Raw genomic sequence first — 56,736 nt, 5'->3', positions numbered from 1 at the left:
GTATCGCCTTGCGACCCGCCGCCCCAGGTGAAGGTCAGGCCAAGCCCGACCGTCGGGTCAGCGGCAACCGGAGTGGCCAGCGCCAGAATCAGGGGAAGGGGTGTCAGAACTCTGTAGATCATTTGCTCGCCTCTGAGTTTATTATTATGTCGGCCAGTGTACCGCGAAGCATGACTCCGGGCAAGCATCGCGCGCAGAGGCGAGGGCGTGGGCGTGTCTTTGGCGACAGCGGTGGTCATTTGAGCCATACCGCGCCATAAAACACCGGGCCATAAAACGGCCAGATTGGGCAGGCACTGCACCGTGAAAGATCGTGCAGGGTTGCAGGCAACGGAGGGTCTATGCGGTTCAGGAATGCCATGGTTGCCGCGGGTCTGGTGCTGATGCTGACCGCGTCTGGACTGACCGGGACTGCGCGGGCGCAGGATCAGGGCTTGCGGTCCTTGCAGACCGGCGACGATTCACGCGGGTTCGAGGCGGTGGGGCGGCTCGATCTGGGCGACCGGGGCTTTTGCACCGGGGCGCTGATTGACGAAGATCTGGTGCTGACCGCGGCGCATTGCCTGTTCGACAAGGAGACCGGGGTCAGCATTGACGCCTCGACAATCCGGTTTCTGGCGGGTTGGCGTAACGGGCGGGCGGCGGCCTATCGCGGGGTGCGCCGGGCATTGGCGCATCCGGAATATGTCTATGGCGGCGGCGACAACATGCAGCGGGTGCCATTTGATGTGGCACTGTTGCAGCTGGATCAGCCCATCCGCCTGCCGTCAGTCCGGCCCTATTCCACCGACGCGCGGCCCGCCACCGGCGACGAGGTCGGCGTGGTGTCTTACGCGCAGGACCGGGCCGAGGCTCCGTCGCTGCAACAGGTCTGCCATGTGCTGGGCCGGCAATCCATGCTGCGGGCCGGGGTGGTGCTGAAACCCGTCGGCGACGGGCTGGACACGCTGGTGCTGTCCTGCGATGTCGATTTCGGATCGTCCGGTGCGCCGGTGTTTTCGCTGCGCGACGGCACCTTGCGCATCGTCTCGGTGATTTCCGCCAAGGCCGAAGTGGATGGCCGCAAGGTCTCGCTTGGCACACCGTTGGCCGATCATGTGGCCTTTTTGCGCGATAAGCTGGCCGAGGGCGGGTCGCGCCTGCGACCGGCCAATGTGCGGGTGTTGTCGGGCGGGTCGGGCGGAAAATTCGTTCAGCCCTGAGCGCGCCGGGACGGGTGGTTGCGCGTGGCGGCAGTCCCCTTGAAACCGGGTTTTGGGCTTCCTAAATTTCCCTCATCCGGGTGCCACAACGGGCCCGGACCTTTGACTGGCCGCCCCTGACCGGGGGCCTTTCCACTGCATCGCTTTTGAAAAGGATGACCCATGCGTAACTTTGATCTTGCCCCGCTCTATCGTGCCACCGTCGGCTTCGACCGCATCGCCGATCTGGTCGACCGCGCCCTGACCACGGATGTGGCGCAACCGACCTACCCACCCTACAACATTGAAAAGACGGACGAAGATGCCTACCGCATCTCTGTCGCAGTCGCCGGTTTCACCCCTGACGAGCTGTCGGTCGAGGTGAAGGAAGGGGCGCTGTATGTCACCGCCCGCAAGGCCCCCGAGGCCGAGGGCAAAACCTACCTGCACCGTGGCATCGCCACCCGCGCGTTTGAGCGCCGCTTTGCACTGGCCGATCATGTGCGTGTGACCGGGGCCGAACATGCCCATGGCATGCTGCACATCGACCTGATCCGCGAAACGCCCGAGGCGCTGAAGCCCCGCCGGATCGAGATCGGCCGTGCGTCCGACGTGCAGGCCAAGGCGCTGGAAAGCACCGTGAACTGATCACGGCTGTGGTTTGACGTAAGGCCCGCCGGACATGGTCCGGCGGGCCTTTTTCTGGCGGTTTTGCCTATTGTGCCAGCGATTGCGCCAGCCGCATCAGCGTCACCGCCTCATTCCGGTAGCCAAAGCGGTCTTCGCCACGGCTCGCCTCTGCCAGCGTGATCGCCTCGTCCCATCCCCAATCACCCAGATAGACCGATCCGCGCAGCAACTGGCCGAACCCGGCGACGGCACTGGCAAAGCGGGCACCATCCCCCACCTCGCCACCCGCCACGATCGGTGCTTCAATCAGGGCGCTGACCGATTCCCCCGGGGCCTTGTAGCGCAGGCGCAGAAAGCCAAGCTCGGGTGCACCCTCTACAATATCCCCGGTTGCGGCCTCATCCGCCATCGCGTCTGCGACTGGCGCGCCATAGCGCAGCGGGTCGTGGCGCAGGGCCGGGCTGCCGGGGGCCGTCACCTCATAGATCGCCGTGACCTGATGGCCCGCCCCGATCTCGCCCGCGTCCACCGCGTCAATGTTGAAATCCTCGCGCCGCAGCGCGCGGGTTTCATAGCCGATCAGCCGGTATTCGGCGACCTGTTCCGGGTTCCATTCGACCTGGACCTTCACGTCATCGGCAATCGGGAACAATACCCCGGTCAGCTGGTCCACCAGCACCTTGCGCGCCTCCAGCAGAGTGTCGATATAAGCTGCCGTGCCGTTGCCGTTCTGCGCCAGCGACTGCATCACCGCATCATCCAGATTGCCCCGGCCAAAGCCCAGCACCGACAGGTAGACCCCGGTCTTGCGCTTGCGGGCGACAAAGGCCTCCAGCCCTTCGGGATCATCGACGCCAAGGTTGAAATCGCCATCGGTGGCCAGCAGAATGCGGCTGACCTCACCTGCCGCCGTCATGCCTTCGGCAAGGCGGTAGGCCAGCGTCAGCCCCGCCGCGCCCGCCGTCGCCCCGCCCGCATCCAGCCGGTCGAGTGCCGCCAGAATGGTGGCGCGTTCGCCCGCTGGCGTCGGGGCCAGCACTTCGCCCACCGATCCGGCATAGGCGACGATGGCAACCTGATCTTCGGGGCGCAGTTCGGCCAGCATCAGCCCCAGCGATTGTTTGAGCAGCGGCAGTTTGCCCGGTTCATTCATCGACCCCGAGGTGTCGATCAGCAATACAAGGTTCAGCGGCGGCCGCGCCGCCACTTCGGGCATGCGGCCTTGCAACCCGATCTGCACCAGCCGCGTGTCTGGGTTCCAAGGGGTCGGCATCACGGTGATGCTGGGGCGGAACGGCGGCTCTCCGGCTTCGGGTGCGGGGTAGGTGTAGGGGAAATAGTTCAGCATTTCCTCTACCCGCACCGCATCGGGTGGCGGCAGGCTGCCCGCCATCAGGCTGCTGCGGATGATGGCATAAGACGCGGTGTCAACTTCCGCCGAAAAGGTAGAGACCGGGGTTTCCGCCGTCACCTGCACCGGGCTGGCACCTGCATTGGCAAAGACCTCGGTATCGACATCCGGGACCATCAGACCGGGTTCCGGCACCGACATGACGGACGGGGCCACCTCCAGCACCAGATCTGCAGCGCCACCCTGTGGCGCGGCAGGGGCCGGGGTGGTCTTGCGGGTCATCATCGGTTCCGGCGCGGGTTCTGCAACCTCAGCAGGGGCCATCGCCGCCATCTCTTCACTGCGCTGCGCCGGGTCCGGCGCGGCCATTCTGCTGGTCGGCACCTCTGCCTGTGGCAGGAAGACCACCAGCCCGACCGCAAGCGCTGCGGCAGAGGTTGTGGCGGCCAGAATGGGTTTCAGGGTCAAAGCTCTCAGCATCTTGCGCACTCCGCTTGCAAAGCCCGCCGTCGGCGGGCGGTCAGCAGTGGAACGCAGCGGAGTCGCCGATCCTTGGCGCGACAGGGCCGAGTCTTCATAGGCCGCCATCGCACGGTTCAGCGCTTCGGCCCTGGCCGCCGGGTCGCTGGCCGGGGCCGCCTGCAGCGCGGCGCGCAGCTTGTCGAATTCGGGGTCGCGGGTCATGCCTTTGCCTCCTCGGTGGCCATGGCGCGCAGCCGTTTCTTCACCTCTGACATCCGCCAGGCAATCGTGCCCTCGGACAGGCCCAGCACCATTCCGGCTTCGGCCTGGGTCATGTCTTCGCCCAGCACCAGCGCCACGGTGTCGCGCAATTCCACCGGCAGCCGGGTCATGGCCCCCGCCAGCCAGTCCTGTGCGGCGCGGTCTTCGGCCATAGCCTCTTGCCGGGCGATTTCCCAATCTCCCCAGCCGTCTGCCGCGCGGCTGCGCACGGCGGCGCGGCGGCGGGCGTCATGGGCGGCATTGACCACCACCCGGTACAGCCATGTGGTGAACCGCGCCTCGGCCCGCCAGCCGCGCAAGCGGTGGGGCAGGACGGCGCAGATTTCCTGCGCCAGATCCTCGGCCTCTGTGCGGCTGCCGGTCAACCGCCAGCCCAGCCCGAAAATCCGGTCATAGTGCCGGGTCACCAGCGCCGCAAAGGCGGCGTGGTCGCCGCTGGCTGCGGCTTGGGCAAGGGTTTCATCCGAGGTGTCCATCAACATCACATTAGGTCAGACGCAGGCCGGGGGGCAATCCTTGGCGACGGGTCCGGCAAATGAAGGGTAAATTTCCGGCGTATCATGCTCGCTGCCCTGTGATAAAAAAGGTGCCCCGGCCTGGGGAAGGCCGGGGCACCGGACACGCCTTGCATTGGGGGACAACAGCAAGGCGGTTTGCAAAGACCGATGGGAAAAGCAATGCATCAGATCGGTAAAGAAATCCTGCGCCCCGGACCGAGAGTGACCGGGGCGCAGGCCCCGCCTTGCCCCGGACCAGGGCAAGGCGGGTGCTAAAATGACTTTGCGCGAAATAGGCACCCCGACCCGGGGATAGGCCGGGGTGCCGGGTGCGCCTTGCCTGAGGGGACAGTGCGGCAAGACGCGGTAAAATCAGGGCGAGATCAGTAGATCAGGCTGTCGTAGATGCCGTAGCTGCCAGCGCGGGTCTGCAACTGACGCTCGCCGCCGCTGTCGCGGGCATAGGCGACCACCGCATTATAGGTGCCGGGGCCAAAGGCGGCATCAATCCCGCCGTTGTAGTAGCCAAAGGCGCGCAGACGGCTTTGGATCGCGCGGCGCTGTGCCACGGAATAGGTGTTGAAGGTCTGCGCCGCGACCGTGGCGTGCACCGAGTTGTTCGACCCGATCACCCGGCCGCTGGTGCTTTGGTGGTGGTCATGGCGCGGGCGGTACTGCTGGTTGTAGTCATTGTGCGGGCGATACTGCGGCTGGGGTTGCCGCTGCGGCTGCGGGCGATACACCTGCTGCGGCTGGGCCCGTGGTGCCCGGGCCTGTGCATCATTGATCAGCGCGCCGACGATCACGGTGGCGGCCACGCCTTTCAGAAAGTTGCGCTCGTTCTTGCCAAGCGCCTGTGCCGGGGCAGCGGCGGTGAGGGCGATGGACAATGCGGTGACAGCAGCAACGGCAGCAGTTTTCACGTTCCTAAACATCGGGTTTCCTTTCCCAGGGTTTGCGGGGCTGAGCAGAGCGCCGCTGTGATGGGAAACGATATGCGCCGATGGGCCGCGCTAGGCAAAAACGCCGCAGTGCTATGGGATAGCACCTTTCATATCAACGGGTTATCGGGGTGGACCCTTCAGGGCGCGCGCAGCTCGATCAGCCGGGGGCCGGTGTGGGGGGGGTGCAAGGCTGCGCGCAGGGCGTCAACGTCGGGCAACAGACTGGCAAAGGGCAGCCCGCAGGCTTGCGCAAAGGGCGCAAGACTCAGCGGTGACGGATCACAGCCGATCACCTGCGCGCCCGCGCCTGACATCGCCTCGGCAATCTCACGGTAGCCGTTGTTGTTCCAGACGATGAAGGTGATGGGCAGAGCTTCATCACGGGCGGTGCGCAATTCAGCGGCGCTGAATTGTAAGCCTCCGTCGCCGATCAGGCAGACGACAGGAGTTCCCGGCGCGCCAAGGGCTGCGCCGATGGCGGCACCGGGGCCAAAGCCAAGCGCGCCGAACCCGGTGGCGGCGTTGAACCAGCCCCCGGCGCGGTCGTGATCGTAGAACAGGTTCGCGGCATAGACCGGCTGGGTGCTGTCACCCACCAGAATCGCCCCGGGCAGCGCATCACGGATCGCCTCGACGATTTCCAGCTGCGCCTGCATCGCCGGATGCAGCCCCGCCAGTTCGGCCCGTGCCGCGACCCGGGCGGCCTCGGCCCGTACCGGACCATCGGCCTGTCGCATGTCCACCGCCTGTACCAAAGCCTGCAGCGTCAGCCCGGCATCAGCCTGAATGCGCAGCGCCGCCGGGTGCCGCGCCAGCTGTTCGGCGCAGACATCCACCCGGATCATCCCCGACAGATCGGGAAAGCCGCCGCGCATGTACATGTCGTAATCGGTCGGCCCCAGTTCGGTGCCCACCGCCAGCACCTGATCGGCCCCTGCAATCAGCGCCCGCACCGCCTCAAGGCTGGGCGAGGCGGGCACACCCAAGGCATGTCCGAACATCACGCCGCGCGCGTTCACCGTCTGCACCACCGGCGCATCCAGCGCCTGCGTCAGGGCCCGCAACGGTTCCGCCGCCGCTTTGGCACCGCCGCCGGCCAGTATGACCACCCGCTGCGCCCGGTTCAGCAGCCCCGCCGCATCGGCCACCGCCGCTGCATCCGGCGTGCGGATCGCCCGCGGCAGCGCAGGCGGCAAGGCCGCCGCCTCCAGCGCCATCACATCGGTCGGCACCTCGATATGCACTGGGCCGGGCCGCGCGCCCAGCATCAGCGCAAAGGCCCGGTCCAGCACCGGGCCGAGCATGTCGGGCGCAGTGACGCGCAGCGTCGGGCACAGCGCCCCCACCATCCCGGCCTGATCGGGCAATTCATGCAGCAGGCCAAAGCCTTGCCCCAGCGATGAGCGTCGGTTCACGCCTGATACCACCAGCATCGGCACCGAATCGGCGCGCGCCTGTGCCATCGCGGTCAGCGCATTGGTCAGCCCCGGCCCGGTGATCACAAAGGCCACCCCCGGCCGCCCCGTCACACGGGCATAGCCATCGGCCATAAAGGCGGCACCCTGTTCGTGCCGCGCCGTCACATGCCGCACCGCTGACCCGGCCAGCCCCCGGTATAATCCCACCGTGTGCACACCCGGAATGCCGAACACCAGATCCACGCCGCGCGCCGCCAGCCCTTCGACCAGCCGCATCCCCACCGTTGCCATGCCTTATGCCCCCTGCCGTGCAAAGCGCGCGATGCGCGCCGCAGCCTCGCCAATCACCGCATCCGGTTGCGTCAGGCTGATCCGCAGCCAGCCCGCCAGCCCGTCGCCAAAGCTTTCCCCCGGCATGCAGGCCACCCCTTCGGCCTCCAGCAGCGCAAGGGCAAACCCTTCGCCGGTCATCCCGCTGGCGCGCACGTCCAGCAGCGCGAACATCCCGGCATCCGGGCGATGCACCCGCAGCCCCGCCACCCCGTCCAGGCTTTCCCACAGCATCTGCGCCCGCGCTGCATAGCGCGCGGCCATTCCGCGAGCGACGGGCGAGGGGGCCGAAATCGCATCCGCCGTCGCGTCGGCCAGAAACGGCTGGTTGCCGAACAGCATGGTTTCGGCCAGCGGCAGGGCGCGGCTGATGAACTCTGCCGGGCCGACGCACCAGCCCGACCGGAACCCCGGTGCGGCGTGGGATTTGGAGATCGAAGAGGCCGCGATCACCCGGTCTGCCAGACCGGGATGCGACAGGGGCGACACGAATCTTGTGCCGTCAAACACCAGCTCTTCATAGACCTCATCCGTCAGGATCCACAGATCATGCGCGCGCGCCACCGCGCCCAAAGCGGCGATATCGGCGTCGCGCAGCACCGCCCCGGTCGGGTTGTGCGGCGTGTTCAGGAACAGCACCCGGCTGCGCTTTGTGATCCGCGCCTCGACATCCGCCGCCTGCATCCGGAAGCCGTGTTCGGCCCGCAGCGGCACCGGCACCATGCTGGCCCCGCTGGCCCGGATCACCCCTTCATAGGTGGCGTACATCGGGTCGCCCACCAGCACCTCAGCCCCGTTTTCGGCCAAAGCGCGCAGCACCATGTACAGCACGGTCTGCGTACCCGGCAGACACAGGAACTGATCGGTCTCAAATCCGCGCCCGTGCCGCAGGCTGTAGCGGTCGGCCAGGGCCTGCAGCAACCCCGCCTCACCGCGCCCGTTGGAATAGCCGGTACGACCCGAGGTCAGCGCCTTAGCCGCCACATCCAGCAGACGGGCGGGCGGCGGCGTGTCCGGCTCGCCGATGGTCAGCTCCAGCACCTGCCGTCCCGCAGCCTTCAGCGCCCGCGCGCGGATGTGCACGCCCCATTTGGCCCCGCCCAGACCGGCCAGATCGTCAAGAACAGCAGCGTATTTCATAGAACCTCGACAGGGTTGGGGGGTGGGGATGGCATTGGCACGTCAAGAATTGCCGCAATGGCAGACAGGCCGATCCGCTCCATCTCTCCGGCGGCAAAACTGTCGGTCAGCATGCCGCCCTCCAGCCACAGCCCGTCAATCACCGCGTTGCAGGCAATCGAAAGCGCGCGCGCGCGGGCCGGGTCGTCCTTGCCGGGCAGCGCCTGAATCAGCGCCTGCAAACGGTCGCGAAAGTTCAGATATGTCGCCTCATGCACCGCATGCATCGCCGGATCGCGGCGCACATGGTGCAGGAACCCGGCCCAAAGCCGCACCCGTTCGCCATCCATCACCGGCGGCCGCAGACTGGCCGCAACAAAGGCCGCCAGCCGCGCCGCCGGATCGTCGCTGGCGTTGTCGGTCGCGGCCAGACTTTCCGCCGTCATCCGCTCCATCAGCGTGGCATAGGCGGCGCGGGTCAGATCATCCTTGGACTGGAAGTAATGCCGGATCAGCCCCGCCGTGATGCCCGCCCGCGCGGCAATCGCCCGCACCGTCGCCGCCTGTGGCCCGCCTTCGGCCATCAGTTCAAGCGCCGCCGTGATCAGCGCGTCGCGGCGCTGTTCCTGCGATTCACGACGATAGGGGCGGCGGTCTTCGGCCATGGCGCATCCTTAATTATACGCCTGTATAATTACCCTGAACTGCTGGGTTTTCCAACCCCTGATGAAAGCCGTTTCGCTGCGTAAATTCCGACCGCTTGGGCGGGTCACCGCTGCGGCGGCGGGGCCAGCCCCGGCACCTCTGGCAGATCCCACACATCCTTGTGTACGATCACATCGGCCTGCGGATAGGCCTGCAGGATTGCCCGGCGCAGCCCCGCGCCGATGGCATGCGCCTCGCGCAGGGGCTGGGCACCATCCAGCTCGATGTGGATCTGCACAAAGACCCGGCTTCCGGCGGTGCGTGTCTTGATGTCATGATAGCCCAGCACCCCCGGCCAGTCGCGGGCGATGGCCTCGATCCCGGCGATCACCACCGGGTCGGCCCGCCGGTCCATCAGCGCGTGGAACGCCTCGCGCCCGATCCGTACCGCCCCCAGCGCCAGCATCCCCGCCGCCGCCAGAGCCACCACCGAATCAACAGATGTCAGCCCAAACGCGCGCGAGGCCCAAAGTGAGGCAATCGCACCGATATTCGGCAACAGGTCGCCCAGATAATGCAGCCGGTCCGCCGCCACCACCTTATTGCCGGTGCGCCGGGCGACGCGGCCCTGCCAGATCACCAGCCCCAGCGTCAGCAGGATCGAGACCGCCATCACCCCCATGCCCACGCCTTCGCGGGAAAGGGTTTCAGGCTCGGGTGCCAGCAAGCGCTGCACTGCCGCAACCCCGATCACTCCGGCCGAGACCAGAATGAACAGCGCCTGCCCGAGCGAGGCCAGATCTTCGGCCGAGGTGTGGCCAAAGGCATGATCCTCATCCGCAGGCTTGGCCGCATAGAGAATCGCTGCCATCGCCATCAGGCTGACCATCAGGTCCATTGCACTGTCGGCCAGCGACGCCGCCACCGACAAAGACCCGGTCTGCCCCAGCGCCCAGAGCTTGAGGATGACCAGCACCCCCGCAACAGAGACCGAGGCGATGCCCGCCGACAAATTCAACCGTGTCTGTTCGGATGCCATCTTCGCCCCCAAGGTCCTGTCAAAGCGGCATGCGCTACCCAGGAGGGGGCGTCAAGGGCAAGCGGTTGTACGATTGCAAGCGATACGGCACCCCCCTCCGGAGGCGTGGTCAGATGCCTGATACTTGCTCAGTCGATCACCTCATCCGCCGTCACGCCCCACAGGCTGCTGACCGGGGCCCAGCCCTTTTGCCCGTCGACCGTGACGCGGCACCAGCCATCTTTGCAGGCGATCAGCCGGGTCACCACGCCGCGCTCGGCCTGAAACGCGGCCAGTGAGGCGGTGTCGGGGCGGCTGAAGAACGTCGCCATCTCCTCATTCACCATCACCGATCGCACGCCTGACACCAGCGCATAATGCATCCAGCCGCCCATGCCTTCGGCGTCCTCGACCCGGCGCCAGTGGCCATGCTCGGCGGTGACCTTCAGCGGCATGCCGACCCGGGTGAACACCCAGTCGATCCGGTGCGACAGCCCCGGCCCGCGCCGGGCATAGCCCTCGTTCGTCTTGAGCGAGACATAACGCGGCAAGGGCAGGTTGGTGACCGCGCCCTTGTTCGGGTCGCGCGGCACCGCCACCACCGCTGCTGGCGCGGGCGGCCCAAGCGGGCGCATCACTGGCCGCACCTCTGTCGCCGCTGCCGGTGCGGCGGAAGCACTTACGGGGGTTGCTGTCAGCGGCTCGGCTTCCGCTCCAGCCGGTGCAAGCACCGGATTGGGCCTTGGCCGGACCACATCCGCCAGCACCGGGCCCGCACCCAGACTCAGGGCAATACCCGTTACCAATGCCTTCAGCATGTTGTTCACCATCCGCCTGTGGCCGGGTATGCCCCCGGTCTGTTGGTTCTGTCTGCGATACGGCCCGGCAAGGGGCCGCAAATCCTCAACACTGCGGGGCTGATCGCATAGGGTCTTGTGCCCCGTCCCGCTTGCCGTCACTTTGCCCTGAGGCGCGCGCCAAGATCAAGTCCACGGAGGCCTAAGATGCCCGCACAGCGGTTGAGTGTTGTAGTCACGCGACGGTTGCCCGAACCGGTCGAGACCCGGATGAAGGAATTGTTCGATGTCGAGCTGCGCGATCCCGACACAAAAATGACCCGCGAGGATCTGGCAGGCGCCATGCGCCGCGCCGATGTGCTGGTGCCCTGTGTGACCGATCAGATCGATGCGGGGCTGATCGGGCAGGCCGGGGACAGGCTGAAACTGATCGCCAATTATGGCGCGGGGGTGGACCATATCGACGTGGCCACCGCGCGCCAGCGTGGCATTCTGGTGTCCAACACCCCCGGCGTGGTGACCGAAGACACCGCCGACATGACGCTGGCGCTGATCCTGGCCGTCACCCGCCGCATTCCCGAAGGGCTTGCGGTGATGCAGGCCGGTGACTGGCAGGGCTGGGCCCCGACCGCCTATCTGGGCGGGCGGCTGGGTGGCAAAAGGCTGGGCATCCTTGGTATGGGCCGCATCGGGCAGGCGGTGGCGCGCCGCGCCCGCGCCTTTGGCATGCAGGTCCACTACAACAACCGCAAACGCCTGCGCCCCGAGATTGAGGCAGAGCTGGACGCCACATGGTGGGAAAGCCTTGACCAGATGGTCAGCCGGATGGACATTCTGTCGGTCAACTGCCCGCACACGCCCTCAACCTATCACCTGATGAACGCGCGGCGGCTGAAGCTGATGAAACCGACTGCGGTGATCGTGAACACCTCACGTGGCGAGGTGATTGACGAAAACGCCCTGACCCGTGGCCTGCGCGCGGGTGAACTGGGCGGCGCGGGGCTCGACGTGTTCGAACACGGGCACGAGGTGAACCCCCGCCTGCGCGAACTGCCCAACGTGGTGCTGCTGCCGCATATGGGCAGCGCCACACTGGAGGGGCGGATCGAAATGGGCGAAAAGGTCATCATCAACATCAAGACCTTCGCTGACGGCCACCGCCCCCCGGATCAGGTGGTGCCGGGCCAGCTGTAGCCTTTTAAGAAAATGGAGCGGCTGCGCCGCGTTGTCCTTATCTCGCCTCTGGCGTGCCGCCAACCGGCTCGGACGTTGCGCGTCCCGCGCGGGGAGTATTTGGGAAAGCTGCAAGCCAGAGGCGCGTTCTTCTGGTTTGCAGCTTTCCCAAATACTCTGGGGTCAGCCGCCCCACTTAGGGCGGCAAGGGGCAAAGCCCCTTGGTCCGAGGCGGTTGGCGGCACGCCAGAGCCGAGACAGAAACAGTGCGCGCGTCAGCGCGCTCCGCTTTTTATCTGCCGTTCCAGCCGCGATACCAGTCGACGAATCGTGCCACGCCGTCGTGCAGATGGGTGCGGGGCAGGGGGCCGACCAGCGCGTCGATCAGGCTGGCATCGGCCCAGGTGGCGGGTACGTCGCCGGGCTGCATCGGCAGCAGGGTCTGCCGGGCGGTGCGGCCGGTTGCGGCCTCAATCGCCTTGATGAACCCGGTCAGCTGTTCCGGCGCGCCATTGCCGATGTTGACCACACGGAACGGAGCGACGGGGGACAGGCTGTCCATCGGCCCGGCCGGGGTGGTGCCGGGCACGGCGGTGATCAGCCGGGTGATGCCTTCGATCAGATCATCGACATACGTGAAATCGCGCTGCATGTCGCCGTGGTTGTAGACGTCAATCGGGTCGCCATTCAGGATCGCCTTGGTGAATTTGAACAGCGCCATGTCCGGGCGCCCCCACGGGCCATAGACGGTAAAGAACCGGAACATCGTTACCGGCAGGCCGAACAGATGCGCGTAGCTGTGGGCCATCGCCTCAGTCGCGATCTTGGTGGCGGCGTAAAAGCTCATCGGATGGGTGGCCCGGTCGGTCTCGGCATAGGGCATTCTGGTATTGGCACCATAGGCCGAGGAGGTAGAGGCCATCAGCAGATGCTTTGGCGGATGGGCGCGCGCTGCCTCCAGCACCTCATGCGTGCCGATCAGGTTGGACTGTACATAAGACCGTGGCGCGTCGATGGAAGCGCGCACCCCGGCCTGTGCCGCCAGATGGACGATCACATCAGGGTGCCGCGCGGCAACCAGTGCGGTCAGACGGTCCGGGTCTTCCAGCATTCCCTGTTCAAATGCGAACTCCGGCTGCGCCTGCAGGATCTCCAGCCGGGCGCGTTTCAGCGCCGGGTCGTAATAGTCGGTCATCCCGTCGAAGCCGGTCACCTGCCAGCCGTCCGCCAGCATCCGCCGGGACAAGTGAAAGCCGATGAACCCGGCTGCCCCCGTGATCAGAACCTTGCCTGTCATCCCCGTCCCCGCCCTTATGCCGCCCAATCCTTAACGGCAGCGGGGTGCCGGGGTAAAGGGCTGCGTGTCAGCGCCCGACACCCAGCGCCGGGGCGCGGCGCATCCGTGCCCCTGACAGCGCGTTGAACGCCACCGCTGCCATCAGCACCGCGCCGCCGGTGAAGGTCCCGGCCGAGGCGGTTTCCCCCAGTGCCAGAAACACCCAGACCGGGGCCAGCAGCACCTCGACCATCGACAGCAGGGTCAGTTCTGCCGCCGGGATCACCCGGCTGCCTGCCGTATACAGCGCCATGCCGGTGGCCAGAACCGCCGCCCCCATGGCCAGCGAAATCGCAATGTCGCGCCCTGGCACCCAAAGGCTTTCGCCCTGCGCCGCCAGCACCATCGCCGCCGCCAGCATTGACAGCAGCCCGCCGATCACCACCGCGGGCAGCATGTCCGACAGCTTGCCCCAGCGCAGCGCGATGGTGAAGCTGGCAAAGCCAAGCGCCGACAGCAGGGCCGCCACATTGCCCGCCATCGCCCCCGCCGCCAGCCCTTCGCGCACCATCACGAACATGCCCAGCCCGGCCAGTGCAATCGCGGCCCATGTTGCGGGCCGCACGGTTTCGCGCAGGATCAGCCAGCCCATCAGCGCCGCCAGAAACGGCGAGGCGGAAAACAGAAACACCGCATTGGCCACCGTCGTTGCCTGAAAGGCAAAGATCGCGCCGCCGAAGGCGAGCACAAGCCCAAGCCCGCCCACCACGCCGGACCAGCCCACCCGGCGCAACGGGGCCACCACCTGACCCGAGCGTCCCCAGATCACCACCAGCAGCACCGGGATCATCCCGGCAGAGCGCCAGAACAGCACCGCCCAGGTGCCTGCCTGATCGATCTGCCGTATCAGCAGCCCGTTGAGCGACCACAACAGCGCCGCCAGCAGCACCAGTTTTACCCCGGTCGAATATGGCATGCCCGCCCCCTGTCACCTGCCGCAATCAAAGGCAGGGCGGGGTGGGGCGTCTGTTCTGTCCGCGACGCGAAAGGCGTCGCAGGCAGCGTGCCAGTTCAGTAGCCCAAAACGCGGTCCACCCGGTGCAGCAGTGGCTGCCCCGCCTCGGCCCGACGGATGTTTTCAGCGATGACGCCGGATGCACTGCTCGCGCGGGTGTCGGCGGCAATATGCGGCGTGACGGTCACGCAGCGATGTGCCCAGAACGCGTGATCCTGCGGCAGCGGTTCCACCCGGAACACATCGAGCGTGGCATGGCCGATCTGGCCAGTCTCCAGCGCGTCCAGCAGGGCTGCATCATCAATCAGCGGCCCGCGTCCAGGGTTCAGGATCACCGCTCCGCGCGCCGTCAGCGCCAGTGTGTCTGCGTTCAGGGTGTTTTCCGTGCCCGGCGTGCGCGGCAACAGCGTCACCACGATCTGCGCGCCGGTCAGCGCCTGGCGCAAACCATCTTCACCCGACAGGCACTTTACCCCCGACACTGATTTCTGAGTCCGGCTCCACCCGGTGACGGGAAAGTTCAGGCCCGCCAGCGCCTGCGCGCAGGCCGTGCCAAGTGCCCCAAGGCCCAGCACCGTAACGGGCCGGTTGCGCGCCAGCGGCGGCACGACCGGGTTCCACACGTGGCCGGGGTTCACGATATGCGCATCTATTCCCAGATGATGGCGCAGGGCATGGCCCACGACCCATTCAACCATGCTTTCGGTCAGGCTTGGATCGACCATCCGGCACAAAGGCTGCGTCAGCGTGTCATTGCCGACAATCCTCTCCACCCCGGCCCAGAGCGACAGCACGGCCTTGGTGCGCGTGAACGGTGTGAAATCCTGCAACGGTGCGCTGGGGGCATAGATGATGTAATCCACCGTTTCCGGTGCCGCATCCTGTACCACCTGCGCCGCAATTCCCGCATCCGAAAGCGCCTTTGGCAGCACGTCGGAATACTCCCCCCACAGGTCGGGGGCGGCGAACAGGACAGTGATCATCATCTACCTCGGTCTGTGAACATGGGCGCTCTGGATCAGGCCAAAGGCCACCAGCAGCACCAGCATCGCCGATCCGCCATAAGACAGGAACGGCAGCGGAATGCCCACCACCGGGGCAAGCCCCATCACCATGGCCAGATTGATCGCCAGATAAAAGAAGAAGTTCGCCGCAATCCCCAGGATCAGCAGCAGCGAAAACCGGTCCTTTTGCTGCATGGCCGAGACATAGCAGAACAGCAGGATCAGCCCGTACAGCACCAGAAGGCTGATCACGCCGACAAAGCCGAACTCTTCCCCCAGCGTGGTGAAGATGAAATCGGTGTGCTTTTCGGGCAGAAAATTCAGCCGGCTTTGCGTGCCCTGCATGAACCCCTTGCCCCCCCAGCCGCCCGAGCCGAGGGCGATCTGCGCCTGAATGATATTGTATCCCGCCCCCAGCGGGTCGGATGTGGGGTCAAGGAAGGTGTCGATCCGGCGGAACTGATAGTCATGCAGCATCTGCCAGTCTGTGCCCCGGCTGGTCATGATCGCCCAGATTGTGCCACCTATCGCACTGATCACCGCCGCGAAATACCACCAGCTGACCCCGGCCAGCAGCATCACCGTGCCGCCGATCATCAGCAAGATCAGCGCGGTGCCAAGGTTGGGCTGCATCAGCACCAGCACCGTGGGCACCACTGTCAGCACCACCGGGATCAGCACCCAGAACAGGCGCGAGGTTTTCTTGACATCCAGCCAGTCATAATAGGCGGCCAGCATCATCACCAGCGTGACCTTGGCCATTTCTGATGGCTGCAGGCGAAAGCCGCCGATGTCGATCCAGCGTTGCGCGCCCATGCCCATGGTGCCGAAAAATTCGACCACCAGCAGCAGCAGGATAGAGACGACATAGGCGATCAGCGACATGTTGCGCCAGAACCAGATCGGCACAAAGGCGATGATGAACATCAGGACCGCCCCCAGCGCAAACACCTGCATCTGCCGCCCGGCCCAGACATCCATCCGCCCGCCGGCAATGGAATAGAGCGCCAGCCACCCCACCGCCGACACCGCCGTCACCAGCACGATCAACGGCCAGTTCAGATACAGCACCTTGCGCAGCCCGGTGGGCACGAACTTGACGCGGTATTCCAGAAAGCTCATTCCGCCCCCTTATGCGCGGCTGGAGTCGGGGGCGCGGCCCTCGGCATCGCGCAGCGGCAGCTTTTCCAGCATCGATTCAATCCGGTTGCGTTGGCTGGCCGGATAGGCCGACAGCGGCGGCAAGCCGTTGCTCAGGGCGCGCAACAGAGCGTCGCGCGCAATGGGCGCTGCCGCGGTGGACCCGCCGCCGCCATGTTCCACCACCACAGACACCGCATAGCGCGGATTGTTATAGGGGGCATAGCCGACAAACAGCGCATGGTCGCGCCGGTTCCACGGCAGCTGATCGTTGGAAATCACCCCGCGCGCCCGTTCGGCGGCGGTGATGTTGCGCACCTGGCTGGTGCCTGTCTTGCCCGCCATCAGCATCGCCTCATCGGCGATGCGCGATGATTTCGCCGTGCCGCGTTCGCCGTTCATCACCGCAAACATGCCCGACCGGATCTTGCGCATGATCTCTTCGGAAATGCCGATGCCGGGGGCCTCTTCCACCGGCACCTCCTTGCCATCAACCGACCGCACCAGCCGGGGGTTTACCGCCCGGCCCGTTGCGATCCGCGCGGTCATCACCGCAAGCTGCAGGGGCGAGGTCAGCACATAGCCCTGACCGATGCTGGCGTTGATGGTGTCGCCGATCCGCCAGTCCTGCTTGTAGCGTTCCTGCTTCCACGCCCGGTTCGGCATGATGCCATCGGCAATCGCCGACATCGGAATGTCGTGGCGGATGCCAAGGCCAAAGCGCTTGCCCATCTCGGCGATCTTTTCGATCCCGACCCGCTGGGCAATGTCGTAATAGTAAACGTCGCAGCTTTCCGCCAAGGACTTTTCCAGATTGACCGCGCCATGCCCGCCGCGTTTCCAGCAGTGAAAGCGCCTGCCACCAAACTCCAGATAGCCGGGGCAGCGCACGGTGGTGTTGACGTTGATAACCCCCGCTTCCAGCGCCGCCAGAGCGGTGATCATCTTGAAGGTGGACCCCGGCGGATACAGACCCTGCACCGTCTTGTTGGCCAGCGGGCGGTGGTCATTCTCCATCAGCCCGTTGTAATCGGTGTGGCTGATGCCGCGCACGAACAGGTTGGGGTCAAACGACGGCGATGAAACGACCGCAATCAGATCGCCATTGGTCACATCCATCACCACAGCCGCCGCCGACTCGTCGCCCAGCCGCGCCTGCACAAAGTTCTGAACGTCCGCATCAATGGTCAGCCGCACATCGGCACCGGGATCGCCTTCTTCGCGCTCCAGCTCGCGCATGACGCGGCCCACGGCGTTGACCTCGATCCGCCTTGTGCCTGCGCGGCCACGCAGGGTGTCTTCCAGCCACCGCTCCACCCCGATCTTGCCGATCTGGAACTTGGGGATGCGCAACAGCGGGTCCGGGCTGTCCAGCGCCTCCAGATCACGCTCTGACACCGGGCCGACATAGCCCAGCACATGGGCGAAATCGATGTCGCGCGGGTATTGCCGGCTTAACCCCACCTCGGGCGACACACCGGGCAGGGACGGCGCATTCAGCGCCACTTTCGACAGGTCTTCCCAGCTCAGCCGGTCGGCCACGGTGATCGGCGCAAACGGGCTGGTGCGCTTCATTTCCTTCGCGGTGCGGTCCAGATCTTCGGCGGTCAGCGGGATGATATGCGCCAGCTTGGCCAGCACCGCATTGACGTCGCCGGCATCTTCGCGCGTGATCACCACCCGGTAATTCTGTTCATTCCCCGCCAGCACTTTGCCGTTGCGGTCATGGATCAGCCCGCGTGCGGGCGGGATCAGCCGGATCGAGATCCGGTTTTCCTCGGCCAGCAGCCGGAACTGGTCGGCCTGATCGACCGACAGATAGTGCATCCGCGCGCCCAGCACCGCAAACATTGCCGCCATCCCGCCACCCAGCAGCAGCGCCCGACGATGGGTTCCGCGGGCGGCATCTTCGGTTTCCTTCGGGCTGCGTCTCACGTTCTGCCCCTCACAAACGGCGTCCGTAACTGTCGACTTCGCCCGTTGCGGGCTTGCGCAGGTCAAAGGCCAGACGGCTGGCCCCCACGACGACAGGATAGCACAGGATCGACCACAAAACCTGCATCAAGGCAAAGCCGAATGCCGGCTGCGGCAGGAACGATAGCGTGAACACCAGCCGGTAGGCCAGCAGGCACCCGATCATCAGCCCCGCCACCATTGCCCATTCCGCCACCAGCGTCAGCTCACGCGTCAGGGCCACCCGGTTGCGCACAAACTCCACCGCGACCACCACCAGCGCGGTCCACAGCCCCGGCGGGCGCAGCAGCACCATGTCTTCCAGCAACAGCACGCCCGCCAACAGCCAGACCGGCAGGTAATCGGGTCGCCGCGTCGCCCAGGCAAAGATCAGGCACAGCAAAAGGTCCGGCCCCGGCCAGTCGCCCGCCTCTGACCCCAGAGGCAGCAGCCGCACGTACAGCATCAGCAGTGCGATGCCGACAAACAGCCCGCGATAGAACCAGGCGCTGGACCGCCACGCATCACCCACCGCTGCCATCCGTCTCTGTGCTGGCGTCTGCCGCCGGCATCGCCTCGGGCTGGTTGCCACGGGTGGGCAGGGCATCGGTGTTCAGCGCGCCGCTGGTGTCAGGGCCCGCAGGCAGCACCGGCGGCGCGATCAGCGCCCCGGCATCGGTGATCGGCACCAGCTGATGGCTGCGCAGCACGCGCAGGAATTCCAGCCGCTGGTAATCCGCGCTCAGGCTGACACGCAGCCGCCGGTCATTGCCAAGCACCACCTGACCCACCAGCAGCCCGGCGGGAAACATCCCGCCATCGCCCGAACTTACCACCCGGTCACCGGGGCGCACCACATCGGCCTGTTCCAGAAACTCCAGCGGGGGCAGGGCGGTGTTGTCGCCCGACAGCAGGGCCTTCTGGCCTGACGGCTGCACCGTCACCGGCACCCGGCTGTTGGTGTCGGTCAGCAGGATCACCCGGCTGGTCCGCTCGCCCACGCCGGAAATGCGACCGACCACGCCGATGCCATCCATCGTGGCCCAACCGTCTAAGATACCATCGCGCGCGCCAACGTTGATCAGCACCGACTGGCGGAACGGGCTGCCGCTGTCGGCGAGCACCTGCCCGGTCACATGGGTCAGCTTCGGGTCCAGCCGCACCTGATTCAGGTCCAGCAGCCGGGCATTCTGCTGTTCCAGCTGCAGCGCCGCCTCTTTCCACGCCTTCATCTGCTGCAGCTCGCGCCGCAGATCCTGATTTTGCGCATGCAGGCTGGCATAGCTTTGAAACTGTTCCACCATATCGGCGGTCTTGGTGATCGGGGTCATCACCCAGTCAAACGACGGCACCACCCGGTCAATCAGGGCGGCGCGAAACCGCTCGACCCGCGGGCTGTCGATGCGCCACAGCAAAAACAACCCCAGCAGCGCCAGCACCAGCAGCCCCACCAGCACCCGCCGGAGCGGGCGGGAAAAGTCTTCCGGGTCTGTCCGCGTCTTTGCCATGCCGGTCTGCTACGTCCAATTCATACGCCCGGCCCCGCTAAGGGCCGTGTCCACCTGTCCGGTCATCAGACCCGGATCAGCTGTCGTAATCAATCACATGCCGCAGCTGTTTTTCGTATTCCAGCGCCTTGCCGGTGCCCAGCGCCACACAATTGAGTGACTCATTGGCCACCGAAATCGACAGCCCGGTCTGTTCACGCAACGACAGGTCCAGATCGCCCAGCAGCGCGCCGCCGCCGGTCAGCATCACGCCCCGGTCAACGATGTCGGCAGCAAGGTCGGGCGGAGTCGCCTCCAGCGCCTGCATCACCGCATCGCAGATCTGCTGCACAGGTTCGGCCAAAGCCTCGGCCACCTGCGCCTGATTGATCTCGGTTTCCTTGGGCACCCCGTTCAGCAGGTCACGCCCGCGAATTGTCATGGATGCCCCGCGCCCATCATCGGGCATCCGCGCGGTGCCGATGCTCGTCTTGATCCGCTCGGCCGTGGATTCGCCGATCAGCAGGTTCTGATGACGACGCAGATAATTGATGATCGCCTCATCCATCCGGTCGCCGCCCACGCGGACCGACCGCGCATACACGATGTCGCCCAGCGACAGCACCGCCACTTCGGTGGTGCCACCCCCTATATCAACCACCATATTGCCGGTGGGATCGGTGATCGGCATCCCCGCGCCGATGGCGGCGGCAATCGGTTCCGCTATCAACCCGGCGCGGCGCGCGCCTGCCGACAGCACCGACTGCCGGATCGCGCGTTTTTCCACCGGGGTCGCGCCATGCGGCACGCAGACGATGATCTTGGGCTTGCTGAAGGTGGTGCGCTTGTGGACCTTGCGGATGAAATGCTTGATCATCTCTTCCGCCGCCTCGAAATCCGCGATCACCCCGTCGCGCATCGGGCGGATCGCCTCGATGCTGCCGGGCGTGCGGCCCAGCATCAGCTTGGCGTCCTCGCCCACGGCCAGCACCTGCTTTTTGCCGTCCTTGGTATGATAGGCCACCACCGAAGGCTCATTCAGCACGATCCCCTTGCCACGGATATAGACAAGCGTATTCGCCGTGCCGAGGTCGATCGCCATATCCGAGGAAAACAGACCCGAGAATATCGACATGCCTTTGGTGTCCTTTTAATGCGACTTTAACCCCTCGACTCGGAACTCCGATAGGGGCGAGTTCATATAAGGCTCAGGGGAAACAGGCGAAAGGGCAAAGGATCGTGCGGGCGTCAATCCGCTGTGACAGTGCAGAACTTGTCAGATTGCAATCATTGTCCCCGGTTCAGACCACAAGATGCTCCACCGCTTGCACCTTTGCAATCAAGCCCCGACGTGCCGGGCCTCATCGCGCCCCGCGCGCGCCGGCGCGCAGGCAGTCACCACCCCGCCACAGACCGAATCACCCAACCCTTTACCGCCGCACAGGCGCCGCCACCGGCTGTTTCGGTGCCGCCCTGATGACAGCCGCAATGCGCTGCCCGATCCCCCGGCTGCCCTTGGCCGAGGGGTGAATCCGGTCGATGCCGTGGAAACTGGTGTCGCGATACGGCACCAGATCAGCCATCGGCACAAAGGTCACGCCCGCGTCAAACCCCGCCATCAGCACCAGCCGCCGGTCCAGCTCATTGCCCGCCGGGCCGCAATGCTTCACTGGCGTTCCCATCCCCGGGTTGCGCAGATAGCCCGCATAAACCACCCGCGCGCCGCCTTCGCGGATGCGCGCCACATAGGCCGGGATCGCCCCGCCGCGCCCGTCCTTCGTCACCAGCCGGTCCAGCACGCCATCACAAAACCCGCAACCACAGCCGAACAGCAGGTCATTGCCGCCGCCGTTCATCACCACCCAGTCCCAGTTTCCCGCCCGGTATTGCGAGGTCAGCCGCAACCCCGCCGCACCCGAGAGCGGCAGGGCATGAAAATAGCGCGCCGCAAACACCGACCGGTCCAGCACCCCGGTGCCCAGTTCGGCCTCCAGCACATCGGCCACCGCCGCTTTGCCGGCCCGGTTGCTGGCCAGCATCGAATCCCCCACCACCAGAATCCGCGCGTTTTTGTCCTGCGACACAGGCTCGCCACAGCCAGACAGCAGCGCCAGCGCCAGCAGCGCCCCGAGAAACCGAATCATGAAATGCCTGCCATTTTGCGCCTACGCCCCTCAAGGCCACGCAACCTTGGCGACAAGGTGGCAACCCTTGGCCAACAGCATGACGCCCGCAAAGCGCACAGGCCCCTGCATTCATCTTGACACAAATACTCAAAATCCGAACGGCAGTCGCTGCCCCGGTCCTGTCAGTCCACAGAACCGGGGCAAAACGTCATTTGCCGTGATAGCTGACCGTCTTGGTATCCGTCCCCGGCGCGGTCTTCTGCCGCCGCACGATCAGCTTGTTCAGCGCGTTGATATAGGCGCGGGTCGAGGCCACAATCGTATCGGTATCCGCGGACGCCCCGGTCACGATCCGCCCGTCCTCCTGCAACCGCACCGACACCGTAGCCTGCGCGTCGGTGCCTTCGGTCACGGCATGCACCTGATAGACCTCCAGCCGGGCCGAATGCGGGAACAGCATCTTGACGCAGTTGAACGCGGCATCGACCGGGCCATCGCCGGTGGCATCAATGCTGTGATCCACCCCGTCGATGCTCATGACCATATCGGCCTCTTGCGGGCCATCGGTGCCACAGATCACCCGCAGCTTTTTCAGCTGCAGGAATTCATGCGCATCATTGGTCTGCTCGTCGGCGACCAGCGCTACCAGATCCTCATCGTAGACCTCTTTCTTGCGGTCGGCCAAAGCCTTGAACCGCACAAAGACGTCATTCAGCTGGTTGTCGGCCAGCTCGACCCCCAGCTCTTTCAGCTTGGCGCGCAGCGCTGCCCGGCCGGAATGCTTGCCCATGGCGATGTTCTTCTGCACCAGCCCGATATCTTCGGGCCGCATGATCTCGAACGTTTCCACATTCTTCAAAACGCCATCCTGATGGATGCCCGACTCGTGCAGGAACGCATTCTTGCCGACAATCGCCTTGTTGAACTGCACCGCAAAGCCCGACACAGAGGCCACCCGGCGCGACAGGTTCATGATGCGGGTGGTGTCGATCCCGGTGCGATACGGCATGATGTCATTGCGCACCTTCATCGCCATGACCACTTCTTCCAGCGCGGTATTGCCCGCCCGCTCACCCAAGCCGTTGATCGTGCACTCGATCTGCCGCGCCCCGGCCTCGACTGCGGCCAGAGAGTTCGCGGTCGCCATGCCCAGATCGTTGTGGCAATGGGTGGCAAAGATGATCTCGTCCGCCCCCGGCACCCGTTCCAGCAACATGCGGATCAGATCGGCGCTTTCGCGCGGCGCGGTATAGCCCACGGTGTCGGGAATGTTGATCGTTGTCGCACCCGCCTTGATCGCGATTTCCACCACGCGGCACAGGTAATCATGCTCGGTCCGTGTGGCATCCATCGGCGACCATTGCACATTGTCGCACAGGTTGCGGGCATGGGTCACGGTGTCATGAATGCGCTCGGCCATCTGGTCCATGTCCAGATTGGGAATGGCCCGGTGCAGCGGTGAGGTGCCGATAAACGTATGGATTCGCGGCGATTTTGCGTGTTTCACCGCCTCCCAGCAGCGGTCGATATCCTTGAAATTCGCCCGCGCCAGCCCGCAGATCGTGCTGTTCTTCGCGCGTTTGGAAATCTCGCTGACCGCCGCGAAATCGCCTTCACTGGCGATCGGAAATCCGGCCTCGATGATATCGACGCCCATCTCGTCCAGGAGGCCGGCAATCTCCAGCTTTTCGTCTTGGGTCATGGTGGCGCCGGGGCTTTGTTCGCCGTCGCGCAAGGTGGTGTCAAAAATGAAAACGCGGTCCTGCGGTGCAGTTGCAGATGTCATCGGTCTGTTCCTTGAATGTCTGATGCTTGTCCTTGGCGGGCGCTGTCACCTCTGAGCGGTCGCGCCCAAGGGCACGCTCAGAGGCAGCTAAGGAGAAGCAGACCACGGGCGGCCGACAGGGCATTGGCCCCGATCCAGCAAGCGATATGTGTACCCCGTGTCATGGCCGCGACGATAGCCACGCCGCCCGGAAAGTAAAGGGGGGAATTGGCACCGTCGTGCCGTCCGCCATTGGGCGGCGGCGCAGGTGCCGGGGGTGTTTTGATCGTGTGGAGCTGGGTTCTGGCGACAAGGGGCTGAAACGGCGTCGAATTTCGGGTATGGTCCGGGTCTGGTCCGGGTCTGGTCCGCGTCTGGTTTGTGTATGGCTTACGTCATGACGTTTGTGCGGAATTGGGGCTGCGGGGGGGGCAGGTCGGACGGTGCGCTTGCGGCCCCCTTGACCCATCCATCCCCCTTGTGGAGAGGAAGAGGGAGTGGTGGGCACAGCTGCCGCAGGCACACCCCATTGCCACGCTGAACGTGGGTGTCCTAAACTTCGGGTCAGGCACAGCAAGGGCATGTCCGATGAAATCCGTCACCGCAGGCTGTCTGGAAATCCACTATCACGACACCGGGCCGGACACCGGCCCGCCCGTCATCCTGCTGCACGGCTTTCCCTATGATGTCCGCGCCTATGATGCGGTGGCGGCAACCCTTGCGGCGCAGGGAATGCGCTGCCTTGTGCCCTATCTGCGTGGCTATGGCCCCACCCGCTTTGTCTCGCCCGATACCATGCGGTCGGGCCAGCAGGCAGCGCTTGGCGCCGATCTTCTCGCCTTCATGGATGCGCTGTCGATCCGGACCGCGCTTCTGGGCGGCTATGACTGGGGCGGGCGTGCCGCCTGCATTGTCGCCGCCCTTTGGCCCGGGCGGGTGCGCGGCCTTGTCAGCTGCGGTCAGGGCTACAACATCCAGAACATCGCGCAGGCCGCCCGCCCGGCCCCGGCGGTGGAAGAGGCCCGCTATTGGTACATGTATTACTTCCATACCGAGCGTGGCCGCGCCGGGTTGACGCAGAACCGCCACGACATCTGCCGCCATATCTGGTCGATCTGGTCGCCAGGCTGGCGGTTTGACGCGGCGACATGGGCCGCCACGGCACCGTCTTTCGACAACCCCGACTTTGTCGAGATTGTGCTGCACTCCTACCGCCACCGCTTTGGCGGCGTGCCCGGCGATCCGGCCTATGACGGGATTGAGGCGCGCCTCGCCGCCCAGCCCGACATCACCGTGCCGACGATCGTGCTGCAAGGCCGCGACGATGGCGTCGATCCGCCGGAACAGCACGACAGCCACCGCCCGCATTTCACCGGCTTCTATGACCGCCGGATCATCGACGGCGCAGGCCACAACCTGCCGCAAGAGGCCCCGGCGGCTTTTGCGCAGGCGATGCTGACGTTGGCGGGCATGCGCCCTTAGTTCCTTGACGACACCCTGAAACCGAAAAGCCAACGCCTTGATTTCATAGACTCCAACCCCCTGTAACACAGGGGAAACCGGCCCCTGCGCCCCCTTGCCGCGCCTTGATGCCCGCCTATCTTAGACGCCTTGGCGCGCGGGGCAAAAGATGCGGACACTGGTGATTGGCAGCTCAGGCGGAATAGGGGCGGCAGTGCTTGCCGCCTGCGGCCCGGATGGGGTGGGCCTGTCGCGGCGCGACCACGGGCTGGACCTGACCGATGAGGCCAGCATCGCCCGGCTGATCGGCGGGCTTGACGGCAGCTTTGACCGCATCCTCGTCGCCACCGGCGCGCTGGAGCTGAACGGGGCCGCGCCCGAGAAATCCCTGCGCAGCCTTAATCCGGCGGCAATGGCGGCGCAGGTCGCGCTGAATGCCATCGGCCCGGCCCTTGTGCTGAAGCACGCGCTGCGCCTGTTGCCAAGGGACCGGCCAAGCCGGTTTGCCGCCCTGTCGGCGCGGGTGGGCAGCATCGGGGACAATCGGCTTGGCGGCTGGTACAGCTACCGTGCCGCCAAGGCCGCGCTGAACCAGTTGATCCACACCGCCGCCATAGAGGTGGCCCGCAGCCATCCGCTGGCAGTGGTGGTCTGCCTGCACCCCGGCACGGTCGCCACCCCGCTGACGCAGAAATACGCAGGTGGCCATGCTGTGCCCCCGGAGGATGCGGCGCGCAACCTCATGACCGTGCTCGACGCCCTGACCCCGGACCAGAGTGGCGGCTTTTTCGACTGGCAAGGCAAGCCGGTCCCATGGTGAGGCGCCTTGTCCTGATCCTTGGCGATCAGCTGACCCCCGATATTGCCGCCCTGCGGGCGGCTGACCCGGCGCGCGATGTGGTGGTCATGGCCGAAGTGCGGGCGGAAGGCACCTATGTGCCGCATCATCCGCAAAAGATCGCGCTGATCCTGTCCGCCATGCGGCATTTTGCGGCTGAGCTGCGCGGCGCGGGTTGGACCGTCGCCTATTCCCGCCTTGATGACCCGGGCAACACCCAGTCAATCCCCGGCGAACTGCTGCGCCGGGCGGCAGAGCTGGGGGCCAGCGACATCCACGCCACCCGCCCCGGCGAATGGCGGCTGATTGAAGCGCTGGACGGGATGCCGCTGCCGGTGACCCAAGCTGCGGATGACCGGTTCCTGTGTTCTGACGCCGAATTTGCGACATGGGCCGAGGGCCGCAAACAGCTTCGGATGGAGTGGTTCTACCGTGAGATGCGGCGCAAGACCGGGCTGTTGATGGACGGGGACCAGCCCGTCGGCGGGCAGTGGAACTTTGACCACGACAACCGCAAAGCGGCAAAAGCAGACCTGTTCCGCCCGCGCCCGCCGCGTTTTGACCCGGATGCCGTGACATCAGAGGTGCTGGATCTGGTCGCGGCGCAGTTCCCTGACCATTTCGGTCGCCTGCGGCCCTTTGGCTGGGGCGTCACCCGCGCCGATGCACTGGTCGCGCTGGACTGGTTCATCGCCCACGCCCTGCCGCGCTTTGGCGATGAACAGGATGCGATGCTGGCGGATGACCCCACGCTCAGCCATTCGCTGCTGTCGCCCTATCTCAACATCGGGCTGCTGTCGGCGATGGAGGTCTGCACGGTGGCCGAAGCCGCCTATAGGGCGGGCAAGGCCCCGCTGAACGCGGTCGAAGGCTTTATCCGTCAGATCATTGGCTGGCGCGAATATGTGCGCGGGATCTACATGCTGCACGGGCCCGGTTATGCGGATCAGAACGCGCTTGGTGCAGATCGCGCCCTGCCCGCGCTGTATTGGGGGGCAAAGACCGATATGGCCTGCCTGTCCCACGCGGTCGCCCAGACCCGGGATCTGGCCTATGCGCATCACATCCAGCGGTTGATGGTGACCGGCCTGTTCGGCCTGATCGCCGGGATCAGCCCGCAGGCGCTGCACGCGTGGTACCTGTCAGTCTATATCGACGCCTTTGAATGGGTCGAGGCCCCGAATACCATCGGCATGAGCCAGTTCGCCGATGGCGGCGTGCTGGGATCAAAACCCTACGCTGCGTCAGGGGCCTATATCGACCGGATGTCGGACTATTGCGGCAGCTGCCGGTATAAGGTGAAGGACAAGACCGGCCCGGACGCCTGCCCGTTCAACCTGCTGTACTGGCACTTTCTGCTACGCCACCGCGAGCGCTTTCAGACCAACCCGCGCATGGCCCAGATGTACCGCACCTGGGACAAGATGGATCAGACCCGCAGGCAGGCCACCCTGTCCGGTGCCGATGCGTTCCTGCAGCGGCTGGAGTCGGGAACAACCGTCTGACCGGAGGCGCGGTGCCGTCCCGGGGGGCATCGAGCCCCCCGTGACGGCGTTGCCACCGCAGGCTGGTGCCGGTCGTGTGCTATGGGGGGCTGTACGGCGGTTTGCTGAGAGGCGCGTCCGCGCGCGGGGAGTATTTCAGAAAGGTGCAATGCAGGCCAATGACTTGCAGCTTTTCCAAATACTCCGCGGGGTCCGGGGGCGCGTAGCCCCCGGCGGAGCCAAGCGGGCGAACGCCCGCGCAGGCGACCTGAAAAGCTTGCGCGCTTCGCGCGCTCCATCAGATCAAGGTCAGGGGGCAGGGCAGATCAACGTCAGGGAGAGGGCAGATCAACGTCAGGGGGAGGGCGCTGCCTCTGCCGGGGCAGCTTCGTCCCTGGTTCCGGTCCCGGCCTCGGTTCCGGTCTCTGGGGCGGGTGTGGGGGCGGTCAGGATGCCGTTTTCCCACAGCCCTTCGGCGGTCTGGCCGCTGGCATAGGTCAGCTTGCCCGGGCCGGCGCGGCGGCCTTTGACGAAGCCGCCCTCATAGACATCGCCATTGGGATAGGTGGCGGTGCCGGTGCCCTCGATCTCGCCCGCGTTCCAGTCGCCGGTGTAGCGAAAGCCGTCCGGTCCGGTGATTGCGCCCTTGCCCTGACGCAGGCCCGCGACGAAGTCGCCGGCGTAGACCGATCCGTCGGGGTAGGTGGCCACGCCCTTGCCCTGCCGCTGGCCGTCGACGAAGGTGCCCTCAAAGCTGTAGCCATCGGCCAGGGTCAGCCGCCCCTCGCCGTCCGGGCGGGCGGCGCTGAAGCCGCCGGTATAGGTCGCACCATTGGCATAGGTCGCGGTGCCGGTGCCTTCGATCACGCCACCCACCCAGGTGCCGTCATAGGTGGACCCGTCGGCATAGGTGATCCTGCCGCTGCCTTCGGCCTGATCGTCCCGCACCTCCCCTTCATAGACCGAGCCGTCGGGGAATGTGATGCGCCCGGTTCCGGTCAGGCGGCCATCGACCCAGTCACCGTCCAGCACGGTGCCGTCGCCGGCGCGGAAGATGCCTTTGCCGCTGCGCCGGTCGGCCTGAAACAGCCCTTCGAACACATCGCCACTGGCATAGGTCGCCTTGCCCGGACCCTGCCGCTGGCCATCGGCAAAGCCGCCCTCATAGATATCGCCATTGGGCTGGGTCAGCGTGCCGGTGCCGTTGATCTGCCCCGCCACCCAGTCGCCGACATAGGTCAGCCCGTCCGGCATGGTCAGCGTGCCGGTGCCCTGCCGTTCACCCGCCACAAGCATCCCGTCATAGACGGCCCCGTCAGCATAGGTGATCCTGCCGCTGCCCTGTTTCAGACCTTCGGCCCAGCCGCCTTCATAGCGGTACCCACCGGGGCCGTCCTGCACGCCCTGCCCATGGTGTTTGCCGTCGACAAAGGCCCCGGTATAGACCGAGCCGTCAGGATAGCGCGCCACACCTTCGCCGGTCATCTTGCCGCCGGACCAGTCGCCCTCATAGCTGCCACCATTGGCATAGGCGATCTTGCCGCGCCCTTCGGGCTTTCCTGCGGCGAACTGGCCCTCATAGACTGAGCCGTTGGGATAGCGCGCGACGCCTTGGCCAAGGATCTCACCCGCCACCCAGTCGCCGGTGTAGCTGTAGCCGTTGGGCAGGGTATAGGTGCCGGTGCCATGCTGGCGACCGTTCTGAAAGGTGCCTTCGTAGAACGAGCCGTCGTCATATTGCTTGGTGACGATGTCACCATCCTGCGCCACTGCGCCCCATGGCAGGGCAAGGCCCAGAAGGATCGAGCCTGTCATCATCCGTAGCCTGTGGCGCATTCCGTCCCCCTGCCGTCAATTCGTGCAAAGCCTAGCGGTGCGGGGTGGTCCTGACAAGCAGGGCGGTCCCCATGTCGCAATCACTTTCCCTTGGCGGGCAACCTGCTAGAACCAGCTTGTCCGCAGTCGAAGAAGGTGCCGCCATGGCCGACGAGTTCCGCATGACCCTTGCCCAGCTGAACCCGGCCGTGGGCGATCTGCGCGGCAATGCAGCCAAGGCGCGCGCCGCCTGGGAACAGGGGCGGACGCGGGGGGCCGACCTTGTGGCGCTGACCGAAATGTTCATCACCGGCTATCAGACCCAGGACCTGATCCTGAAACCGGCCTTCCAGCAGGCGGCCATTGCGGCAATACACCAGCTTGCGGTGGAGTGTGCCGATGGACCGGCACTGGCCATCGGCGGGCCAGCGGTGCAGGAGGGGCGGCTGTTCAACGCCTATTACATCCTGCACGGTGGGCGGGTCACTGCCACGGTGCTGAAACACCATCTGCCCAATGACTCCCTGTTCGATGAAAAGCGCCTGTTCACCGCCGCCGATGTGCATGGGCCGTTCACCATCAACGGGGTGCGCATCGGATCGCCGATCTGTGAGGATGCCTGGCACCCCGATGTGGCGGAAACGCTGGCCGAAACCGGGGCCGAGATCCTGCTGGTGCCCAATGGCAGCCCTTACCACCGGGGCAAGCCGAACCTGCGGCTGAACCTGATGATCAGCCGCGTGGTGGAAACCGGGTTGCCGCTGGTCTATCTGAACATGGTCGGCGGGCAAGATGATCAGGTGTTTGACGGATCATCCATGGTGCTGAACCCCGGCGGCCATCTGGCGGCGCAATTGCCGCAGTTTGATGAACATGTGACGCAGATCCTGTTCCGGCGCACCCCTGATGGCTGGCGCGCCGACCCGGGCGAGATTGCCGATATCCCCCCGATCGGCGAGGCGGATTACCGCGCCTGTGTGCTGTCGGTGGCGGATTACTTCGCCAAGACCGGGTTCAGGAAGGCCGTGCTTGGCCTGTCCGGCGGCATTGATTCGGCCATCGTGGCCGCCATCGCCGCCGATGCGCTGGGGCCGGAGAATGTGCGCTGTGTGATGTTGCCGTCGGAATTCACCTCTGCGCATTCGCTGGAAGATGCCGAGCGCTGCGCCCGTGCCTTGGGCTGCCGTCTGGATACGGTGCCGATCACCGCCGCGCAAAAGGCGGTGGGGGAAACGCTGGCACCGCTGTTTGCGGGGACTGAGGAAGGCATCACCGAAGAGAACATCCAAAGCCGGTTGCGCGGCGTGATGCTGATGGCAATCTCGAACAAATATGGCGAGATGCTGCTGACCACCGGCAACAAATCCGAAATGGCAGTGGGGTATTGCACGATCTATGGCGACATGAACGGCGGCTACAATCCGGTCAAGGACATGTACAAAACCCGCATGTTCCTGACCGCACGCTGGCGCAATGAAAACCACCGGGACTGGATGAAAGGCCCGGGCGGCGAGGTGATCCCCGAGCGGATCATCACCAAACCGCCGTCGGCCGAGCTGCGGCCCGACCAGACCGATCAGGACAGCCTGCCGCCCTATGAAGTGCTCGACGCCATCCTTGAGGGGCTGGTGGAGCGGGAGGCATCGGTGGCCGAACTGGTGGCCGAAGGCTTTGACCGCGATACGGTGAAGAAGATCGAACACCTGCTCTATATCGCCGAATACAAGCGCTTTCAATCTGCGCCCGGCACGCGGCTGACGCAAAAGGCGTTCTGGCTGGACCGGCGCTATCCGATTGCCAACCGCTGGCGCGATCAGAGCGGTGGGTAAACCGCCCCTGTGCAGGCGGGCCCGATGGTAGTGTGCGAAATCGCACCAAGCCTGCGCGGAATGTTGTAATTCCCACAAAGAATGCACAGGTTCAGGCTCACGTCTGCACCGCCACATTCACAGCAGCCCGGAGGCTCGCCCATGTCTGTCAAACTCGCCGTCCTGTTCTATTCCACCTATGGCACCAACCATCAGATGGCCGAAATCGCCGCCGAAGCCGCGCGTGCGGCGGGGGCCGAGGTCAAGCTGCTGCGCATCTCCGAAACCGCCCCCGATGCTGTAGTGGCGGGTCAGGATGCGTGGAAAGCGCAGGTTGAAAAGGTTGCCGATATTCCGGTCGCCAAGCCGGAGGACATGGAATGGGCCGATGCCTATCTGTTTTCGGCCCCGACGCGGTTCGGCGCGGCCCCCAGCCAGCTGCGCGCCTTTATCGACACGCTGGGCGGGCAATGGGGCAGCGGCAAGCTGGCCAACAAGGCGGTCAGTGCCATGACATCGGCGCAGAACCCGCATGGTGGGCAAGAGGCAACGATTCTGGGCCTTTACACCACCTTCATGCATTGGGGTTCGATCATTGTCGCCCCCGGCTACACCGACAAGGCGCTGTTTGAAACCGGCGGCAACCCCTATGGCTACAGCCACACCCAAGGGGCTGCGTTTGACGACAAGGCCAAGGCCTCCATCGGCCATCAGGCCCGGCGCACGGTGGAAATTGCGGCCAAGCTGAAAGGCTGATTGCAAAAAGGGGGCGGATGATCCGCCCCCTTTCAACTGTGCGGGCCGGGTTTTTCCCGCCCCTTGTCCTGTCAGCCGTTCAGCATCATCTGATAGCTCATCGGCACAAAGCGGAAGCCATCCCCCATCGCCTCGACATAGCCGACGCCGGGGAAGGGCATGTGGTAGCCGACAAAGGGCACCCGGTCAGCGGCCAGCATGCCGAACAGGGCCTTGCGGGTGGCGGCAGCTGCCGGCCTGTCCATATCGAACCGCACTTCCCAGTCCGGCTTTTGCAGCGACCAGACGTAGTGGTTGGCGGCATCGGCGGCCAGCAGCAGGCTTTGCCCGTCGCTTTCCAGCATATAGGCCATATGGCCGGGGCTGTGACCGAAGGCCTCTACCGCAGTGATGCCGGACACGACCGAGCCGCCCCCATCGAGCATGGTCATCTGGTCGGACAGCGGGGCGACCTTGGTGTCAAAGCCTTCGTTCCCAGCGGACATCCAGTGGTTGTGCTCTACCGAGCCGGTCACATAGCGGGCTTTGGGGAAGGTTACCCCTGCGTCACCCGCGATGCCGCCGATGTGGTCGCCGTGCATATGGGTCAGCACCACCACATCAATCTGGTCGGGCGTATAGCCCGCCGCCGCCAGCACGCCGGTGATCGCATCAGGCGCAAGTCCGGTGTCAAACAGCACCAGCTCGGCCCCGGTGTTCACGATTGTGGGCGTGAAGAAATTCTGGCTCATGTCCGCCGGGATAAAATTCGCCTCAGACAGCGCGGCGAACTCTTCGGGCGACGCGTTGAGTCCGAAGGTTTCCTGCGGGTTTTCCAGCGGGCGGCTGCCCACCAGCAGCGTCGTCACCTCGAACCCGCCCAGTTTGAAGCGGTTGAAGCCGGGCATCTCAGCCCCCATCATTTCTGCGCTCGCATGGGCGGGGCGGGTCAGCAGGGCAGGGGCGAACGGCACGGCGGCGGCGGCAAACAGGGCCGAGCGGCGGGTCAGTCTGGGCGTCGTCATGGGGAACCTCCGGGTTGCGGTGTGGCGCAATGGTAGCCCCGATCCGCCGGCCCGCCAGTCACGGACCCGTCATGTGCCGTGCATTGGCGCGCAAAGACCCGTGCGCAGGCGCGCGAAACGGCCTATTCCCACCACGGATCAATGCGGGCGATGTCGGCGTCGCTCCAGCCGAAATGATGCGCCAGCTCGTGCACCAGAACATGGCTGACCAGTTCGTTCAGCGACACATCGCCCCGGTCCAGCCATTCATCCAGGATCGGGCGGCGGAACAGCCAGATGACATCGGGCTGCACGGGTTGGTCGCTGACCGATTTTTCGGTGAGCGGAATCCCTTCATAAAGCCCCGTGAGTTCAAAGGGATCGTCAATATCCATCGCCTGCAGGATCTCATCCGGTGCGAAATCCTCGACCCGCAGGCGCACTGCGCCCGCCGCCGCGCGGTAGGGGCCGGGCAGGCCCGCGATGGCGTCCTGCGCAAGCTGTTCGATCTGGGCAAGGTCGGGGGCATATGCGCCGGGCGGGGTCTGGGTCATCGCCCCGATATAGGGACGCGGGCGGGGCGGTGGAAGGTGCGGGCCCGAACTGCGCAAACTGGACAATCCACACCCGCTGTGACAGGGAGAAGCGGTTGCAGGAGATGCCCGAATGACCCGCCCCACCTTTACCCGTTTTGCCCCGTCGCCGACCGGCTATATCCATGTCGGCAATCTGCGCACCGCGCTGATGAACTACATGATCGCCCGCAAATCCGGCGGCCAGTTCATCCTGCGGCTGGATGATACCGATCAGGAACGGTCCAAGCAGGAATATTCCGACGCCATCATGGCCGATCTGGAGTGGCTGGGCCTGCACTGGGACCGGGTGGAACGCCAGTCGCTGCGCATGGACCGCTACCGCGAGGCGGCAGAAGACCTGAAGGCCAGGGGCCGGTTCTATGAGGTGTTCGAGTCGCCGGTCGAGCTGGACCTGAAACGCAAGAAGCAGCTGAACATGGGCAAGCCGCCGGTCTATGACCGCGCCGGGCTGCACCTGTCGGAAGATGACAAGGCGAAGCTGCGGACTGAGGGGCGCGCCGGATACTGGCGGTTCCTGCTGGACCAGAACCGGATTGAATGGACCGATGGCATCCTTGGCCCGGTGTCGATTGATGCGGCCTCGGTCTCTGACCCGGTGCTGATCCGCGCTGACGGGCAGGTGCTGTATACCTTTGCCTCGTCGGTCGACGATATTGATATGGGCGTGACCTTCATCGTGCGCGGTGCCGATCATGTGACCAATACCGCGACGCAGATCCAGATCATGGAAGCCATGGGCGGCACCCCGCCCGATTTCGCCCACCATTCGCTGCTGACCGGGGCCAAGGGCGAGGAGCTGTCCAAACGCCTTGGCACCCTGTCCTTGCGCGACCTGCGCGCGCGGGGGGTGGAGCCGTTGGCGCTGCTGAGCCTGATGGCGCGGCTGGGGTCATCCAAGCCGGTGGAGCTGGTCAGCTCTATGGATGAGCTGATCGACGGGTTTGAGGTTGGCAGCTTTGGTTCCGCCCCCACCAAGTTCGACGCAGAGGACCTGTTCCCCCTGACCCGGCACTATGTGCAGGCCTTGCCTTTCGACGCGGTGCAGACGCGGATCGCCGCTTTGGGCGTGCCTGCCGACAAGGCCGAAGGTTTCTGGACCGTGGCGCGCGGCAATATCACCGTACTGGCGGATCTGGAGGGCTGGTGGACCCTGTTCCGCGACGGAGCGACCCCGCTGGTGGCGGATGAGGACCGGGACTTCATCGCACAGGCGTTCGATCTTCTGCCCCCGCAGCCCTGGACGCGCGAGACCTGGGGCCAGTGGACTGCAGCAGTGAAAGAGGCGACGGGCCGCAAGGGCAAGGGCCTGTTCATGCCGCTGCGCAAGGCGATGACCGGGCAGGAGCATGGCCCCGAAATGGCCGATGTGCTGCCGCTGCTGGAAAAACGCCCTAGCCTTTGAGGGGCTGTCTGCCCCCCAGCCAATTGGGTTCTCGGACCAATGGCGAAACCAATTGGCTACCCCCGAGAGTATTTTTGTCAAGATGAAAGCCGGGAAGGTCTGAGGATGAGTGCGGGGGCAAGGTCTGCGGCTGGCGGGGTGGCACCGCGCTTTGTGACCGGCAGCCTGATGCGGCATGTCGTGGTGATGTCGCTGACCTCTTCGGTCGGGCTGATGGCGATTTTCAGCGTTGATCTGATCAACATCCTGTATATTTCGTGGTTGCTTGACCCGGTGGCCACCGCAGCGGTGGGCTATGCCGGGGCGGTTTTGTTTTTCACCACCAGCTTTGGCATCGGCGTTTCCATCGCGGTATCTGCCGTTGTGGCCCGCGCCCTTGGCCAGCGCGAGGCGCATCTGGCGCGGCGGCGGGCGACCAACGGGCTGGTGCTGGGGCTGGGGCTGGGGGTGGCATTTACCGCCGTGGTCTGGGCGGCGCTGGGGCCGATTGTGGGTCTGCTGGGGGCGACAGGGCCGACGGCAGAGGCGACGGTGCACTATCTGAGCCTGTCGATGCTGGGCCAGCCTTTTCTGATGCTGGGCATCACCGGGGCAGGGGTGTTGCGCAGCCATGGCGATGCCAAGCGATCCATGATGGTCACGGTCTGGGGCGCGGTGGTGCTGGCGATTGCCGACCCGATCCTGATCTTCGGCTTTGGCTGGGGGTTGAGCGGGGCGGCATGGGCGGCCAACCTGTCACGGCTGATGGTGGCGGCCATGGCGGTCTGGCCGCTGTGGCGGCATTACGGCGGCTTTACCCGGGTGACTGTGCCGGAACTGGCGGAAGATGCGCGCGGCATGGCGGGCATTGCCGGTCCGGCGATTCTGACGCAGGTGGCGACCCCGGTCGGGCAGGCCTTTGTCACCCGGCTGATTGCGCCTTACGGCGAGGCGGCGGTGGCGGGTATGGCGATTACCGGTCGGCTGACGCCGGTGGCTCTGGGGGTGATCTTTGCGCTCGCGGGGGCCATCGGGCCGATCATCGGCCAGAATGCGGGGGCCGGGCAGATTGACCGGGTGCGCCGCGCGATCTGGGATGCGGTGATCTTTACCGCCGTGGTGATCAGTCTGGTCACACTGGTGCTGTTTGTGCTGCGCGGTCCGATTGCCGATCTGTTCCATGCTGAAGGCATCACCCGCGATCTGGTGTTCCTGTTCTGCGGGCCGTTGTGCCTGTTGTTTTTCTTCAACGGTTTGCTGTTCATCTCGAACGCCGCCTGCAACAATCTGGGCCGGCCCTTCCTGTCCACCCTGCTCAACTGGGGCCGCCATACGTTGGGCACCATCCCCATTGCGCTGTGGTTTGCCGGGATCTGGGGCGCGCAAGGCGTGCTGATCGGGCAGGCGGTCGGCGGGGTAATCTATGGCATCGTCTCGCTGTGGCTGGTGTTCCGGGTGGTCGATCAATACGGCGTGCAGCCCAAGGCTTAGGCACCTGCGCTGTCGGTCCGGCGCGTCAGGGTGTCGCTTTCAGTTTCCCCCTTGCCAGCGGATGCACCCGCGCGCTAGATCATCCTTGTCAGGATCGGGAGAATCCGGGGGCCGCGCGCAAGCACGGCATCCGGTGCCGAAGGAGCAACCGCCCCGGTAAACTCTCAGGCGCAAGGGACCGTTCTTGGCACCGGAACTCTGGAGAGTGGCCTTTTGGCCCGCCGAAGGGATAACGATCTCAGGCGCCCGATTGCCGAAAGGCAGAACGGGCAAGGACAGAGGGGGCATCGCAGGGCAGGGATCAGTCTGTCTGAACGGTGCCGGAATCTGCTGTCCGGCGGAAAATATGGGGGCGGAATGACCGACCTGAACACGTCTGACCTGAAACGGCTTGTGCTGCACGATCTGCATGTCAGCCTTGGCGGCAGGATGGTGCCCTTTGCGGGCTATGACATGCCGGTGCAATACCCTGCGGGCGTGATGACGGAACACCTGCACACACGGTCTGCTGCCGGGCTGTTCGATGTCAGCCACATGGGGCAGGTGATCCTGCGGCCAACCGGCGACATGGCCGCGCTGGTGGCGGGGTTCGAGGCGATGATGCCGGTCGATGTGGCGGGGCTGGCCGAGGGTCGCCAGCGCTATGGCCTGTTCACCAACGAACAGGGCGGCATTCTGGATGACCTGATGTTCGCCAATCGCGGCGATCATCTGTTCGTCGTGGTCAACGCCGCCTGCAAGGATGCCGATGTCGCCCATATGACCGCCCATCTGTCATCGGTGGCAGAGGTCGAGCATATCACCGACCGCGCCCTGCTGGCGCTGCAGGGGCCGCTGGCCGAAGCGGCGCTTGCTGCGTGGGTGCCCGGTGTGGCCGAGATGCGCTTTATGGATGTGCGGGTGTTTGACACCAGCTTTGGCCCGATGTGGGTCAGCCGCTCGGGCTATACCGGCGAAGACGGTTTTGAGATTTCGGTGCCCGAGGCGGGTGCTGCGGACCTTGCCCGCGCGCTGTTGTCCACCGAAGGCGTCATGCCCATCGGCCTTGGCGCGCGCGACTCTTTGCGGCTGGAGGCGGGGCTGTGCCTTTATGGGCATGACATCGACACCGGCACCACCCCGGTCGAGGCCGGGCTGACATGGGCGATCCAGAAGGTGCGCCGCTCTGGCGGGGCCCGCGCCGGGGGCTTCCCCGGGGCCGACCGCATTTTGCAGGAACTGACCGAAGGGCCCGAACGCCTGCGCGTCGGCCTGTCTCCGCAGACCCGTGCCCCGATGCGCGAAGGCACGCAACTGTTTGACCCGGACGGCACGCCCTTGGGCGAGGTCACTTCCGGCGGCTTCGGCCCCTCGGTCCAGGCCCCCGTCGCCATGGGGTATGTCGCGACCAGCCATGCCGCCCCCGGCACCGCGCTGGAGGGCGAAGTGCGCGGCAAGCGCATGGCCGTCACCGTGACCCCGATTCCCTTCCATCCCACCACCTACAAACGCTGAGGCACTGCGATGAAATACACCAAGGAACACGAATGGATGCGCGTCGAGGGCGATCTGGTCGTCGTCGGCATCACCGAACACGCCGCCACCCAGCTGGGCGATGTGGTCTTCGTCGAACTGCCGGAAACCGAGACGATGGTGGCCGAGGGCGATGAGGTCTGCGTGATCGAAAGCGTCAAGGCCGCGTCGGATATTCTGGCCCCGCTGGACGGCGAGATTGTCGAGGTCAACACCAAGCTGGTCGATAAACCCGCGCTGGTGAACGAAGATCCGACCGGGGATGCGTGGTTCTTCAAGATGAAGATCGACGATCTGGCCGCCCTTGATGACTACATGGACGAAGACGAATACGCCGATTTCATCGGCTGATCCTTTCCCCTGACGCGCTGACGGTGGGCGCACTCCTGCGCCCGCCCGCTGATATTCGCAGGCAAGCCATGACCTATACCCCCGTCGCCTATGATCCCTATGATTTCGCCAACCGCCGCCACATCGGCCCCTCGCCCGCCGAGATGGAGGCGATGTTGCAGGTGGTGGGCGTGCCCACGCTCGACGTGCTGATTGATGAAACGGTGCCGAAATCAATCCGGCAGAACACGCCGCTGTCCTGGGCGCCGCTGGCCGAGCATGAACTGCTGGACAAGATGCGCAGCGTCGGCAAGCTGAACACGGTGATGACCAGCCTGATCGGGCAGGGTTATTACGGCACGGTGACGCCGCCCGCGATCCAGCGCAATATTCTGGAAAACCCCGCGTGGTATACAGCCTACACCCCCTATCAGCCCGAAATCGCCCAAGGGCGGCTGGAGGCTTTGCTGAACTATCAGACCATGGTGGCCGACCTGACCGGGCTTCCGGTCGCCAATGCCAGCCTGCTGGACGAGGCAACAGCCGCGGCCGAGGCGATGACGATGGCCGAACGCTCTGCCAAATCCAAGGCGCGCGGCTTTTTCGTCGACCGCAACTGCCACCCGCAGACCATCGGCGTGATCAAGACCCGGGCGGAACCTTTGGGGATTGAAGTCATCATCGGCGATCCGGCAAAGCTGGACCCATCGGCGGTATTCGCCGCGATCTTCCAGTATCCGGGCACCTATGGCCATGTGACTGATTTTACTGACCAGATTACCGCGCTGCACGGTGCCAAGGCGCTCGCCATCGTGGCGACTGACCTGCTGGCGCTGTGTATGTTGAAAGAACCGGGCGCGATGGGGGCCGATATCGCCGTCGGTTCGGCGCAGCGCTTTGGTGTGCCCATGGGCTATGGCGGCCCGCATGCCGCCTTCATGTCCTGCCGTGATGATCTGAAACGGTCAATGCCGGGGCGGATCGTGGGTGTGTCGATCGACTCACGTGGGAATAAGGCCTATCGCCTGTCGCTGCAGACCCGCGAACAGCATATCCGGCGCGAAAAGGCCACGTCCAACGTCTGCACAGCACAAGCGCTGCTGGCGGTGATGGCGTCGATGTATGCCGTGTTCCACGGCCCGCTGGGCCTGCGCGCCATTGCGGAACGGGTGCATTTCGGGGCCAACCGCCTTGCCCGCGCGCTGAAAGCCGCCGGGGCAAAGGTCTCCCCCGCCGCGTTCTTCGACACCATCACGGTTGAGGTGGGGGTGGGCCAGACCGGCATTCTTGCCGCTGCCCGGCATGAAGGGCTGAACTTCCGCAAGATCGGCACCGACCGCGTGGGCATCGCGCTGGATGAGACGACAGATGAACGCGTGCTGCAACGCATCCTGCGCGCCTTTGGGGTAGAGGGCGTGCCGCCCCACCGGGCGCAGCTGGGCTTCCCCGAGGCCATGGTGCGCACGACCGATTACCTGACGCATCCGGTGTTCCACATGAACCGCGCCGAATCGGAAATGATGCGCTACATGCGCCGCCTGTCCGACCGCGATCTGGCACTCGACCGCGCGATGATCCCGCTGGGGTCGTGCACGATGAAGCTGAACGCGGCGGCAGAGATGATGCCGATCACCTGGCCGGAATTTGGGTCATTGCATCCTTTTGCTCCGGCAGATCAAGCCCTTGGCTATAAAGAGGCCATCGATGATCTGTCGGCCAAGCTGTGCGAGATCACCGGCTATGACGCGATGTCGATGCAGCCAAATTCCGGTGCCCAAGGGGAATATGCCGGGCTGCTGACCATTCAGGCCTATCACAAATCGCGCGGCGATGCGCAGCGCAAGGTCTGCCTGATCCCCACATCTGCCCATGGCACCAACCCGGCAAGCGCTCAGATGGTGGGGATGCAGGTGGTGGTGGTGAAAACCGCGCCCAATGGCGACATCGATGTGGAGGATTTCCGGGCCAAGGCCGCTGCCGCGGGCGACCGTCTGGCGGCTTGCATGATCACCTATCCCTCTACCCATGGTGTGTTTGAAGAGACCGTGCGCGAGGTGTGCCAGATCACCCATGATCACGGCGGTCAGGTCTATATCGACGGTGCCAACATGAACGCGCTGGTGGGGCTGGTGAAACCCGGCAAGATCGGCGGCGATGTCAGCCACCTGAACCTGCACAAGACCTTTGCGATCCCGCATGGCGGCGGTGGTCCCGGCATGGGGCCGATTGGTGTCGGCGCGCATCTGGCGCCGTTTCTGCCGGGGCATACCGAGCTTTGCGGGCCCGCGGGCGCAGGCCCGCAAAGCGAGGATTATGCGGGGGCGGTCTCGGCGGCACCTTATGGGTCGGCCTCTATCTTGCTGATTTCATGGGCCTATTGTCTGATGATGGGCGGCGAGGGGCTGACGCAGGCGACACGTGTGGCGATCCTGAACGCCAACTATATCGCGGCGCGGCTGGCGGGGGCCTACCCCATTCTGTTCATGGGCAACAAGGGCCGGGTGGCGCATGAGTGCATCCTTGACACCCGCGCCTTTGCCGATGTGGGCGTGACGGTGGATGATATTGCCAAGCGCTTGATTGACAACGGTTTTCATGCGCCAACGATGTCCTGGCCGGTCTCGGGCACGCTGATGGTGGAGCCGACTGAGAGCGAAACCAAAGCCGAGATTGACCGCTTCATCACAGCGCTTCTGGCGATCCGCGCGGAGATTGCGGCGGTGGAGAACGGCGAAATATCGAGCGAAGACAGCCCCTTGCGCCATGCGCCCCATACGGTGAACGACCTTGTCGCCGACTGGGACCGCAAATACAGCCGCGAGGCCGGGTGCTTTCCGCCGGGGGCGTTCCGGGTGGATAAATACTGGCCGCCGGTGGGCCGGGTCGACAATGTGTACGGCGACCGCAACCTGATCTGCACCTGCCCGCCGGTGGAAAGCTACGCCGAAGCGGCGGAATAACCGGGGTATGATGTACGTATGGCCCACGTATGGCTGACGTATGGCTTACAGCATGACGCGGGCGCCTGAGTTGTCAGGCGCCCGTGGCTGCCGGTTTTCTGCCGGGAATGGGTCCCTGACCTTGCACATGGCCCCACATCGGCGCAGCATGGGGCAGGGGGAATGCCATGTTAGACATCAGCGCGTCCAAAGTCGTTCAGATCATCTTTCAGCACCGCGAAGGCCCGATTGCCGCCGCCGAGCTGCACGCCTTTATCGAGAACCTGAATGAGGATGAAAAAGCCCACCTGACCGCGCTTGCCTGGGTCGGGCGCGGCGCGTTCGAGGCCGAGGATTACGCCGAGGCGCTTGCCACCGCCTATACCCAGGCCACCACGCCGACCGCCACCTACCTGACCGGGATGCCGCATCTGGCGGAAAATCTGGAGGCCGGGCTGGAGGCGATGGGGGTGGATGTGACGGGTGAGGAAGAAGATCTGTTGTGAGGGTGTTGTATTTGTCGGCTCCATGGTGAGCGGATGGACGTAATATGACCGACTTTTTTGATTCAGAGGCCGGGCAACACGCCATGGTCGCAAAGCAATATCTTGAAGCCGCTCTCACTTTGGTCGAGGCGCAGCCAGCGAAAGGTCGCGTACTTTTTCGTCCGACCCTAGCGCTCGCAGGTCATGGTCTCGAGTTGATGCTTAAAGCGTGTTTTCATCTGAATAATCAGGTGCCGCCGAAATCAGGCCGCCAAGGACATGATATCGTGGGGATGTGGCACGCAGCTGTTTGTGAGCCAGTTCGAGGCCATGTAGCTTACAATGCGGAATTGGTGGCAGAAGTAGAGCGCGCGAAAGGGTTTTATCCTGATGTTCCAAGCCATGCTGAAATTCCGACTCTGATTGTAGAGTATGTTCTTGAGCTTGGAAGACTACATGGGTCTGGCGATTATCCTCTTCGATACCCGACTGATCCAAGTAAGCATGCGCCAAGGACTCCCTTTTTGGTCACGTCTCTTTGGCGCACAGCGGATGATTTTGTGAAACGACCAAACGATTTCGAAGTTATGCTATTTCGCACCCTGTTCTCAAAAGCCTGAGCTCAACCACCCCATATCCGCGTTATCCTGCTGATAGCGCGTCACGTTGTCGGCCTCGTAGTCCAGCGTGTCCCCCACCGTGCGCCAGCGGGTGACGGTGACCAGACCCTGATCGAAGTCGATCAGGTTCAGGTCATTGTCCTCGCCCCGCAGGCGCGACGACAGGGTGGTGCCGGCCTGCACGCAGAGCATGGAGCGCGCGCCTTTGCGCAGGGCGAAGGGGGCGGCGGCCCAGAGGTGGAGGTGGCCGGAAAGGATGACATCGGCCCCGGCGCGGGCGAGGGATTCGGCCCCGGCATCAGCGCCTTTCATCGGGGTCTTGCCGGTGGCGGCGGGCGTGGTCAGCGGGTGGTGCAGCGCCACCACGCGCAGCTGGCCGGGACGGGCACGGGCGAACACCTGCGCCACATGGCGCAGCGATGCGGGACGCAGGGTGCCGCGCTGCCAGACGTAAGGGTCGGTGGTGTTGACGCCGACCACCAGCAGATCGCCGGTCTCGACCACCGGCTCCAGATCCGGGCCTGCCACGGCGCGATAGCCGCGCCATGGCCGCAGCAGGCGCTCCAGCGGGTTGTAGAGCGGCACGTCATGGTTGCCGGGAATGCAGAGCACCGGCCCCGGCAGGGCCGCGATCAGCCTTTGCGCCGCTGCCCATTGCGCGGGCAGGGCGCGTTGTGTCAGATCGCCCGAGATCACCACGGCATCGGGGCGCAACCGCCGCGCCAGTGCGATCAGGGGGGCCACCAGCCCGTGCCGTTCGGTGCCGAAATGCAGGTCTGACAGGTGCAGCAACCGGCCCATCACGCCGCCTCTGGCACGGGGGCGGGGGCGATCACCGGCACGATCACCGTCAGCGCGCCGGGCAGGGTGCGAAAGGCGAAGGGGGCCGCCATTTTCTCGCGCTCGCCATCGCGGGCGATGGTGCGGCGGCGGGCGCGGGTCTCGATCTGTAGCGCCTCGGCACCGATCAGGGTGAAATCGCGGTAGGGCCGGGCCATGCGCACCGCAATGCGCAGGGCAAAGCCCAGAAGCTGCCAGCGCCGCAGTTCGGGCGCGATATAGACCGCCAGCTGGCCCTTGCGGATCAGGTCAACGCCTTCGTGCATGCCGTATTCTTCCAGCTGATAGGCGTTCTGCGCAATGAAGATCATCGGCGAGTGCCGGACCTGCACCACCCCGTCGATCGTCAAGGTCATCCGGCTGGGGCGGTTATAGGTGGCCAGCACCCGCAGCCCCGACCAATAGGCCGCCAGCCGTGACCGGCCCCATCTGGCATAGGCCGCCTCGCGCCGTTCGAGCAGGGCGGGGTAGAGGCCAAGGCTGGCGTTGTTCAGGAACAGCTTGCCATTCACCTCGCCCGCCGCCACTTGCGTTTCGACCCCGGCCAGAAGCTGGATCATCGCCGACCCCGGGTCAGTGTCCAGCCCCAGCGAGCGGGCGAAAAAGTTGAAGGTGCCCAAGGGCAGGATGCCAAGCGCGATGTCCGATCCGGCCAGTTCGGTGGCCACGCTGCAGATGGTGCCATCGCCCCCGGCGGCGATGATGGTGGCAAAGCCATCCTCGCGCGCCTTGCGGGCGGCGGCGGGGATCTGCGCGCCCTTGCGGATCAGCCGCACCTCATGCGCCAGCCCTGCCGCCTGCAGGGGCGCGATCAACTGCCCGATCCGCGCGGCGGATTTCCGTCCCGACCCGGCATTGGCCAGCACACAGATGGGGTCTCGCATGGGAACGGGCGCTCCTGCCGGGGTCACGGAAACGAGGGCTGCTGCTGTCACACCTTGGCCAATGTCATAGGGGTAAGGGGTTGGCGGCACCCGGATGGCACCTCTGCACCAGATCATGCACAAAGCGCAGCTTGGTCTGCACCTCGGCGGGCAGCGAGAACGGATAGAGGTCACTTTGCCCCATCGAGCGGTTCAGGCTGTTCAGCGCCAGCGTCAGCGGCACCCAGTTGCCGATCAGCTGCGCCGCATCACGGCTGTGATGGGGGTCGGTATCGACCCGCGCCGCAAGGGCCTGCCCGGCATTGACCCGCAGCCCCAGTGCCGCTGCCGTTTCCAGCGTGTCGACCATGTGCAGGTAATGCGCCCAGGTTTCGGCCCAGTCTTCCCAGGGGTGCATGGTGGCATAGGCGGACACGAAGCGGTTTTCCCAGCCTTCGGGGGCACCCATTTTGTAATGGGTTTTCATCGCCTCGGCGTAATCGGTCCGCTCATCGCCGAACAGGGTGCGGCAGGCGTCCAGCGCATCGCCGTCGCGCACCAGAAGATCCCAGTAGTAGTGCCCGACCTCATGCCGGAAATGGCCCAGCAGGGTGCGGTAGGCCTCGCCCATCTGGCTGCGCCGGGTTTCGCGTGCGGCGTCGTCGGCCTCGATCAGGGCGATGGTGATCACCCCGTCGGAATGGCCGGTCAGAACCTTTTCGGTGCTGCCCGGATCATCGGCCAGAAAGTCGAACACCAGCGGTTCGGGGTGGCCCGAGTCGGGCAGGGGGCGCGGCAGGTTCAGCCGCAGGACCGAATACATCAGCCGCCGCTTCGCCGCCTCCATCTTCGTCCACAGCTTCACATGTGCCGGGGTGGACAGATCTGGCACCGTGCGGTTGTGCTGGCAGGCCAGACAATAGCCCGCCGGGCCGTCGCCATCGCCGCCCGCGCTGCGGTGCATCCAGTTGCAGGCAGACCGTTCCCAGTTGCGGCAAAAGCGCAAGGGGCCGGGGTCGGTGCCGGACGCGCCATCGGCCAGCGCCGCGTCGGGCAGGGCGCGCCAGACCGGGCCGTCGGCCTCAACCGCCAGCATCCGGTCTTCGTCGGGCAGATAGCCCAGCATATTGCCGCAGTGCAGGCAGACCGTATTCTCGAAATACAGGATTTCGCCACAGCACTGGCAGTGAAAGAGTTTCATGAAAAAGGTGTCCCTGACAGGTCAGTATAATCGCGGGTCCGCAGTGTGGCGTAAGGCTCGGCGGGCAGTTCCATGCGGTCAACCCCGGCGCGGCACTCGGGTTCCGTCAGGTCTGCGCGATTGTCGGCGGGCCGTCGGCGGCCAAGCGGCGGCGGCGGCTTGATCTGGGTCAAGGCGCCGGGGTGGGGGCTGCGCTATTGGTCAGACAGCACAAAAGGAGTGGCCTTGCGATGACCCGACTGACAGCCCTGCTTTTCTCGATCATTGCCCCCTCGCTGATGGGGGTGGCGGTGATCATCGCCCTGACAACGGGCAATGACACCCTGCGCCCGATCCTGCTTGCCGCAGCCATCGGCTTTGTCGCCGCCTTGCCGGCCAGTTGGCTGGTGGCAAAGCGGCTGGCCTGATCACGCGGTCAGGAACACCCGCACGGTTTCTTCAAAGTCGCGCGGCTTTTCGGCGTGCAGCCAATGGCCGGTGCCGGGGATCTTCGCGAACCGCGCGGCAGGGAACAGCGCGCGGATGGTGTCGCGGTATTCTGGCTTGACGTAAGGGCTGTCGGCCCCGGTCAGGAACAGCGCCGGCCCGTCAAAGGTGCCGGTCGTGCCGGGCCAGCCGACGATTTTCGGCATCTCGGATTGGAGCACCGGCAGGTTCAGCCGCCAGCGCGGGCCGCCTGCCGCCTTCAGGTCCAGCGATTGCAGGAAAAACGCCCGCAGGCTGGCATCTTCTATCGTTTGCGCAAGCCGACGGTCCGCCTCGCCGCGGGTGGTGATGCCGGTGAGGTCCAGCGCCTGCATCGCCCGCGCATGGTGTGACTGGTCGTGGCCGTAGGCCACCGGGGCGATATCGGCCACCACCAGCCGCCTGACCCGCGCGCCGTCGGTCAGCGCCAGCTGCATCGCCGCCTTGCCGCCCATCGAATGGCCCAGCAGATCGGCGCGGCCGCCAAGGCTGCCGATCACCTCGGCCAGATCTGCCGCCATTTCCGGATAGCCCTGCACCGGATCGCGTGGGCTGTCGCCATGGTTGCGCATGTCGACCGCCACCACATCGCGCACATCCGCCAGCCGCCGCGCGATCACCCCCCAGTTGCGGGCAGAGCCATACAGCCCATGGGCAATGACCAGCGGCAAGGCATCGGACGGGGTGGCGGCGGGGTGATGGATCGTGGCAAGCATGCCACCCTATTACCGCCAGTTTGCCAGCCCTGCCAGTGGTGTTGCGCATTTGGGGCGTTGAGGATTTTGCAGCCCGGGCTTAAGCTTTGCCAAAAAGGGGCCGGGCATGAGCGCGATCACAATCCAGCAGATGGCCGACCGGGTCGCCGGCCTGATGGAAGAACGCCTTGGCGTGCGGGGCAAGGGCCTGACGGAAAAGCTGCGCCGGGGCGGGCGGCTGTTGCCGAGGGGCGTGCGGGCGCAGGCGCAGGAACTGGCCGCATTGGCCGAAAAGGCGCAGAACCCCAAGCTGCTGGTGCAGATCGACCCGGCCCGTGTGGCAAGCTGCTACGACAGCTGCCTGCGCCACCTGTCAGGGCAAAGCCCGGGATCGGCCAGCCTGCGCGCCCTGCTGCGCATCAGTGTCACCGTGGTTCTGGGCCTGATGCTGGTGGGCGCACTGGTGCTGCTGGTGCAGAGGTTGCAGGGCCGGATCTGACCCCTGACCGCGCGCTCATCGGTCCCTTGCAGTCCCTCTTCGCGGGCGCACCAGCGAAAAGGGACCGGCAGGGACCGATGAGCGGCCCGGCTCAAGACGCCCGGATCACAGTTCCGGATAGATCGGGAAGCGTTTGCACAGCGCCTCGACCTCGGCTTTTACGCGGGCTTCAACGTCGCCGTTGCCGTCTTCGCCATTGGCGGCCAACCCGTCGACCACCTGGGTGATCCAGTCGCCGATCTGGCGGAACTCTGCCTCGCCAAAGCCGCGCGTGGTGCCTGCGGGGGTGCCCAGCCGCACACCGCTGGTGATGGTGGGCTTTTCGGTATCAAACGGGATGCCGTTCTTGTTGCAGGTAATATGCGCCCGGCCCAGTGCCTTTTCGGTCGCATTGCCCTTCACGCCCTTGGGCCGCAGATCGACCAGCATCAGGTGGCTGTCGGTGCCGCCGGTGACGATATCAAGACCACCTTTCATCAGCTGATCGGCAAGCGCCTGTGCGTTCTTGATCACCTGTGCCTGATAGGTCTTGAACTCGGGCCGCAGCGCCTCGCCGAACGCCACTGCCTTGGCCGCGATCACATGCATCAGCGGTCCGCCCTGAATGCCGGGGAAGATGGCCGAGTTGAACTTCTTGGCGAGAGCCTCATCGTTGGTCAGGATCATCCCGCCACGCGGCCCGCGCAGGGTTTTGTGCGTGGTGGTGGTGGCCACATGCGCATGCGGGAAGGGCGAGGGGTACAGGCCCGCCGCCACCAGCCCGGCAAAATGCGCCATATCGACCAGAAGGTAAGCGCCCACCGAATCCGCAATCTCGCGCATCCGGGCAAAGTCGATGATGCGCGGAATGGCGGAACCACCGGCGATGATCATCTTGGGCTTGTGCTCGGTCGCAAGGGCGGCAACCTGATCATAGTCCAGCAGCAGATCCTGCTTGCGCACGCCGTATTGCACCGCCTTGAACCACTTGCCAGACTGGTTGGGCGCGGCACCATGGGTCAGGTGGCCGCCTGCGTCCAGAGACATGCCCAGAATGGTATCACCCGGCTGCAGCAGCGCCTGGAACACGCCTTGGTTGGCCTGCGAGCCCGAGTTTGGCTGCACATTGGCAAAGCCGCAGTCAAACAGCTGGCAGGCGCGGTCGATCGCCAGATTTTCGGCAATGTCGACATACTGGCAGCCGCCGTAATAGCGTTTGCCCGGATAGCCTTCGGCGTACTTGTTGGTCATCACCGAACCCTGCGCCTCCATCACGGCGCGGCTGACGATGTTTTCCGATGCGATCAGCTCGATCTCATGGCGCTGACGCCCCAGTTCCTGCGTCATCGCGCCGAACAGCTCGGGGTCGCGCGAGGACAGAGTTTCGGTGAAAAAGCCGTTGTCACGGTGCGGGGCGTTCATGGGCGTCTCCTGCCAGATCCGGGGGTCGGGATAGCGCCCATTTAGACCAAGCTCCGCCTTCGGGAAAGGGAGGAAAACGACGCATCCCCGGATCGGGGCGAAATTTCGGGGGCAGGGGGCGACATCGGGCGAAGGGAAACTGCAGGCAAAGGTGAATCGCAGTGTGCAGCGGACTCAGAGTGCCGTTTGCCCCGCGCGGCGAGAAAGGCGTGCAGTACCTGTCGGAACCGGGGGGCAAACCAGTCATTTGCTGCGGCCTGTGCAGCGCAAGTTAACTCTTAATTAACCGATAATTAACACTTAACAAACTATGAATGAAGCGGGAGGAACTTCGTCACATCGTTCCTTCCGGAAAAATTTTGCCGTAACATTTTTGATGTCAGGGACTGATCATGACCCATAGATTCACGCCGACACTGATCGCCGCCGCTTTGTCGATCGGCCTCTCTGGCAACGCCAATGCCGCGACGATTTCGACGCTGGCCGACGAAAACAGCACTATATACAGTTGGGGTCTGCCGGATACGGCAGCCTACGGGCAGACCTTCAGCGTGATGGCGCTTTCCGTTCTGAACGCTTTCAGCTTTCGGGTGAACGATTTCGGGCTTTCAATGGACTTTCAGGCCAATGTGTTCTCCTGGGACGGGTTCAAAACAGTGGGTTCTGCGATTTTTTCTACAATGGGCGCGACCATCGGGTCTGCTTCGATGCAGACCGTCACGGTCAATACCGGCACCACGGCACTGGGTAGCGGCCAATACGTGGCCTTTCTTCAGGCGCTGACCGAGGGGAATGCTCGTTGGGGCTCTGTTGCGGGCGTTGACAGCTATGCGGGCGGCGCATTCGTGTTCCAGAACAACACCGGCGACACGTCACTTTGGGGCGTCAGCAACTGGACTTCCAACTGGCAAGGTGTGGGAAGCGATCTTGCCTTTGAAGTTGTGCTCGATGCGGTCGCTCCGGTTCCTCTGCCTGCTGGCGGCGTGTTGCTGCTGACGGCTCTGGCCGCGACCGCCGTTTTGCGCCGTCGCAAAAACGCGGCCTGAACGGAACGTCTTCGCCTTGCTGAACCACAAAGGGGCGGCACCACGCTTGCCCCTTTGTCGTGGGCAGGTTTGCAGGGTTGAAAGGGCGGAATGCCCGATGTGGGAAACCTGTGCTTGTCCAAAGGCATTCTTATCGTCCACCTGTTTTCGGCCTTCGGGTCATGTCTTTGTTTCCCCCGGCGTAGCGTATCCCCAGTCGCTTGCACGCACTTTGGCTTGAGTTCCCGCGCCCGGCCCGTCAAGACTGTGCGCAAGGGAGAACCGCCTTGCCCACATCGAGAATTGCCTTTCGTGCCAGTCCCACCCCCGTCGCACAGGCGGCGCTTGCCGGGTTGACCGCCCGGCATGGCCAGACCCCGCTGGGGCAGGCCACAGTGGTGGTTGCCCTAGGTGGTGATGGCTTCATGCTGCAGACCCTGCACGATACCCAAAGCGCGGGCCTGCCGGTGTATGGCATGAACTGCGGCACCGTCGGCTTTCTGATGAACGCCTTTGATGTGGAGGGGCTGGCCGACCGGCTGAGCCTTGCCGAAGAAACCGTGATCAACCCGCTGCACATGCGGGCCACCACCAGCGATGGTCGCGTGGTCGAGGCGCTTGCGATCAACGAGGTGTCGATGCTGCGCGCCGGGCCGCAGGCGGCGAAACTGGCGATCTATGTCGATGGCAAGCTGCGGCTGGCAGAGCTGGTCTGCGACGGCGCGTTGCTGTGTACGCCCGCCGGGTCCACCGCCTATAACTATTCAGCGCATGGGCCGATCCTGCCGATCGGGTCCGATGTGCTGGCCCTGACCGCCGTTGCCGCCTTCCGCCCCCGCCGCTGGCATGGGGCCTTGCTGCCGAAAACCGCGGTGGTGCGGTTTGAGGTCATTCACCCCGACAAACGCCCGGTGATGGCCGATGCCGATGGCCGGTCAGTGCGCGATGTGGTTTCGGTCGAAATCCGGTCGGAACCCGAGATCTGCCACCGCATCCTGTTCGACCCCGGCCACGGTCTGGAAGAACGCCTGCTGGTCGAACAATTCGCCTGAGCCCATGGGGGCGGTCGGGTGTCACGGTTTCCCGTCGGCCGCCCCTTCGACAAAGCCGATCAGCGCTGCCAGCCCGGCCAGAACCCCCGGCCCCAGAGCGCGCATCCGCGCGGCATCACCACCCAGCGCTGCCCGGTTCAGCGCCTGCGCGCCCAGCTCCAGCCTGCGCGCGCCCCCCGCCCCGGCCAGCGACACCAGCACATGGCTTTGCGCGCCCACCATGGCCCGGTCCGCCTGCGCCAGCCCCTGCGCCAGCGCTGCGAGAGTCGCGCGCAGATCGGCGGCCATCTGCGCGGTCAGTTCCGGTGCCAGCTCTGGCCCCGCCATTTCCAGCAGCGCCGCAAACACGGTTTTGTCCACCGGATCGGGGGCGATGGCCTCCAGCGCTGACAGCGCCAGTTCAGCCTCGGCCAGCGCCTGCCGCGCCGGGTCGGGCAGGGCGCAGCCCGCCAGCCGGGTCAGCGCCGCGCGCAGCTGCGCCAGCGGCTGGCCCTGATCCGCCGGGTGCAGATCAGGGTGGGCCGGATCAACAGGGGGCGCGGCAAAGGGGTCAGCCATGGCGTGAGCCTAGCGCAAGGCTCGCCCGCGGCCAATGGCCTTGCCGCGCAGGCCCTCAGCCTTTGGCCAGACCAAGGCTTTGCAGGGCCACCCGGATCTCGTCCAGAATCGCCGGGTCGTCGATGGTGGCGGGCATTTTCCAGGTTTTGCCATCGGCGATGCTGACCATGGTGGCGCGCAGGATCTTGCCGGACCGGGTCTTGGGCAGGCGGTCCACTACCACGGCGCGTTTGAAATCGGCCACCGGGCCGATCTTGTCGCGCATCAGCTGCACGCATTCGGCCACCACATCAGCGGGCGCGCGGTCCACGCCCTTGTTGAGGCACAGGAACCCCAGCGGCGACTGGCCCTTGAGCGCATCGGCCACCCCGATCACCGCGCATTCGGCCACATCCTTGTGCCCGGCCAGCACCTCTTCCATCGCCCCGGTGCTGAGGCGGTGCCCGGCCACGTTGATCACATCATCGGTGCGCGCCATGATGTACAGATAGCCATTGGCATCGACATAGCCCGCATCCCCGGTTTCATAATAGCCGGGGAAATGCGCCAGATACGCCTTCACAAACCGCTCTTCCGCATTCCACAGCGTCGGCAGGGTGCCGGGCGGCAGCGGCAGCTTGATCGCAATCGCGCCCAAAGTGCCGGGCGACACCTCGTGCCCGCCTTCATCCAGCACCCGCACGTCATAGCCGGGCATCGCCATCGCCGGGCTGCCGATCTTGATCGGCACCAGACCAAGCCCCAGCGGGTTGGCGGCAATCGCATAGCCGGTTTCGGTCTGCCACCAATGGTCGATCACCGGCACATTCAGATGCCGCCCGGCCCAGTCCACCGTATCGGGGTCGGCCCGTTCGCCCGCCAGAAACAGCGCCTGCATGCTGGAGGTGTCATAGTCCCTGATCAGCAGACCCTCGGGATCGTCGCGCTTGATCGCGCGCAGCGCGGTGGGGGCGGTGAAGAAGGTTTTCACCTTATGGTCGGCTATCACCCGCCAGAAGGTGCCGGCATCCGGCGTGCCGACCGGCTTGCCCTCGAACACAATCGTGGTGCAGCCTGCAATCAGCGGCGCATAGCAGATATAGCTGTGCCCGACGACCCAGCCCACATCGGACGCCGCCCAGAACACATCGCCCACGCCGCAATTGTAGATCGCCCGCATGGTCCATTGCAACGCCACCAGATGCCCCGCCGTCGGGCGCACCACGCCCTTGGGCGCCCCGGTGGTGCCGGAAGTGTACAGGATATAGGCCGGATGATTGCCCTCCACCGCCACACAGTCTGCCGGTTCGACGCCGTATTGAAAGCTGTGCCACGCCACGTCGCGCCCGTCGATCAGCTTGGCAACCTCTTGTTCGCGTTGCAGGATCACGCAGAAATCGGGCTTGTGGCTGGCCATCTCGATGGCACCGTCCAGCAGCGGCTTGTAATGCACCACACGCGACGGCTCGACGCCGCAACTGGCCGCGATGATCGCCTTTGGCTTGCAGTCATCAATACGGACCGCCAGCTCTGCCGCTGCAAAGCCGCCGAACACCACCGAATGGATCGCCCCCAGCCGGGCACAGGCCAGCATCGCCTCCAGCGCTTCGGGCACCATCGGCATGTAGATGATCACCCGGTCGCCCTTGGTGATGCCCTTGGCCTTCAGCGCCCCGGCAAGGCGTGACACACGGTCCAGCAGCTCGGCATAGGTGATGACATGCTTGGTGCCGGTGACCGGGCTGTCATGGATGATCGCAGGCTGCTTGCCGCGCCCGGCCAGCACATGCCGGTCCACCGCATTCCAGCAGGTGTTGACCATGCCGTCGGTGAACCATTCATACAGCGGCGCGCGGCTGTCGTTCAGCGCACGGGAGGGTTTGCGGTCCCAGTCAATCGCCCCCGCCGCCTCCATCCAGAAACCCTCGGGGTTGGCCTGCCATTTTGCATAGATGTCGGAATATCCCATGAACGGCGCCTCCTCCCAACGCTTGGATGTTTGTTACGGCATCGCTGGCGGATCGCGCAACGATGTTACCGCCGGACATTGGTGGGGTGCGACGAAATGTTTGCAGAAAGGAGTGAGATTGGGGTGCAAAGTTTGGCAAAGTCTCCCGGAACTGCAATTAAATGAAAGAAATGGGCTAACTTTGCAAAATTTTGGCGAATCTACCTTGTGAATGGTCTGGCTCGCCAGACCGGGCGAATTGCAGTCATTCAGATGTCGAAGTCTGCGCGATGAAGGCCGCGATGCCGGGTACAAGGTCTTCATGCAGGGGCAGGGAAGAATCTGTATATGTGGAATACGGGTTTCCTGCAGCCGACTTTTTCAGCACATGCGTTCCCCCGGCAAGGTTGATACGCTGCGCCTGCGGCATCACGGCTTCCAGCAGGTCCGCATCGTGCGGGCGAACCTGTAAATCGTCGGTGCCCTGAACAAGCAGCATGGGGCCCTGCAAATCTTTGGCAATCGCCACCGGGTCATACGAGAAAAGATCGATCATGTAGCGCTGAAGTCCTGCAGAGAACAGCGGTTGAAGGGCCGGCGTCACAGAGGCAGGATCGCGGCTCTGGCCCGCCTCGAGCCCGGTTACGATGTCTCTGAGCTCGGGCATCAGGGGCCGGTTGGCGGGATTGGCCTCAAACTGCTCGATCATGAGCTGCCCGATGGGACGCCCTGATGCCGCCAGAAGGATCAGGCCGCACAGGTTTTCCGGCGCAGTTTGTGCGGCTACAAGAGCGACGAGTCCGCCTTCGGAATGCCCGGCAAGCCAGACGCAGGGGGCGAGGCCGGACGCATGGGCCACCCAGTCGCGGACATCCTGCGCATAGGCCTCGATGGTGACATCGTTGGGATCGGCGATAGCCCCGGCGCTGCCGTAAAAGCCCCTTTTGTCGATGCGCAGCGATGTGATCCCCTGTCCGGCCAAACCTTCGGCCAGCAAGCGGTAGGCATCGGTCGAGAGACCCATCTGCGGCGCATTGCCGTCCCGGTCAGTCGGCCCCGACCCCGGAATGATGATGACGGCATCAGAAGCGCCTTCAACGGCGATCATCTCTGCCTCAAGCGGTCCTTGCGGTCCCGGAATTTGTATGGGTTCGGCCATGGCCAGCGCGGGAAAAATCAGGGGAAGAAGAGAGAGCGCGCGCATAAGATCCTTTGGCAAGTTGCTGATACCTTCAGGCAATCCGCGTTTGTCCGTCGATATCGCTCTGCGTTTCACTGCAGAGTACGCAGATTTTCGCAGGGTTGCCACCGGCTTCGGACCTATGCTCTCGCGCCATAGGGCAAAGGTCCATCAGGACCAGTTCAAAAGATAAGAAACGGTGAAAACAAAAAACCCAACCCCTTGATCTAAAAAACTTCCCCCCACTGTAACGCAGGGGGAAGCCGACTTACCCGTAATGCGCCACCGGGGTGCCTGCGATGGCGGATACGTTCAGCAGGCCCCGCGCTGTGATCGACGGGGTCACGATATGGGCCTTGTTGCCCATGCCCATCAGGATCGGCCCGACTTCCAGCCCGCCTGCCTTCATCTTCAGGATGTTGCGCACGCCCGAGGCCGCGTCGGCAGAGGCGAAGACCAGCACATTGGCCGGGCCGTCGAACCGGCCGCCCATCAGCATCCGGTCGCGCAACCCCTGATCCAGCGCCGAGTCGACGTTCATCTCGCCCTCATAGGCAAAATCGGGCTCGCGCGCGTCCAGCAGTTCCAGCGCCGCCCGCATCCGCTGCGCCTTTTCATTCTCCATGTTGCCGAACTGGCTTTGCGTGCACAGCGCCACCTTGGGTGTCAGGCCAAAGCGCCGCACATGCCGCGCAGCCCCCAGCACGGTCTGCATGATCTGCTGCGGGGTCGGCTCGGCATGAACGTGGGTGTCGGCGATGAACAGCGGGCCGTCTTCCAATATCATCAGCGACAATGCCGCCACCGGCTGCAACCCGTCGCGCGCAAGCACCTGCCGGACATAGCCCAGATGCCACAGATACTGCCCGAAGGTGCCGCAGATCATGCTGTCGGCCTCGCCGCGGTGCACCATCACCGCCGCAATCGCGGTGGTGTTGGTCCGCATGATCGCGCGGGCAATATCGGGCGACACCCCGCGCCGCGCCATCAGCTCGGCATAGGTGCCCCAGTAATCGCGGTAGCGCGGGTCGTTTTCCGGGTTGACCAGATGGAAATCGCGGCCCGGACGGATCGGCAGGCCGGCGCGTTCGCAACGCGCCTCGACCACCTCGGGCCGGCCGATCAGGATCGGCAGGTCGGTGGTTTCCTCCAGCATTGCATTGGCGGTGCGCAGCACGCGTTCATCCTCACCCTCGGCAAAGACGATCTTGCGCTCGGCGTGGCGCGCGGCTTCAAACACCGGGCGCATCAGCATGGCGGATTTGAAAACCGAGCCGTCTAGATTGGTCTTGTAGGCATCCAGATCGGCCAGGGGCCGTGTGGCCACCCCGGTTTGCATCGCGGCCTTGGCGACGGCACTGGCGACAACCCCCATCAGGCGCGGATCGAACGGTTTGGGGATCAGGTAATCGGCCCCGAACGACAGCTTTTCGCCGCTATAGGCCGCCGCCGCCTCTGCACTCGTCGTGGCGCGGGCAAGGGCGGCGATGCCTTCGATGCAGGCGATCTTCATCTCGTCGTTGATCGTGGTCGCCCCCACATCCAGCGCACCGCGGAAGATGAAGGGGAAACACAACACGTTGTTGACCTGATTGGGAAAGTCCGACCGGCCCGTGGCGATGATCGCGCCGGGCGCAACAGCGCGCGCCAGATCGGGCTGGATTTCCGGGTTCGGGTTGGCAAGCGCGAAAATGATCGGGTTGGGGGCCATTTTGGCCACCATATCCTGCGTCAGAACGCCGGGCCCGGACAGGCCAAGGAACAGGTCTGCGCCTTCGATCACATCGGCCAGCGTGGCGGGGCTGCTGCCTTGGGCAAACGCCTCTTTCTGCGGGGTCATCTGGGCGGTGCGGCCGTTGTAGACCAGACCTTCCAGATCGCAGAGCCAGATGTTCTCGCGCCGGACCCCCAGCTTGACCAGCATCTCAAGGCAGGCGATGCCCGCCGCCCCGCCGCCGGTGGAGACGATTTTGATCTGATCAAAGCGTTTGCCTGCGATAATCATCGCATTGGTGGCGGCGGCCCCCACCACGATGGCAGTGCCGTGCTGGTCGTCGTGGAACACCGGGATGTTCATCCGCTCGCGGCACAGTTGTTCAACGATGAAGCAATCGGGGGCCTTGATATCCTCCAGATTGATCGCGCCAAAGGTCGGCTCCAGCGCGCAGACGATATCGGCCAGTTTTTCGGGGTCAGCCTCGTTCAGCTCGATGTCAAAGCAGTCGATATTGGCGAATTTCTTGAACAGAACCGCCTTGCCCTCCATCACGGGTTTGGAGGCGAGGGCACCGATGTTGCCAAGGCCAAGCACCGCCGTGCCGTTGGTGACCACCGCCACAAGGTTCCCGCGTGAGGTATAGCGCGATGCGGTGGAGGGGTCGGCCTTGATTTCCAGACAGGCCTCGGCCACGCCGGGGGAATAGGCGCGGCTCAGGTCGCGGCCGTTGGCCAGTGGCTTGGTCGCGCGGATTTCCAGCTTTCCGGGTTTGGGAAATTCATGATAATCCAGCGCCGCCTGACGGGCGTTGTCCTGACGCACTTCTTCCATTTTCGCCTCCCGAAAAATTTGGTTTAGCCTTAAACCATTTATTTTGATCCGCCAACCGGGTGAGTGCACCAACGATGCCGCGGCGGCTTGCAAATTTCGCATGTCCGCACCAGCATGGCGGCAAAATCCGGGGAAATCCATGACCGAGACGCGCGCTGAAATTCTTCTGTCCACGCAGGAACTGCGCAATGACCTGCCGTTTTACACCAAGGTGCTGGGGATGCGGCTGGATATGATCTATCCCGCCGACGACCCCGAGGTGGCGGTGCTGTCGGGCCACGGGCTGCGCCTGCGCATCCGGAAGGGTGCCGACACGCCACCGGGCACGCTGCGTATTCTGACGGAAGACCCCGATGCGTTTGCCGGCGGG

At 64.9% G+C, this 56,736-nt stretch carries 51 protein-coding genes and 1 riboswitch (2 of these 52 cut by a window edge); of the genes, 20 read left to right on the top strand and 31 right to left on the bottom strand.

Translation table 11 applies throughout. From position 1 onward, the window contains the following. A protein-coding gene (locus tag Q7J44_RS17075; RefSeq protein WP_304881926.1) for a hypothetical protein crosses the window boundary here: on the bottom strand, positions 1 to 122 show its beginning. The gene continues 217 nt to the left of window position 1, outside the view; 122 of the gene's 339 nt are visible here — the first part of the coding sequence; the start codon lies at positions 120 to 122; its stop codon lies beyond the left edge, outside the window. A gap of 219 nt (positions 123 to 341) precedes the next feature. On the opposite strand from Q7J44_RS17075, the gene Q7J44_RS17070 reads away from it, so the two are divergent. Next, complete coding sequence (locus Q7J44_RS17070) at positions 342 to 1,202, top strand: serine protease (RefSeq protein ID WP_370693028.1); 861 nt, start codon at positions 342 to 344, stop codon at positions 1,200 to 1,202. A 162-nt stretch (positions 1,203 to 1,364) separates the two neighbouring features. Further along, complete coding sequence (locus Q7J44_RS17065; RefSeq protein ID WP_304881924.1) at positions 1,365 to 1,829, top strand: Hsp20 family protein; 465 nt, start codon at positions 1,365 to 1,367, stop codon at positions 1,827 to 1,829. Positions 1,830 to 1,896: 67 nt separating this feature from the next. Here the strand turns inward: Q7J44_RS17065 and Q7J44_RS17060 are convergent, their stop codons facing one another. The 8 genes from Q7J44_RS17060 to Q7J44_RS17025 form a co-directional block, all read right to left on the bottom strand. Beyond that, on the bottom strand, positions 1,897 to 3,846 hold the full coding sequence (locus Q7J44_RS17060) for a von Willebrand factor type A domain-containing protein (RefSeq protein ID WP_304881922.1): 1,950 nt from the start codon (positions 3,844 to 3,846) through the stop codon (positions 1,897 to 1,899). After that, positions 3,843 to 4,382, bottom strand: a complete 540-nt coding sequence (locus tag Q7J44_RS17055; RefSeq protein WP_304881920.1) for an RNA polymerase sigma factor — start codon at positions 4,380 to 4,382, stop codon at positions 3,843 to 3,845. Before Q7J44_RS17055 ends, Q7J44_RS17060 begins: the two co-directional genes overlap by 4 nt. Positions 4,383 to 4,786: 404 nt before the next feature. Then, positions 4,787 to 5,338, bottom strand: a complete 552-nt coding sequence (locus tag Q7J44_RS17050; RefSeq protein WP_304881918.1) for a peptidoglycan-binding protein — start codon at positions 5,336 to 5,338, stop codon at positions 4,787 to 4,789. 146 nt (positions 5,339 to 5,484) lie between these two features. Beyond that, positions 5,485 to 7,056: a 5-guanidino-2-oxopentanoate decarboxylase gene (locus tag Q7J44_RS17045; protein ID WP_304881916.1), complete on the bottom strand. Its 1,572-nt coding sequence runs from the start codon at positions 7,054 to 7,056 to the stop codon at positions 5,485 to 5,487. Between the two features lie 3 nt (positions 7,057 to 7,059). Further along, a complete protein-coding gene (locus Q7J44_RS17040; protein ID WP_304881915.1) occupies positions 7,060 to 8,235 on the bottom strand; it encodes a pyridoxal phosphate-dependent aminotransferase in 1,176 nt (391 codons plus the stop codon). Continuing rightward, entirely contained in the window at positions 8,232 to 8,879 is a 648-nt protein-coding gene (locus Q7J44_RS17035) for a TetR/AcrR family transcriptional regulator (protein ID WP_304881914.1), read from the bottom strand. The genes Q7J44_RS17040 and Q7J44_RS17035 overlap by 4 nt, the downstream gene beginning before the upstream one ends. A 104-nt stretch (positions 8,880 to 8,983) precedes the next feature. Then, positions 8,984 to 9,898 carry a cation diffusion facilitator family transporter gene (locus Q7J44_RS17030; RefSeq protein ID WP_304881913.1) on the bottom strand — a complete coding sequence of 305 codons (915 nt, stop codon included), beginning with the start codon at positions 9,896 to 9,898 and terminating at the stop codon, positions 8,984 to 8,986. Between the two features lie 128 nt (positions 9,899 to 10,026). After that, positions 10,027 to 10,695 (bottom strand): SH3 domain-containing protein, encoded by a 669-nt coding sequence (locus Q7J44_RS17025; protein WP_304881911.1) that lies wholly within the window; start codon positions 10,693 to 10,695, stop codon positions 10,027 to 10,029. A 186-nt stretch (positions 10,696 to 10,881) separates the two neighbouring features. Here Q7J44_RS17025 and Q7J44_RS17020 point away from each other — a divergent pair, with 186 nt between their 5' ends. Next, positions 10,882 to 11,868 carry a D-glycerate dehydrogenase gene (locus tag Q7J44_RS17020; protein WP_304881909.1) on the top strand — a complete coding sequence of 329 codons (987 nt, stop codon included), beginning with the start codon at positions 10,882 to 10,884 and terminating at the stop codon, positions 11,866 to 11,868. Positions 11,869 to 12,139: 271 nt separating this feature from the next. Here Q7J44_RS17020 and Q7J44_RS17015 read toward each other — a convergent pair whose 3' ends face one another. From Q7J44_RS17015 to Q7J44_RS16970, 10 genes are all read right to left on the bottom strand, one after another. Beyond that, complete coding sequence (locus Q7J44_RS17015) at positions 12,140 to 13,144, bottom strand: NAD-dependent epimerase/dehydratase family protein (protein WP_304881907.1); 1,005 nt, start codon at positions 13,142 to 13,144, stop codon at positions 12,140 to 12,142. Positions 13,145 to 13,211: 67 nt separating this feature from the next. Next, positions 13,212 to 14,099 carry a DMT family transporter gene (locus tag Q7J44_RS17010; RefSeq protein WP_304881905.1) on the bottom strand — a complete coding sequence of 296 codons (888 nt, stop codon included), beginning with the start codon at positions 14,097 to 14,099 and terminating at the stop codon, positions 13,212 to 13,214. A gap of 95 nt (positions 14,100 to 14,194) precedes the next feature. Next, a complete protein-coding gene (locus Q7J44_RS17005) occupies positions 14,195 to 15,124 on the bottom strand; it encodes a 2-hydroxyacid dehydrogenase (RefSeq protein WP_370693027.1) in 930 nt (309 codons plus the stop codon). Beyond that, positions 15,125 to 16,264, bottom strand: a complete 1,140-nt coding sequence (gene rodA, locus Q7J44_RS17000; protein ID WP_304881903.1) for a rod shape-determining protein RodA — start codon at positions 16,262 to 16,264, stop codon at positions 15,125 to 15,127. 9 nt (positions 16,265 to 16,273) lie between these two features. Further along, complete coding sequence (mrdA, locus tag Q7J44_RS16995) at positions 16,274 to 18,217, bottom strand: penicillin-binding protein 2 (protein ID WP_304881902.1); 1,944 nt, start codon at positions 18,215 to 18,217, stop codon at positions 16,274 to 16,276. A 10-nt stretch (positions 18,218 to 18,227) separates the two neighbouring features. Next, on the bottom strand, positions 18,228 to 18,776 hold the full coding sequence (locus tag Q7J44_RS16990) for a rod shape-determining protein MreD (protein ID WP_304881900.1): 549 nt from the start codon (positions 18,774 to 18,776) through the stop codon (positions 18,228 to 18,230). Next, positions 18,760 to 19,743 carry a rod shape-determining protein MreC gene (gene mreC, locus Q7J44_RS16985; protein ID WP_304881898.1) on the bottom strand — a complete coding sequence of 328 codons (984 nt, stop codon included), beginning with the start codon at positions 19,741 to 19,743 and terminating at the stop codon, positions 18,760 to 18,762. Before mreC ends, Q7J44_RS16990 begins: the two co-directional genes overlap by 17 nt. Positions 19,744 to 19,819: 76 nt before the next feature. Then, positions 19,820 to 20,857, bottom strand: a complete 1,038-nt coding sequence (locus Q7J44_RS16980) for a rod shape-determining protein (RefSeq protein ID WP_304881896.1) — start codon at positions 20,855 to 20,857, stop codon at positions 19,820 to 19,822. A 295-nt stretch (positions 20,858 to 21,152) separates the two neighbouring features. Further along, a complete protein-coding gene (locus tag Q7J44_RS16975) occupies positions 21,153 to 21,866 on the bottom strand; it encodes an SGNH/GDSL hydrolase family protein (protein WP_304881895.1) in 714 nt (237 codons plus the stop codon). 190 nt (positions 21,867 to 22,056) lie between these two features. Beyond that, positions 22,057 to 23,634 carry a 2-isopropylmalate synthase gene (locus Q7J44_RS16970; RefSeq protein ID WP_304881893.1) on the bottom strand — a complete coding sequence of 526 codons (1,578 nt, stop codon included), beginning with the start codon at positions 23,632 to 23,634 and terminating at the stop codon, positions 22,057 to 22,059. A 567-nt stretch (positions 23,635 to 24,201) separates the two neighbouring features. On the opposite strand from Q7J44_RS16970, the gene Q7J44_RS16965 reads away from it, so the two are divergent. The 3 genes from Q7J44_RS16965 to Q7J44_RS16955 all read left to right on the top strand — a co-directional run bounded on the left by Q7J44_RS16965 (position 24,202) and on the right by Q7J44_RS16955 (position 27,417). Beyond that, positions 24,202 to 25,095, top strand: coding sequence for an alpha/beta fold hydrolase (locus Q7J44_RS16965; RefSeq protein WP_304881891.1), 894 nt, complete (start codon positions 24,202 to 24,204; stop codon positions 25,093 to 25,095). Between the two features lie 148 nt (positions 25,096 to 25,243). Then, on the top strand, positions 25,244 to 25,894 hold the full coding sequence (locus Q7J44_RS16960; RefSeq protein WP_304881890.1) for an SDR family NAD(P)-dependent oxidoreductase: 651 nt from the start codon (positions 25,244 to 25,246) through the stop codon (positions 25,892 to 25,894). Further along, positions 25,891 to 27,417, top strand: a complete 1,527-nt coding sequence (locus tag Q7J44_RS16955) for a cryptochrome/photolyase family protein (RefSeq protein WP_304882030.1) — start codon at positions 25,891 to 25,893, stop codon at positions 27,415 to 27,417. The genes Q7J44_RS16960 and Q7J44_RS16955 overlap by 4 nt, the downstream gene beginning before the upstream one ends. A 333-nt stretch (positions 27,418 to 27,750) precedes the next feature. Here the strand turns inward: Q7J44_RS16955 and Q7J44_RS16950 are convergent, their stop codons facing one another. Further along, positions 27,751 to 29,232 (bottom strand): MORN repeat-containing protein, encoded by a 1,482-nt coding sequence (locus tag Q7J44_RS16950; RefSeq protein WP_304881888.1) that lies wholly within the window; start codon positions 29,230 to 29,232, stop codon positions 27,751 to 27,753. Between the two features lie 143 nt (positions 29,233 to 29,375). On the opposite strand from Q7J44_RS16950, the gene Q7J44_RS16945 reads away from it, so the two are divergent. Both Q7J44_RS16945 and wrbA read left to right on the top strand, forming a co-directional pair. Beyond that, positions 29,376 to 31,040: an NAD+ synthase gene (locus tag Q7J44_RS16945; protein WP_304882028.1), complete on the top strand. Its 1,665-nt coding sequence runs from the start codon at positions 29,376 to 29,378 to the stop codon at positions 31,038 to 31,040. A 141-nt stretch (positions 31,041 to 31,181) separates the two neighbouring features. Further along, on the top strand, positions 31,182 to 31,775 hold the full coding sequence (gene wrbA / locus Q7J44_RS16940; RefSeq protein ID WP_304881886.1) for an NAD(P)H:quinone oxidoreductase: 594 nt from the start codon (positions 31,182 to 31,184) through the stop codon (positions 31,773 to 31,775). A gap of 71 nt (positions 31,776 to 31,846) precedes the next feature. On the opposite strand, the gene Q7J44_RS16935 is transcribed toward wrbA, so the two are convergent. Both Q7J44_RS16935 and Q7J44_RS16930 read right to left on the bottom strand, forming a co-directional pair. Next, positions 31,847 to 32,779 (bottom strand): MBL fold metallo-hydrolase, encoded by a 933-nt coding sequence (locus Q7J44_RS16935; RefSeq protein ID WP_304881884.1) that lies wholly within the window; start codon positions 32,777 to 32,779, stop codon positions 31,847 to 31,849. A gap of 122 nt (positions 32,780 to 32,901) precedes the next feature. After that, positions 32,902 to 33,312 (bottom strand): metallopeptidase family protein, encoded by a 411-nt coding sequence (locus Q7J44_RS16930; RefSeq protein WP_304881882.1) that lies wholly within the window; start codon positions 33,310 to 33,312, stop codon positions 32,902 to 32,904. A gap of 112 nt (positions 33,313 to 33,424) precedes the next feature. On the opposite strand from Q7J44_RS16930, the gene gltX reads away from it, so the two are divergent. From gltX to Q7J44_RS16895, 7 genes are all read left to right on the top strand, one after another. After that, the gene (gltX, locus tag Q7J44_RS16925) at positions 33,425 to 34,756 is read left to right on the top strand and encodes a glutamate--tRNA ligase (protein ID WP_304881880.1); all 1,332 of its coding nucleotides are present in this window, start codon (positions 33,425 to 33,427) and stop codon (positions 34,754 to 34,756) included. A 105-nt stretch (positions 34,757 to 34,861) separates the two neighbouring features. Continuing rightward, on the top strand, positions 34,862 to 36,226 hold the full coding sequence (locus Q7J44_RS16920) for an MATE family efflux transporter (protein ID WP_304881878.1): 1,365 nt from the start codon (positions 34,862 to 34,864) through the stop codon (positions 36,224 to 36,226). Between the two features lie 85 nt (positions 36,227 to 36,311). Continuing rightward, positions 36,312 to 36,417, top strand: a riboswitch (glycine riboswitch). Positions 36,418 to 36,583: 166 nt separating this feature from the next. Continuing rightward, the gene (gene gcvT / locus Q7J44_RS16915) at positions 36,584 to 37,720 is read left to right on the top strand and encodes a glycine cleavage system aminomethyltransferase GcvT (RefSeq protein ID WP_304881876.1); all 1,137 of its coding nucleotides are present in this window, start codon (positions 36,584 to 36,586) and stop codon (positions 37,718 to 37,720) included. Positions 37,721 to 37,729: 9 nt separating this feature from the next. Then, complete coding sequence (gene gcvH, locus Q7J44_RS16910; RefSeq protein WP_304881875.1) at positions 37,730 to 38,089, top strand: glycine cleavage system protein GcvH; 360 nt, start codon at positions 37,730 to 37,732, stop codon at positions 38,087 to 38,089. A gap of 68 nt (positions 38,090 to 38,157) precedes the next feature. Further along, entirely contained in the window at positions 38,158 to 41,028 is a 2,871-nt protein-coding gene (gcvP, locus tag Q7J44_RS16905; protein ID WP_304881873.1) for an aminomethyl-transferring glycine dehydrogenase, read from the top strand. A 167-nt stretch (positions 41,029 to 41,195) separates the two neighbouring features. After that, positions 41,196 to 41,513, top strand: coding sequence for a DUF3775 domain-containing protein (locus tag Q7J44_RS16900; RefSeq protein WP_304881871.1), 318 nt, complete (start codon positions 41,196 to 41,198; stop codon positions 41,511 to 41,513). A gap of 44 nt (positions 41,514 to 41,557) precedes the next feature. Further along, positions 41,558 to 42,112 carry a hypothetical protein gene (locus Q7J44_RS16895; RefSeq protein ID WP_304881869.1) on the top strand — a complete coding sequence of 185 codons (555 nt, stop codon included), beginning with the start codon at positions 41,558 to 41,560 and terminating at the stop codon, positions 42,110 to 42,112. On the opposite strand, the gene Q7J44_RS16890 is transcribed toward Q7J44_RS16895, so the two are convergent. The 3 genes from Q7J44_RS16890 to Q7J44_RS16880 all read right to left on the bottom strand — a co-directional run bounded on the left by Q7J44_RS16890 (position 42,101) and on the right by Q7J44_RS16880 (position 45,016). Then, positions 42,101 to 42,913 (bottom strand): metallophosphoesterase, encoded by an 813-nt coding sequence (locus tag Q7J44_RS16890; RefSeq protein WP_304881867.1) that lies wholly within the window; start codon positions 42,911 to 42,913, stop codon positions 42,101 to 42,103. The two genes, Q7J44_RS16895 and Q7J44_RS16890, sit on opposite strands and share 12 nt — an antisense overlap. Then, complete coding sequence (locus tag Q7J44_RS16885) at positions 42,913 to 43,836, bottom strand: diacylglycerol kinase family protein (RefSeq protein WP_304881865.1); 924 nt, start codon at positions 43,834 to 43,836, stop codon at positions 42,913 to 42,915. Before Q7J44_RS16885 ends, Q7J44_RS16890 begins: the two co-directional genes overlap by 1 nt. A 64-nt stretch (positions 43,837 to 43,900) precedes the next feature. Beyond that, the gene (locus tag Q7J44_RS16880) at positions 43,901 to 45,016 is read right to left on the bottom strand and encodes a putative zinc-binding metallopeptidase (protein ID WP_304881863.1); all 1,116 of its coding nucleotides are present in this window, start codon (positions 45,014 to 45,016) and stop codon (positions 43,901 to 43,903) included. A 230-nt stretch (positions 45,017 to 45,246) separates the two neighbouring features. Here Q7J44_RS16880 and Q7J44_RS16875 point away from each other — a divergent pair, with 230 nt between their 5' ends. After that, entirely contained in the window at positions 45,247 to 45,423 is a 177-nt protein-coding gene (locus Q7J44_RS16875; protein WP_304881861.1) for a CTP synthetase, read from the top strand. Here the strand turns inward: Q7J44_RS16875 and Q7J44_RS16870 are convergent, their stop codons facing one another. After that, the gene (locus Q7J44_RS16870; RefSeq protein WP_304881859.1) at positions 45,424 to 46,197 is read right to left on the bottom strand and encodes an alpha/beta fold hydrolase; all 774 of its coding nucleotides are present in this window, start codon (positions 46,195 to 46,197) and stop codon (positions 45,424 to 45,426) included. A gap of 106 nt (positions 46,198 to 46,303) precedes the next feature. Between Q7J44_RS16870 and Q7J44_RS16865 the strand changes: the two genes are divergently transcribed. After that, positions 46,304 to 46,675 (top strand): hypothetical protein, encoded by a 372-nt coding sequence (locus Q7J44_RS16865; RefSeq protein ID WP_304881858.1) that lies wholly within the window; start codon positions 46,304 to 46,306, stop codon positions 46,673 to 46,675. A 105-nt stretch (positions 46,676 to 46,780) separates the two neighbouring features. Here the strand turns inward: Q7J44_RS16865 and glyA are convergent, their stop codons facing one another. After that, positions 46,781 to 48,076 (bottom strand): serine hydroxymethyltransferase, encoded by a 1,296-nt coding sequence (gene glyA, locus Q7J44_RS16860; RefSeq protein ID WP_304881856.1) that lies wholly within the window; start codon positions 48,074 to 48,076, stop codon positions 46,781 to 46,783. 392 nt (positions 48,077 to 48,468) lie between these two features. On the opposite strand from glyA, the gene Q7J44_RS16855 reads away from it, so the two are divergent. Together Q7J44_RS16855 and Q7J44_RS16850 are read left to right on the top strand one after the other, a co-directional pair. Beyond that, complete coding sequence (locus Q7J44_RS16855; protein ID WP_304881854.1) at positions 48,469 to 49,122, top strand: VPLPA-CTERM sorting domain-containing protein; 654 nt, start codon at positions 48,469 to 48,471, stop codon at positions 49,120 to 49,122. Positions 49,123 to 49,388: 266 nt separating this feature from the next. Next, complete coding sequence (locus tag Q7J44_RS16850) at positions 49,389 to 50,153, top strand: NAD kinase (protein WP_304881852.1); 765 nt, start codon at positions 49,389 to 49,391, stop codon at positions 50,151 to 50,153. A 21-nt stretch (positions 50,154 to 50,174) separates the two neighbouring features. Here Q7J44_RS16850 and Q7J44_RS16845 read toward each other — a convergent pair whose 3' ends face one another. The 4 genes from Q7J44_RS16845 to Q7J44_RS16830 form a co-directional block, all read right to left on the bottom strand. Next, positions 50,175 to 50,711 carry a hypothetical protein gene (locus Q7J44_RS16845; RefSeq protein WP_304881850.1) on the bottom strand — a complete coding sequence of 179 codons (537 nt, stop codon included), beginning with the start codon at positions 50,709 to 50,711 and terminating at the stop codon, positions 50,175 to 50,177. A gap of 55 nt (positions 50,712 to 50,766) precedes the next feature. Continuing rightward, positions 50,767 to 52,659, bottom strand: a complete 1,893-nt coding sequence (locus Q7J44_RS16840; RefSeq protein WP_304881849.1) for a propionyl-CoA synthetase — start codon at positions 52,657 to 52,659, stop codon at positions 50,767 to 50,769. A gap of 244 nt (positions 52,660 to 52,903) precedes the next feature. Beyond that, positions 52,904 to 53,878, bottom strand: a complete 975-nt coding sequence (locus Q7J44_RS16835; RefSeq protein ID WP_304881847.1) for an alpha/beta hydrolase — start codon at positions 53,876 to 53,878, stop codon at positions 52,904 to 52,906. A 208-nt stretch (positions 53,879 to 54,086) separates the two neighbouring features. Further along, positions 54,087 to 56,366, bottom strand: coding sequence for an NADP-dependent malic enzyme (locus Q7J44_RS16830; protein ID WP_304881845.1), 2,280 nt, complete (start codon positions 56,364 to 56,366; stop codon positions 54,087 to 54,089). 139 nt (positions 56,367 to 56,505) lie between these two features. On the opposite strand from Q7J44_RS16830, the gene Q7J44_RS16825 reads away from it, so the two are divergent. Further along, positions 56,506 to 56,736: the 5' end (the start) of a cupin domain-containing protein gene (locus Q7J44_RS16825; RefSeq protein WP_304881844.1), read on the top strand. The gene runs 855 nt beyond the window's last position; 231 of the gene's 1,086 nt are visible here — the first part of the coding sequence; it begins with the start codon at positions 56,506 to 56,508; its stop codon lies beyond the right edge, outside the window.

The organism is Pseudotabrizicola sp. (assembly GCF_030656345.1).
Classification (GTDB): Bacteria; Pseudomonadota; Alphaproteobacteria; order Rhodobacterales; family Rhodobacteraceae; genus Pseudotabrizicola.
The sequence above is the reverse complement of the archived record's forward strand: the minus strand, read 5'-3'. Positions and strand labels throughout refer to the sequence as shown.

Coding starts and splice junctions, on each gene's coding strand:
- Q7J44_RS17070 (WP_370693028.1), top strand. CDS start 342: ATGCGGTTCAGGAATGCCATGGTTGCCGCGGGTCTGGTGCTGATGCTG.
- Q7J44_RS17065 (WP_304881924.1), top strand. CDS start 1,365: ATGCGTAACTTTGATCTTGCCCCGCTCTATCGTGCCACCGTCGGCTTC.
- Q7J44_RS17060 (WP_304881922.1), bottom strand. CDS start 3,846: ATGACCCGCGACCCCGAATTCGACAAGCTGCGCGCCGCGCTGCAGGCG.
- Q7J44_RS17055 (WP_304881920.1), bottom strand. CDS start 4,382: ATGGACACCTCGGATGAAACCCTTGCCCAAGCCGCAGCCAGCGGCGAC.
- Q7J44_RS17050 (WP_304881918.1), bottom strand. CDS start 5,338: ATGTTTAGGAACGTGAAAACTGCTGCCGTTGCTGCTGTCACCGCATTG.
- Q7J44_RS17045 (WP_304881916.1), bottom strand. CDS start 7,056: ATGGCAACGGTGGGGATGCGGCTGGTCGAAGGGCTGGCGGCGCGCGGC.
- Q7J44_RS17040 (WP_304881915.1), bottom strand. CDS start 8,235: ATGAAATACGCTGCTGTTCTTGACGATCTGGCCGGTCTGGGCGGGGCC.
- Q7J44_RS17035 (WP_304881914.1), bottom strand. CDS start 8,879: ATGGCCGAAGACCGCCGCCCCTATCGTCGTGAATCGCAGGAACAGCGC.
- Q7J44_RS17030 (WP_304881913.1), bottom strand. CDS start 9,898: ATGGCATCCGAACAGACACGGTTGAATTTGTCGGCGGGCATCGCCTCG.
- Q7J44_RS17025 (WP_304881911.1), bottom strand. CDS start 10,695: ATGCTGAAGGCATTGGTAACGGGTATTGCCCTGAGTCTGGGTGCGGGC.
- Q7J44_RS17020 (WP_304881909.1), top strand. CDS start 10,882: ATGCCCGCACAGCGGTTGAGTGTTGTAGTCACGCGACGGTTGCCCGAA.
- Q7J44_RS17015 (WP_304881907.1), bottom strand. CDS start 13,144: ATGACAGGCAAGGTTCTGATCACGGGGGCAGCCGGGTTCATCGGCTTT.
- Q7J44_RS17010 (WP_304881905.1), bottom strand. CDS start 14,099: ATGCCATATTCGACCGGGGTAAAACTGGTGCTGCTGGCGGCGCTGTTG.
- Q7J44_RS17005 (WP_370693027.1), bottom strand. CDS start 15,124: ATGATGATCACTGTCCTGTTCGCCGCCCCCGACCTGTGGGGGGAGTAT.
- rodA (WP_304881903.1), bottom strand. CDS start 16,264: ATGAGCTTTCTGGAATACCGCGTCAAGTTCGTGCCCACCGGGCTGCGC.
- Q7J44_RS16990 (WP_304881900.1), bottom strand. CDS start 18,776: ATGGCAGCGGTGGGTGATGCGTGGCGGTCCAGCGCCTGGTTCTATCGC.
- mreC (WP_304881898.1), bottom strand. CDS start 19,743: ATGGCAAAGACGCGGACAGACCCGGAAGACTTTTCCCGCCCGCTCCGG.
- Q7J44_RS16980 (WP_304881896.1), bottom strand. CDS start 20,857: ATGTCGATATTCTCGGGTCTGTTTTCCTCGGATATGGCGATCGACCTC.
- Q7J44_RS16975 (WP_304881895.1), bottom strand. CDS start 21,866: ATGATTCGGTTTCTCGGGGCGCTGCTGGCGCTGGCGCTGCTGTCTGGC.
- Q7J44_RS16970 (WP_304881893.1), bottom strand. CDS start 23,634: ATGACATCTGCAACTGCACCGCAGGACCGCGTTTTCATTTTTGACACC.
- Q7J44_RS16965 (WP_304881891.1), top strand. CDS start 24,202: ATGAAATCCGTCACCGCAGGCTGTCTGGAAATCCACTATCACGACACC.
- Q7J44_RS16960 (WP_304881890.1), top strand. CDS start 25,244: ATGCGGACACTGGTGATTGGCAGCTCAGGCGGAATAGGGGCGGCAGTG.
- Q7J44_RS16950 (WP_304881888.1), bottom strand. CDS start 29,232: ATGCGCCACAGGCTACGGATGATGACAGGCTCGATCCTTCTGGGCCTT.
- Q7J44_RS16945 (WP_304882028.1), top strand. CDS start 29,376: ATGGCCGACGAGTTCCGCATGACCCTTGCCCAGCTGAACCCGGCCGTG.
- wrbA (WP_304881886.1), top strand. CDS start 31,182: ATGTCTGTCAAACTCGCCGTCCTGTTCTATTCCACCTATGGCACCAAC.
- Q7J44_RS16935 (WP_304881884.1), bottom strand. CDS start 32,779: ATGACGACGCCCAGACTGACCCGCCGCTCGGCCCTGTTTGCCGCCGCC.
- Q7J44_RS16930 (WP_304881882.1), bottom strand. CDS start 33,312: ATGACCCAGACCCCGCCCGGCGCATATGCCCCCGACCTTGCCCAGATC.
- gltX (WP_304881880.1), top strand. CDS start 33,425: ATGACCCGCCCCACCTTTACCCGTTTTGCCCCGTCGCCGACCGGCTAT.
- Q7J44_RS16920 (WP_304881878.1), top strand. CDS start 34,862: ATGAGTGCGGGGGCAAGGTCTGCGGCTGGCGGGGTGGCACCGCGCTTT.
- gcvT (WP_304881876.1), top strand. CDS start 36,584: ATGACCGACCTGAACACGTCTGACCTGAAACGGCTTGTGCTGCACGAT.
- gcvH (WP_304881875.1), top strand. CDS start 37,730: ATGAAATACACCAAGGAACACGAATGGATGCGCGTCGAGGGCGATCTG.
- gcvP (WP_304881873.1), top strand. CDS start 38,158: ATGACCTATACCCCCGTCGCCTATGATCCCTATGATTTCGCCAACCGC.
- Q7J44_RS16900 (WP_304881871.1), top strand. CDS start 41,196: ATGTTAGACATCAGCGCGTCCAAAGTCGTTCAGATCATCTTTCAGCAC.
- Q7J44_RS16895 (WP_304881869.1), top strand. CDS start 41,558: ATGACCGACTTTTTTGATTCAGAGGCCGGGCAACACGCCATGGTCGCA.
- Q7J44_RS16890 (WP_304881867.1), bottom strand. CDS start 42,913: ATGGGCCGGTTGCTGCACCTGTCAGACCTGCATTTCGGCACCGAACGG.
- Q7J44_RS16885 (WP_304881865.1), bottom strand. CDS start 43,836: ATGCGAGACCCCATCTGTGTGCTGGCCAATGCCGGGTCGGGACGGAAA.
- Q7J44_RS16880 (WP_304881863.1), bottom strand. CDS start 45,016: ATGAAACTCTTTCACTGCCAGTGCTGTGGCGAAATCCTGTATTTCGAG.
- Q7J44_RS16875 (WP_304881861.1), top strand. CDS start 45,247: ATGACCCGACTGACAGCCCTGCTTTTCTCGATCATTGCCCCCTCGCTG.
- Q7J44_RS16870 (WP_304881859.1), bottom strand. CDS start 46,197: ATGCTTGCCACGATCCATCACCCCGCCGCCACCCCGTCCGATGCCTTG.
- Q7J44_RS16865 (WP_304881858.1), top strand. CDS start 46,304: ATGAGCGCGATCACAATCCAGCAGATGGCCGACCGGGTCGCCGGCCTG.
- glyA (WP_304881856.1), bottom strand. CDS start 48,076: ATGAACGCCCCGCACCGTGACAACGGCTTTTTCACCGAAACTCTGTCC.
- Q7J44_RS16855 (WP_304881854.1), top strand. CDS start 48,469: ATGACCCATAGATTCACGCCGACACTGATCGCCGCCGCTTTGTCGATC.
- Q7J44_RS16845 (WP_304881850.1), bottom strand. CDS start 50,711: ATGGCTGACCCCTTTGCCGCGCCCCCTGTTGATCCGGCCCACCCTGAT.
- Q7J44_RS16840 (WP_304881849.1), bottom strand. CDS start 52,659: ATGGGATATTCCGACATCTATGCAAAATGGCAGGCCAACCCCGAGGGT.
- Q7J44_RS16830 (WP_304881845.1), bottom strand. CDS start 56,366: ATGGAAGAAGTGCGTCAGGACAACGCCCGTCAGGCGGCGCTGGATTAT.